Source organism: Streptomyces sp. GbtcB7, from assembly GCF_019091445.1.
Classification (GTDB): domain Bacteria; phylum Actinomycetota; class Actinomycetes; order Streptomycetales; family Streptomycetaceae; genus Streptomyces; species Streptomyces mirabilis.
The window spans coordinates 110,656-167,445 of sequence record NZ_JAGXJM010000021.1 but is presented as its reverse complement, the minus strand read 5'-3'; the positions used below and the strand labels follow the sequence as shown (position 1 = coordinate 167,445).

Here is a 56,790-nt window from a genome sequence, read left to right as displayed (position 1 = left end):
GCGCGCCGCGCTGTTGAAGGTGCGCGAGCACACCCGTGCCGAGCCGGCGAACCTGGCGTACGAGGTGCACGCCGAGGTGGACCGGCCGGGCGGTTTCGTGCTGTACGAGCAGTACGCCGACCGCGCCGGCTTCGACGCGCACAAGGTCGCCGACCACTTCACCGAGCTGATCGTGGAGACGGTGTGGCCGCTGCTGACCGAGCGCACGGTGACCTTCGCCGAGGTTCTCTGAGGGCCTGCCGGGAAGCGCGGGCGCGCTTCCCGGCCCCTGGGCCGCAGGTCAGAACTCGTTGCCCCAGCAGTAGCGGGCGACGGTCTCCACCAGTACCAGCTTGCGGCGCTGGTTCTCGGCGCTCAGCAGCGGACGGGTCGCCGTGTCGGCGAAGCCGCGGGACGGCGATACGGCCATGTCCTCGAGGTCCTTGACCTCGGCGGCGGCGTCGATGCGGGCCATCACCGTGTCGATGTCCTCGAGTGCGGACACGGTCGCGTCCACCACGCCCAGGCACGCGTCGCGGTCCTCCGGCAGGGCCTTGACCAGGTCGAGTTCGGCGTCGGTGCCCTTGTCGTACGGCAGGATCCAGCGGTCGGCCGGGATCCCGCCGTACAGGCGCTCGATCCTGGCCCGGTCCACCGCGGCGGGTGCCTCCCAGCCGGGGCAGACGCCGATCCTGACTCCCTCCGGGCGCTCTTCCAGCCGTACCGCCAGGGCGTCGACGGCCAGCGCGTCCTCGAAGGACAGCGCGCCGGGGGCGGCCGGCTCGGTGGCGACGTGGCCGATCAGGAGCGGGTTGTTGAGCTGGACGAGCCGGACGCCCCGGGAGACCAGCAGCGCGATCTCCGCCTGGATGATCTCCGCGAGGGCCTCCCCGAGTTCACGGGCCGAGGAGGGCCCGCCCGATGCGGCGAGTTCGGGTGCGAAGGTGGTGGCGGCCAGATAGGCCGGGGAGGGCAGCGAGGCCTTGGGGGCGATCACCGTCAGCCCGGTGAGTCGCCCTGCCCAGTCGGCGAGCAGCGGACCGTTCGCCTTGGGCAGCGTTTCCGCCACCCAGCGCGGCAGTCCGTCGGGGGTTTCCGTGTCCGTGCGACGGAAGCCGGAGACGGCGTCGAAGACCGCGCTGCGGAAGTCCTCCCGGGGGAAGTCCCCGTCCGTGACGACCGTGGTACGCAGCTTCCGCTGGAAGGCCACCGCCTCCTCGACCGCCTCGAGTTCCGCCTTCAGCATGATCTCGGGGTCGCCCTCGGCCCGCGCGGTCAGGAGAGTGCCGGGGCGGACCAGGCTGCCGTGGTGGTCGATGCGGTAGTTGAACGTGTCCGCCATGGCTCAGGCCTCCTTCTCGGTCTGCTCGGTCTGCTCGGCGTCCGGAACCGGCTTGCCCGCGACGCCCCAGGCGGCGAACTCCAGCTCGTAGCCGAGGGATTCGAGGACGTCGTCGGCGACCTGCTGGTCCTCGTCCGCGGTGCCGCCGGCGATGCCGAGGCCGCCTATGATCTCGCCGTCCTTCTTGATGGTGACGCTGCCCTCGGTGGCCATGATCGGCTGGGCGGCGCCGGGCAGCTGGGAGAGCTGGGAGAAGAACACCGGCTGGCTCTCCTGCCACTTCTTCAGCATCTTGCCGGGCCGCTGCATCACGGCCGCGGTGTACGCCTTGGCGCGGGCGATGTCCGGGGTGAGCGGGCGCGCCCCGTCCGAGCGGCGGACGCTGACGACGAAGCCTCCCGCGTCCACCACGGCGACGCTCACCGCCTTCCCGAGCGCCTGGGCGCGCTTCAGGGCGGCGTCGACGATCTCTTCGGCTGCATCGAGGGTGAGGCTGCTCATGCGGCTTCCTTCTGTGCGGTGAGGGTGCGGCGCAGCTGGGCGACGGCCACGTTGTACTGCTCGGGCGCCTCCCAGTACATGGAGTGCGGGGCGTCCGGGACGATCTCCAGATGTGAGCCGGGCAGCAGTTCGTGGGCGCGGGTCACGGTCTTCACGCTGAGTACCGCGTCCTTCTCCGCGGCCAGGAAGGCGACCTTGACGCCCGAGTTCTGGATCTCCTCCAGCGAGGGGCCGTTGGTGTCGAGGTTGCGCAGGTCGGCCATCTTGGCGATGTTGAAGGTGCCCATCTGCTGGAAGAGGAAGGTGAGGTCGGGTCGCTCCTGCTGGAACCGCCGGGTGAGCAGGCGGTCGATGACGGGGAGCTTGACGGCCTCGGCGCGGTCGGCGGCGGCGAGTTCCTTCAGCTCGGGGTGGCTGATGCCGCCGAGGGAGTGGCCGAGGGCGACCGCGGAAACGCGCTCGGGGCGCAGGAGGGCGGCGCGCAGGGCGGCGACGGAGCCGATGGACTGGCCGACGAGCATGACGTCGGTCAGGTCCTCCTGGTCGAGTACGGCGACGACGTCGCCGGGGAAGTCCTGTCCGTCGAACTCGGACTTCGATGCGTGCGGACGGGCCGGGGCGTCGGACTTCCCGAAGCCGCGCAGGTCCATGGTGACGACCGTGAACTCCTCGCGCAGTGCGGCCACTTGCTGCCACCAGGCGGCGTGGTGGCCGCCGCTGCCGTGCACGAACAGGATCGCCGGACCGCTGCCGTGGCGCTCGTAGTAGATGGAGGTGCCGTCGGAGTCGGCGATGGGCATGTCAGTGAACTCCTAGCCGGACGCGGTCAGTTGGGACGCTTGCCGTGGAAGACCAGCTCGATCATGGTGTGGTCGGGGTCGTGGATGTAGCAGAACTTGGACTGGTTCTCCGGCCGCTCGATCGGGCGGGTGTGCCGGATGCCCAGCTCCTTCAGGTGGGTGAGGAACTCGTCCCAGTCGTCGACCTCGACGGCGAAGTGATAGGGCGCCATGCGCTCCATCTCCTCGACCGGGGTGAAGTGCAGGTCGAAGTTGCCGCGGGTCATCAGCACCACGCGGGTGTTGGACTTGGGCATGATCCGCTTCATCCCGAAGACTTTCGTGTACCAGTCGGCGGTGCGGTCGGGGTCGGTGGTGGGGAAGTTGACGTGGTGGATGTAGCGGGGTGCGGTGCTCATGACGGATTCCCTTCGCCGTGTACGGGGTTGGACAGGACACCGATGCCGCTGATCTCGATGTCCACGGTGTCCCCGGGCTCCAGTTGGCAGGTGGACTCGGCGCCCATCCACAGCACGTCTCCCGGCTGCAGGGTGCTGTGCCGGGTGATCTCGACGATGAAGTCGAAGGGGTCGAAGACCATGTCGCCGGTCGCGAACGACGCCCGGACCTCCCCGTTGACGCGGAGCGTGGTCGTCTGTGCCAGGGCGTCGACGTCGGTCTCGATCCAGGGGCCCATGGGCTTGAACGTGTCGCTGTTCTTGCTGCGCCAGAACGTGCGGTCCTGGTGCTGCCAGGTGCGGGCGCTGACGTCGTTGCCGATGGTCCAGCCGAAGACGGCTTCCCGGGCCTCGTTGTACGTGGCGTGCCGCAGCGTCCGGCCGATGACCGCGACGAGTTCGGGCTCCGCCTCGAACCGGCCCTCGACGTCGGCCGGCTTGACGATGGGCGAACCGTGCCCGGTGAGCGCGTTGTTGGCACGGTAGCCCACCTCGGGACGGGTGGGGACCTCGGCGCGGGCGTGCTCGATGTGCCGCGGGTAGTTCATGCCGACCGCGTAGAACACGGGCGGGGCGACGACGGGCAGCCAGGTCGCGCCGGCGCGCGGCACCGTGCCGATCACGGTGGGGCCGCGTTCGCTGTGCTGCCGCCGCGTGGCGTCGAGGGGGGACTCGGACAACAGCTCGATGTCCTCCTCCCCCACCCGGCCCCACACCGCACGTCCGCCGACCCGGACACGGGTGTATCGCATGACGTTCAGCCCGCCAGCAGATGGGAGACGCGCTTGGTGATCAGGTAGGCGTCGAGGGCCTCGGGCCCGCCCTCCCTGCCGTAGCCGCTCTCCTTGACACCACCGGAGGGGGCCTCGCTGACGGAGCCGCCGCAGTGGTTGACGGAGAGGATGCCGGCCTCCAGTTCACGCACCAGGTGCTCGGCGGTGGCGGCGGACTCGGTGAAGCCGTAGGCGGCGAGGCCGTACGGCAGCGCGTTCGCGGTCGTGAGCGCCTCGTCGAGGTCGGCGAAGGGGACGATCGGCGCGAGGGGTCCGAAGGGTTCCTCGTGCAGGAGATCCGCGTCCGCCGGTACGTCGGTCAGGACGGTCGGCGCGAAGAAGTACCCGGCGCGGTCCAGGCGTTCGCCGCCCGTGCGGACGGTCGCTCCCCGGCTGACGGCATCGGTGGTCAGACGCTGAACGGCCAGGAGCCGACGCTCGTTGGCGAGCGGCCCCATGGTGGTGCCCTCGGCCAGGCCGTCGCCGACGACGACCGCTTCGGCGGCCTTCACGAACTCCGCGGTGAAGTCCTCGACGAGGCCCTCGTGGACCAGGAACCGGCTCGGCGAGGTGCACACCTGACCGGCGTTGGCGAACTTCGCCTGGGCGGCGCGGCGCGCGGCCCTGGCCGGGTCGGCGTCCGCGCACACGATCACCGGGGCGTGGCCGCCCAGCTCCATCAGGGAGGGCTTCATGACCTCGCCGGCCGCGGCGGCGAGCAGCTTGCCCACGGAGACCGAGCCGGTGAAGGCGATCAGACGGGGGACCGGGGAGGCGATGAGGTGCGCGGAGACCTCGGCGGGTTCGCCGAAGACGAGGTTGAGCGCACCGGCCGGCAGGCCCGCGTCCACGAAGCAGCCGACGAGGGCGGCGGCGGTGGCGGGCGTCTCCTCCGAGGCCTTGATGATGATGGAGCAGCCCGCGGAGAGCGCGGAGGAGATCTTCCGCATCGGCCCGCCCGCCGGGAAGTTCCAGGGGACGAACGCGGCCACGGGACCGATGGGTTCACGTCGTACGGACAGCAGGGTGCCGGGGGCCGAGGGGATGATGCGACCGTAGGCGCGGCGGGCGTCGTCGGCGTGCCAGCGCAGGGTGTCCGCGACGCGGCGGGCCTCCCCGGTGGCTTCGGCGAGGGGCTTGCCCTGCTCCAGGGTCATGATCCGGCCGACTTCGGCGCTGCGCTCGGTGAGCAGGTCGGCGGCGGCGTGCAGGAGGGCGGTGCGTCGTGCGACGGGTGTGTCGCGCCAGGCCCTGAAGCCCTCGGCGGCACCGGCCAGGGCGCGGTCCAGGTCGTCGGTGGTGGCGAGCGGTACTTCTCCGATCACCTCCTCGGTGGCGGGGTTCACGATCGGGGCGGTCCGTCCGGTGCCGCCGTGGCACCATTCGCCCGCTATGTACATGCGGACGGCGGGGTAGCCGTGGTCGGAGGTCATGAGTGGGTGCCCTCTCAGGCTGGCGAGCGAAGCGAATGGGGGTTTCCCGGCCCAAGGGCGCGGGTTTCCCCGGCCGAAGGCGGCGGATGGTCAGGAGGCGGGGGCGTCCTGCTGGTCGCGGTTGGTGCGCAGCGCCCAGATGTGGTGGGGCGGGGTGGTCTCGTGGACCCGGGTCTCGTAGCGGTCGTCGACGCGGTCCATGTCGGCGGCGTACTCGACCCGTCCGCCGCAGGGTGCGTGCACGAACCGGAAGACGTTCGAACCGACGGTGTGGCGGCCGAGTCTGCGGGCCTCGCGCCAGCCGTGGTCGATCATGTGGTTGCCGCCCTCGATGACGTCGTCGAAGCCGGGCACCTCGTAGGCGATGTGGTTGACGCCGGCCTTGTCGGGGCGGTGGCACAGCAGCATGGTGTGCTGGTCCTGGTCGCCCGGGGCCTGCATGAAGACGCCCATGGGTTTCACCACGTCGGTGGGCCGGAAGCCGAGCAGTTCCACGTAGAACGCGACGGCCTCCTCGCGGCCCTCCTTGAGGATGTTGAGGGCCACATGGCACATCCGCAGGGGGTGGACGCGGGTGATCGGCTCCAGGGCGGTGTTCCAGCGTTCGACGCTGCCCAGGGAGTTGGCGGGCCGGGGGGTGAGGGGCGCGGGCCTAGGCCGGGCCAGGGTCAGACCGACTCCGAATCCGGTCTCGTCCACGGTGTGGAACACTCCGGCGGCGTCCTCCAGGACCGCCCGGTCCCGGCCGACGGCCGTGACGAGCCGCTTCAGCTGCTTCGCCGTGTCGACGCCCCACACCACCTCGCGCAGGGTGGGACCCGCTTCCACCGGCGGCGGCAGCAGCGACCCGGGGTCGGTGTCGAGGTGGAGGGTCTGCCCGGTGAGCGTCTCGAACACCGCGTACTCGTCGGTCCGTTCCACCAGGAACAGTCCGAAGTCGTCGAAGAAACGGGCGCATTCGTCGAGGTCGCCGATGCCGTAGGTGACCGATTCGATTCTCTGGATTCCCATGGTCTCCTCGTTTCACGGGTCGCCTGGTGAGCGTAGATTTCGGGTGGCGGCGTCTCAACGCTCGGGGCCGACGGACTGTGCAATCGTTTCTTGCGGTTACGGCCGGATCGCCGGAATGGGATTCTGCGAGAACCAGTCCGTCAGAAAGTCGAGGAAGACGCTGATCTTGCGCGGGGTGTCCTGCCCGGGGCCGTAGATGGCGTACAGCGGCCGGTCGGGCACCGCGAGTTCGGGCAGCAGGACCTGTAGGGCGCCGGAGACCAGGTCGTCGTAGGCCGGTCGCTGCGGGAGCAGGGCGAGACCGCGCCCGTGCACGGCCGCTTTCTGCAGGGCGATGTAGGAGTTGGACGAGAACGCGATGTTGCGGATCTTGTGCAGGGTGGACGCGTGTCCGTGGCCGATGCGCCAGACCGGGTCGTTGACGTGCACGAGGCAGTCGTGGTGCGCGAGGCCGTTCGGTTCGGTCAGTGGCCCGTTCCGGTTCAGGTATTCCTTGGCGGCGCACAGCACGAACGGGAGCGAGGCGATCTTCTTGAGGCGGACGCTGGAGTCCCGGAGGTCGCGGGTGTGGAATGCCACGTCGAATCCGCCGTCCAGGAAATCGTAGGTCCGGTCGGACATGCCGCCGAGTTCGAATCGCACCTGGATTTTCGGGTGTGCGGCGGAAAAGGCGGCGATGGCGTCCCCGAGGTCCAGGCTCCCTATCCATTTGGGGCAGATGATGCTGAGCGTCCCTTCGGCGCGGTCGTGGAGGTGGGCGATGCCGGCGTCCTCGGCCTCGATCTCGTCCAGGATGCGCGCGGCGAACTCCGCGTAGCGCTGCCCGGGTTCGGTGAGGCTCACCGAACGGGCCGTGCGGTTGACCAGGCGGACGCCCACCTGCCGTTCCAGCTCGGCGACGTGTCGTGACACCAGCGAGCCCGAGGAGCCCAGCTTCTTGGCGGCTCCGCTGAAACTGCCGGATTGCGCGACGGTGACGAAGCTGTGCATGAGGAGCAAGCGATCCATGTTTCCTCCGGAGGCCCACGACTGCCAGGGGTGGGCCCCGGCGGCGGTGCCGGTCGTACGGGTGTGCGGGCGTACCGCGCCGGAATGTCCTCATGACGGCTGTGTCGGACATTCCGGCGACGCGGTGGACGGGCGGCTCAGGACGCCTTCGCGACGGACACCGCTTCGCGGTGCGGGTTCGGTTACTTGGGGCAGTACTGGGGTGCCTTGCTCAGGTTGTCCTTGGTGACCAAGAGAAGAGGAATGTTGGCAATCTTGTCAACCTTCTTGTTGTCCAGAAGCCCGATCGCGTTCTTGGCCGCGGTCTGGCCGATCGTCATCGCCGAGTTGGCCACGGTGGCGGAGAAGCGGCCGTCCTTCACGGCGGCCAGGCCCTCGTCGGTACCGTTGGTGGTCACGATCTTGACGTTCTTGGCGCCGGCCGCGTCGAACGCCTTGCGCGCCGCGAGGCCCATCTCCTCGTTGGCGACGAAGGCGTAGGCGAGGTCCGGGTGGGCCTGGATCATGTTCTCGGCGACGTCCTGCGCCTTGGCGGCGTTGAACATGCCTGGCTGGTTCGCGACCACCTTGGCGTTGCCGGGCAGCGCCTTGGTGAAACCGCCCACCAGCAGATCGGAGGCGGCACCGGGCGCACCCGCGATGACCCCGACCTGTACGTCCTTGCCGCCCGCGTCCTGCGCGACCCAGCCGGCGTCCAGGGCACCGACCTTGCCCAGGTCGACGACCGCCGCGCCGAGGATGTCGTTCACGTCGCTGGTGGCCACGGACGTCAGGTAGATCGGAATGTTGGAGGCCTTGGCCTTGGCTATGTCGCCCTTGAGCGCGTCGACGTTGACGGTCTGCACGATGAGCGCGCTGACATTACGGGAGATCATGTCCTCGATATTGGACAGTTCGGTGCCGGAATTCTGGTGGGAGTTGGCCGTGTAGACCTTCGCCCCTTCCGACTTCGCCGTCTGTTCCAGGGCTTTCTGCAAACAGGTGTGGAATTCGGTGTCGGCGCCGTTGACGAACCCGAGGGACACGGAGCCGGACCCACTGCCGGTGTCCTTGCCGCAGCCGCTCAGCACCAGGGTGGTGCCGGCGACGGCGGCGAGCATCGCTCGGCGGGAGCGGGCGGAGAGTCTCATGGTCGTACGCCTTTCATGACGGGCGGTGGAGAGAAGAGGAGGGGGGTCAGTGCCGCGCGGAGCGGGCCTTGTGGAGCTCGTTGGCGATGGCCGCGACGAGGAGCACGCCGCCCACGGAGACCTGCTGGAAGTAGCTGGAGACCTGCACGAGGTTGAGGGCGTTGGCCACCACGCCGAGCAGCAGGACCCCGAGCGCCGTTCCCACGACGGTTCCGTGGCCGCCGGCGAGTGAGGTGCCGCCGATCACCACGGCGGCGACGGCGGTGAGTTGGAGGGTGAGGCCGCCGGTGCCGGGGCTGCTGGCACCCAGCCGGGACAGCAGCATCACGCCCGCGAGACCCGAGAGGGCGCCGGTGACGGCGTACAACGTGAGCTTGCGCGCGGTGACGTTGATGCCGCTGAGCCGGGCGACATGCTCGTTGCCGCCGATGGCGAAGGCGTCCCGCCCGAACACGGTGAACCGCATGACCAGGGCGGTCGCCAGCAGCACGAGGACCGCCACGATCAGCAGGTACGGCACCCCGAGGACCTTGTCGTTGCCCAGGGAGAACATCCTGGTGCCGATGGAGACGCTGAGGCCGCCCTGGACCAGGAGCGCGACGCCGTCGAGCAGGGTGGCCGTCGCCAGGGTCGCGACGAAGGGGGCCACGTTGGTGAACGTCACCACCAGTCCGTTGACCAGCCCGATGGCCGTGGCCAGCAGCACCGAGGCGATCACGGTGAACGCGGTGGAGTGGCCGTGGGAGAGCAACTGCGCGCCGACGGCGGTGGTGACGGAGACGTTGCTGCCCATGGAGAAGTCCATGCCGCCCGCGGTCATCAGCAGGGTGAGGCCGGCGGCGATCACCGCGGTGACGCTCACCTGACGGAGCACGTTGATCAGGTTCGTGGTGGTGGCGAACGAGTCGGTCCGCAGCGCGGTGGCGACCACCACGACGATCAGGACCGCGATCAGACCGGTGTGCGGCGCACGGCGCAGGGCGCCGAAGGTGAACCGGGGCCGGGGCTCCTCGGGCGGGTCGCTGACGCCCGGCGCATCGGCAAGTGTCTTGGCGCTCACTGCGGTTGACCTCCGAGAGCGGTGGCGACGAGTTCGTCGTGGGTGATGGCGGTGATGTCGTGTTCGGCGACCGCGCGGCCGGCGCTGACGACCACGACGCGGTCGGCCAGCCGCATGACCTCCTCGGCGGAGGAGGAGGCGAGCAGTACGGCCGTGCCCCGTGAGGCGAGGTCGTCGACGAGGGTGTGGATGTCGGCCATGGCCGCGATGTCCACACCGTTGGTGGGGTCCTCCAGGAAGCAGGCGACCGGCTCGGTCTGGAGCCATTTGGCCAGCAGCACCTTCTGCTGATTGCCTCCGGACAGCGCGCTCACCGGCGGGTTCCCGGTGAGGGAGACCACTCCGTAGCTCCTGCGCAGCGGGGCCGCGCGGCGGGTGAGCGCGCCGCGCCGGTGGACGCGGCGGCGTGCGAAGCGGTCGTCGGCCAGCATCAGGTTCTCGTCCAGGGAGAGTTCGGGGACCAGGCCCAGCGCCCTGCGGTCTCCGGTGACGCAACGCAGGCCGCTGGCGAGCGAGGCGCGGACCCGACCGAGGGGCACGGGGGCGCCGTCGACGAGCACGGTGCCGAGGTCGGGGCGGCGGCGGCCGGACAGCAGGTCGAAGAGGCGTGACTGTGCGTCCCCGGCCGGTCCCAGCACCGCGACGATCTCGCCCTTGCGCACCTCGACGGTGAAGTCCCGGATGGTCCGGCCGTCGCTCAGACCGTGCACCGCGAGGCCGATGTCGTCCTTGGGGGCGGCGCGTTCGACGCGCCGGGAGACCACGTCCCTGCCGACCATGCTGCGCACGAGCCCCGCCGGGTCGAGGTCGCCGGCCGGCGCGCTGCGTACGACGTCGCCGTCCCGCAGGACCGTGAGGCGGTCGGCGACGGCCATGACCTCGTCGATGTAGTGCGAGATGTAGACGACGGCGACGCCCTCGTCGCGCAGGGTGCGCACCAGGTCCCTGATCTGGTGCGCCGCCTCCGCGCTCAGGCAGGCGGTCGGCTCGTCGAGGATCAGGATCCGGCCGCCGCGGCGGACCTCACGCGCCACCTCGACCATGGTCTGTTCGGCGACGGTGAGCGAACGCGCGGTGCGCTCCACGTCGATGTCGATGCCGAGGCCGGACAGCGCCTTCATCGCCTCGGAGTTGACGGCTTTCCAGTGGACCGTGCCGCGTCGGGTGGGCAGATCGCCCAGCATGACGTTCTCGGCCACGGTCAGGCCCATCGCCAGTTCGCGGCGCTGGGGAACCGACGCGATGCCGAGCCGTCGGGCCCTGCGCACGGTCAGCCCGGAGTACGTGCCACCGTTGACCTGGATCGTGCCGCCGTCGGGCTGGTGGACCCCCGAGAGGATCTGCACCAGCGTCGACTTGCCCGCTCCGTTCATGCCCATCAGCGCGTGCACTTCGCCGGGGTACAGATCGAGGTCCACCCCCTTGAGCGCGGCCGCCCCGCCGAAGCTCTTGGTGACGCCCCGTACGCGCACCACGGCCGGGAGGGCCGTCACGGCCGCGGTCCGTCCCCGTCGGGGACGACACGCTCGTAGCCGCGGATGTCGGGGAAGGGGGGCTCACGATCGGCCTGGAGGTCCACCTGGAAGGTGTTCAGGCACATGCCGAGCATGGTGAAGTTGCCGAGCGCGCCGATGGTGTCGACCAGGCCCTTGGGGCCGAAGTGTTGGAGTGCGCGGGCGAAGGTCTCGTCGGACACGAAGTGGTTCTCGAGGACCTCGCGGCAGAACCGGTAGAAGGCCTGGTCCGCCTCGTCGTCGAAGACCGCCTCGCGCTTCTCGGCGACGGCCTTGACGGCGGACTCCGGAATGCCGGCCTCGATCGCCTGGTGCACATGCGCGTTCCAGGAGTACTGCGCGTCCCAGTTCCGGGCGGCCATCAGCAGTGTGAGTTCGCGCAGATGCCTGGGGAGGTCGCAGTCGAAGCGGGCGAAGGCGCCGAGGGATTCGGCGCGTTCGCACATCTCCGGGCTGTGCAGCCAGACGCGGAAGGGGCCACGGACGGCGCCGCGCCGGCCGGCGATGCGGGCGGCCAGTTCCTGCTGGCGGGGATTCATTTCCTCATCGGTGAGAACGGGGAGCCTCATGGGGCCGATACCTGCCTTCTCTTTCCGGCGTGTTTCCGGCACGTACGGGGAAGCCGTGCGGTGCCAGCCGAAGGTACAGCCGAGTTCGGGAAGCTCACCCCTCCCGGAATGCAAGGTAAAACTGCACGCCGGAGGGCACCCATTCATGGAAACGCGACCTAACGTCGATCGACGCAACAGCGTTGATGGGAGAGGAACTCCGGATGACCACGATCATCAAAGTCGCGTCCGTGCCGCCGCTCGACCGTGGTGGTGCCGTCGTGACGACGCCGCTGATCACCACGCCCTCGGCAGCCGGGGAGAACCGCATCACCAGCGGCATGAGTGTCTATCCGGTCGGCTCCGGGGCTCCGTTGCACTCGCACAACTGCGACGAGCACGTGACGATCCTCGAGGGCGAGGCGGAGGTGGTGGTCGACGGTGAGGTGACGAAGCTGGAGCGGTTCGACACCACGTACGTCCCGTCGACCGTCCCCCATCTGTTCCGCAACATCGGCGACCGCCCGCTGCGCATCCTGTGGGTGTACACGTCGGGCACGGTCACGCGTACGTTCACCGAGACCGGGGTGACGGTGGAACACCTGTCGGCGCAGGACCAGATGGGCTGAACAGGGCCATGGGTGCCGCTGGTCGTATCTGATCCGGACATGCCTGAGGCCGGGCCCCGCCAGGTCCCGGCCTCAGGCATGTCGTCGCGGTCAGCCGGTGGTGGTCAGCTGCTGGGCGGCGTCGCGCTGCGGGGTCTGCTGGGGGCCGCGCAGGCCGGTGAGGGCGACGAAGACCGTGGCGAGCACGGCGGCGATGGCGAACGCCGTGAAGCCCCAGCTCTCGGACTTGGCCGCGACGAGTTGGCCGCCGAGCCACGGCCCGAACACGGCGCCGAAGCGGCCGATGCCGGAGACCCAGCCCACGGCGGTGGCGCGGTTGTCGTCGCTGGAGCGGCCTGCGACCGTCGCGTAGATCATGGCCTGGGCGCTGAAGAGGAACAGGCCGGTCAGGAACACCACGACGTAGGTGAGCGGCAGCGCCATGTGGATGCCGAGCAGATAGACGCCGAGGGCGGTGGCCGCGAACCAGACGGTGGCGACGCGCGCACCGCCGAAGTGGTCGGAGAAGCGGCCGGCGATCAGCATGCCCGCGATGCCGCCGAGGTTGATGACGATGACGAAGGACAGCGAGGAGCCGAGCTCGTAGCCCGCGCCGCGCATCATGGTGGGCAGCCAGTTGCTGACGCCGTAGACGAGCAGCAGGCCGCAGAACGAGGCCAGCCAGAACAGCAGCGTGGTGCGCCACAGGCCGCCGCGGAACAGGGCGACGACGGCGCTCCAGCGGTCCCCGGCCGCGGGGCGCTCCGCCGCGGGGGCGGGCAGTTCGACGTCGTAGCGCTCGGCGAGCTCGCGGGCTTCCCGTGTGCGTCCCTTGGCGACCAGGAAGTTCAGCGACTCGGGGAGGTACTTGGCGATCAGCGGGACGCCGATGAGCAGCGGGACCACGCAGATCCAGTAGGCGACGCGCCACTGGCCGGCGCCGGTGGTCCACAGGCCGACGAAGCCCGCCAGGATGCCGCCGGCCTGGTGGGCGGTCATCAGCGTGCCGACTATCAGAGCGCGGCGGCCACGTGGGGCGTACTCGGCGACCATCGTGATCGTGGTGGGGAGCAGACCGCCGAGTCCGAGACCCGCGATGAACCGGCCGAGTCCGAAGACACCGAGGCTGGGGGCGACGGCGCAGAGGGCGGACGCGAGTGAGAAGACCGCCGTGCAGGTGATGATCACCTTCTTGCGGCCGATCCAGTCGGTGACCGTGCCCGCGGACAGCGCGCCGATCAGCATGCCGAAGGTGGCGTAACTGCCCAGGTCGCCGGCCTGGGACGGCTGGAGCCCCAGGGCGTGCTCGGCGAGCATGTTGGGCAGCACGGAGCCGTAGACGAACATGTCGAGGCCGTCGAAGAGCACGACCAGCCAGCACAGGCCGACGACCAGCGTGGCCAGTCCGGTCCCACGGGCGCGCAGGTCTGGGGAGGGAGACATCATTGTTTCCTCTCGTCCGGGAGAAGTGTCCCTGGAGGGGATGAGTGAGGCGGGTCGGTGCGGCTCGAGCGGCCTGACCCGATGGTGCGCACGACGCTAGGGTTCCGGTTCCCTAAGTGTCAACGCTTTTGTCAACAATCTCAGGAACAATCCAGCCAACGGTTCCGAGAGGCTACAGCGGGAGAGAAACAGCAGGTGAAACGGCCATGGGCGGCACACAGCCGTGTGCCGCCCTCCCTGTTTCGCTGGCTTGTTCTCAGTGGTCCGCGGCCGGGTCCAGCGGCGGCGTGCCATGGGTGTGGAAGGACTCGATGGTCTTCAGACCCCACGCCTGCCCCTTGGCACGCTCGGCCTGGGTCCATGTGATCAGGGGCCAGTCGGGGGCCAGTACGAGACGGGTGAGCGGGTTGCACAGCTCGATACGGTTGCCGCCCGGCTCGTAGACGTAGAGGAAGAACGTCTGCTGGATGGCGTGCTTGTGCGGGCCCGTCTCGATGAACACACCGGTGTCGAGGGCGAGGTCGGCGGCGCGCAGGATGTCCTCGCGGGTGTCGGTCGCGAACGCGATGTGGTGCAGCCGCCCGCGCGAGCCCGTCCAGTCCTCGGTGTAGACGACGTCGTACGACTTGTTCGTGAACGTCAGCCACTTCGCGGCGATCCGGCCGCCGTCGAGCTGGATCTGCTCGGTCGGCCGGGCACCCAGGAGGTGCTGGTGGAAGTCGGCGTTGGCGGCGACGTCGGCGGCCAGGTAGTTCACATGGTCCAGGCGGCGTACGCCCACCCCGCGACCGGGCTTGGCCTGGGGCTGGTTCTTCAGCCCCGGCTTCAGTTCGTCCGGGGCCTGGTACCACTCGGACTCCCAGTACAGGGCCAGTTCGTGGTCGTCGGGGTCGGTGGTGACGTACAGCGGGCCGAGGCCCGGCTCGTCCTCGGTCCAGCGGCCCTGGTGACCGGCGGCCTCCAGTTCCTTGACCCTCCGCTGCAGAGCCTCCTCGCTGGAGGCGCGCAGGGCAGTGCGGCGCAGACCGGAGGTCTGGTGCGCGGTGAGGACGAGGCTGTGGTGCTCGTAGTCGTCCCAGGTCCGCAGGTAGACCGAGTCACCGCTGCGGCCGTTGACCGTCAGACCGAGGTAGTCGGTGAAGAACCGCAGACTCCCGTCCAGGTCCGGGGTGAGCAGTTCGACGTGCCCGAGATGGGCGATGTCGCCGAGGGGCGGGGCCATGCAGGCCTCCTTAAGGGTGAAGTGCGGCTCCGGCCGGCCGGGGGAAGACCGTACCGTCGAAGATCTTGCGTGCGGTGCGGACGACGGCGGTACGGCGGGCCACGGGGGCGGCCCCCGAGGTGCCGTCGTCGATCTCGCTCTCGATGTCGAGGAATCCGGTGGGATGCTCGATGCGCAGCCGTCCGCCGTTGTCGGGCAGACGGGCGACGTCCTGGCCGACGCCGCCGTGGACGCGCAGCCCGGCGGCGACGCTGGCGGCTCCCAGGACGCCGATGGCGGTGTGGCAGCGGACCGGGATGAAGGTGCGGGTCATGACCGCGCCGCCGTTCGTGGGCGGTGCCAGCAGGCTGAGCTTGGGCACGGTCGTCTCGCTGACGTCGCCCAGACCCATCAGCAGGCCCGCCTCCAGGCGGATCCGCTGGAGCCGGTCGTGCAGGGTCAGGTCCTCCTCCAGGTCCCGCGGCCTTTCGTAGCCGGTGACCTGCAGGGAGGAGGCGGCGATCAGCACGGTCGGCATGCCGTTGTCCACGCAGGTCACCGGCGTGCCCGCGACGATGTCCCGGGCGTGCCCGGTGGGCAGCAGGGGGTTGCTGCCCCGCTCGAACTCGATCACCACGGGTGCGGCGGTGCCCGGCACGCCCGAGATCTCGGCCGGCCCCGCGTAGGAGACGCGCCGGTCCGGCGTGGGAAAGGTGGCGGTGGCGTGGTCACCGCTGTTGACCATCCGGATCCGTACCGAGGTGTGCCCGTCCCGGGCGGCGACCAGACCGCGTTCGACGGCGAACGGGCCGACCCCCGCAAGGAGGTTGCCGCAGTTCTGCCGGTCGGAGACCTCGGCCCGATCCACTCCCACCTGGAGGAAGAGGTAGTCGACCTCCGCGTCGGGGCTCTGGGAGCGGGAGACCACCGCGACCTTGCTGGTGAGCGGGTGCGCTCCGCCGAGTCCGTCGATCTGCCGGGGGTCGGGGCTGCCCATGACCCGCAGCAGCAGGTCGTCGCGCGCCCCGGCGTCGGCCGGCAGGTCCTCGGCCAGGAAGTAGGCGCCCTTCGAGGTCCCACCGCGCATCAGCATGCAGCGCAGCTCCTCGCCGGTGCTCATGACGGGGAACCGTTGCGTTCGTACTCGTCGTAGGCCTGGTACCGCACCCCGAGCCGTACGAGGGTCTCGCGCAGGCCGTAGCGGTCCAGGCCCAACTGGCCCTCGGCGAAGGCGGCCCGGGAGGCGTCCTCCTTGGCGGTGCGCGCCTCGGCCGCCTTGACGGCCGTACCGGCCCGCTCGCGGGGTACGCACACCACGCCGTCGTCGTCGGCGACGATGACGTCACCGGGGCGGACGACCTGCCCTCCGAGCACGACGGGTACGTTCACCGAGCCGGCCGTGGCCTTGACCGTGCCCTGGGCGCAGACCGCCCTCGACCAGACGGGGAAGCCCATGGCACGCAGGTCGGCGGTGTCGCGCACCCCGGCGTCGATGATCAGGCCGCGCACCCCGCGGTACTGGAGCGCGGTGGCGAAGAGGTCGCCGAACATGCCGTCGGTGGAGGGCGAGGTGGTGGTCACGACGAGGATGTCGCCCTCGCGGCACTGCTCGACCGCAGCGTGGATCATGAGGTTGTCGCCGGGCCAGCACAGGGCGGTGACCGCGGTGCCCGCGATGCGCACGTCCTGCTGGACCGGCCGGAACCCGGGACCGAGACTGCCGGTTCGGCCCATGCCCTCGTGGACGGTGGCCACGCCGTAGCCGCCGAGTGCCTCGACGTCCTCGGCATGGGCGCGCGGCGGGTTGGTGACGATCAGGCCGCTCATGCCAGCTCCTCCGTGACCTGCGGGTAGGGACGCATGTAGGCCTCTCCGTAGGTGGCGTGGGGCAGGCCGAGGTTGGGGCCCGCGTTGCGCTTGAGCTGTACGCCGCGCCGCTTGCCCAGGTCCGTGTAGTAGTCCCACAGGTGCTGCTGGGCGGCGAGGCACTCCATGGCCTTGCGCTTGGTCTCCCAGACCGGGGTGATGTCGAGGAGGACCTCGGGCTGGAAGCCGCACATCTCCGGCTGGTGCGGCTCGAAGAAGAACACCGGCGGGGCTCCGATGATCTCGCCCTCGGTGGGATAGCCGATGGCCTGGGCGAGGACACGGGCGTCCAGGGCCATGCGGGCGGCCGCCGGGTGGTCACCGTTGTAGGGATCGTCCAGGGGGTGGGTCAGGACCACGTCGGGCTGGGTGTCGCGGTAGATGCGTACGAGCTGGTCGGTCAGCTCCTGAGTGACGAGCAGGGGGTAGTCGCCGGCGTCGAGGAAGCGCACCCCGGCGCCCAGGGTCGAGGCCGCCGCCTCGGCCTCGGCACGGCGGATCTCCTTTATCTCCTCCAGCGACTTGCCCTCGCGCCAGGCTTTGGCGGACTCACCGCGCTCCCCGTAGGTGAGGCACGCGATGGTCACCTTCTCTCCACGGGAGGCGGCCAGGGCGATGGCTCCCCCGGCCCGCCAGACGAAGTCCCCGGCATGCGCGGTGATGACAAGTGTCGATCGTGGGGTGGTGGGCGCCTTGCCGTGCGTCATTGCTCACATCTCCTTGGTGGACAGGCCGGATGCCCCACCTCAGCGACGTCATTGGCGCAGCGCGTCGATGACTCCCGCGAGGTGGGTACGGACGGCCGCTTCGGCCGCCTGCGGGTCCCGGGCCCTGATCGAATCGATCATGGCCAGGTGCTCACTCAGTGACTGCTGGGGGCGCCCCGGTCTCAGCGCGAGCTGGAAACGGTGGCGCACCAGCTGCCCGTTGAGCCGCTCCAGCAGCCCCACGGCGACCTGCTGGCCGGAGAACTCCCTGATCCGGTCGTGCAGTTCGTGGTTGAGCCGGGAGTAGACCAGTGGCTCGCCGTCCGCGACCGCCTTGGACATCGCCGTGCCCAGGTCGGTCAGCTGGTCCAGCTGGTCCTCGCTCGCCTCGACGGCCGCCTTGGCCGCGCAGAGGCCCTCCAGGACCATGCGGCACTCGGTGATGGCCACCGCTTCCTCGACCGTCACCACCCGCACCCGCGAGCCGCGGTTGCGGATCCGCTCGACCAGTCCCTCCGACTCCAGCTCGATCAGCGCCGCTCGGACGCTGGCCCGCGTGACACCGAACTGCTCGGCGAGTTCGTTCTCGACCAGCCGCTGGGCCGGTGCCATGTCGCCGTGCAGGATCGCCTGCCGCAGGTGCACCAGTGCGTGCTGCTTGGCCTGCTCGCCGGTGCCTGGACGGGCTTCCTTCGGCATCGCGCCCTCCCTGAGTGAGTGCCTGTCGAACCTAAATCCAGTCCAACAAGATTGTCAACAATTTTGTTCCCTATGTTGCCGACATGCTCCGTCGGCGGTCCGGTCACACGCCACCACAGGGCGCTGACCGGCGCCAAGCGTCCCACGGCCGCTCGACAGCGGGACGTCACCGCCCCATCTCCCGGGCCGGGCAAGGGTGCGGTTCACCCAGCGGACACAGGCGGTGTCGGTGGCCTGAGGGCACGACCGTCGAGGGTCCGTCGCGGGGAATGCCAACTCGACGCCAGATCCGTTTCCTTGGGCGGGTCGGGCCGGGCGCGCGCCATGTGCCGTACGGGCCGAGGGTGACGGCCGGGACCGCCCTGACCAGCCCCGATCTGGGCGGGCGTCAGCCGCTCAACACCAAGAGAAAGTAAAGGGAGTTATCCACGGCACCACGACCCACTTCCCGCACCCCAGGGGTCCACCTGCTCCGCTTGACTTCATTGTCCCGATATGCGTAGTTTGGGTATGGGTTGAACAGAAAACAGACGTTTTGCCTGGTGAGAAGACAAACAATCTCAGCATCCCGACCGACTACATCCCGACCGACGACAACCCGGTCGTCGGTTAACTGACGGACGGGCGCCCCGCCGCGGGGTTTGCTGCACTTCAGCAGCCTGGGTGGGCCCGATCACGCGCGATCACGCGCGAGTCGGCGACGGCAAGTCCCGTCACTCTCAACGCCGATGTACCGGACCCTTATCGCGAACGTCTCAGTGCCTCCATGGTGCCGACGTCACCGCGGCCGTGCAGAGCCGGCACCTGTCTACGCTCCCGGGAAGGGAAAGCACCATGCGGATCATCACTTCAAGGACGTTCCGGCTGGTCGCCAGCCTGTTCGCCGCTCTGGCCCTGGCGTTCGGCACAGCCGGCATCGCCAGCGCGACCAGTTCCCACTCGGATCACTCCTCCGATTACTCCTACAGCAACAACTGGAACGACGACGGAGGCCACGGAGACCACGGAGACGACGGCGGCTACGGCGGCGGTGACCACGGCGGCTACGGCGGCGGTGACCACGGTGGTGGCGACCACGGCGGCGGCGGAGACCATGGCGGCGGTGGCGGAGACCACGGCGGCGGTGGAGACCACGGCGGCGGCGGTGGCGGACACGGCGGCGGTGGCGGCGGCCACGGCGGTGGCGGCGGGGGCGGCCACGGCGGTGGTGGCGGTGGCGGACACTGACCCCAGTGGTCGTGACTGACATCTGAAGATTGACGGCCCGTCATCTCGCCAAAGACGACTGGTCTTGTCCGAACGGTCCCGTGTCGCGCCAGCGACACGGGACCGTTCGGCGTGCGGCCGTACGACCTACACTGGCGGTCGTCCACGGTCCCGGTACCGCCGCGACAGAACCGATCGGGGGCGCGATGATGGCCGGTGCACGGCGCGTGACGCTGAGCGACGTCGCCGCGGCGAGCGGCGTCTCGCGGGCGACCGTGAGCTTCGTCCTCAACAACGATCCGAACCAGACCATCTCGCCGACCACGAGCGAACGCGTACGCCAGGCCGCCCGCGACCTCGGGTACGTACCGCACGGCATCGCACGGGCGCTGCGCGAGGGCTCCTCCCGCATCGTCGTCCTCAACGTCGACTGGGGACTCGAGGGCAACTACTCGCGCAGTTACATCCGGGGCCTCGACGACGAACTCGCCGCGCACGACCATGTGCTGCTCGTCCGGCACGGCCATTGCGCCCCGCACTCGACGCAGCAGGTCCTCGACACGATCGCTCCCCGGGCCGTGCTGCGGTTCGCCGCGCATCTCACCGGCCACGAGCCCGGGGCTGTGGGCGACTGGCGGGCGGGGTTCGCCGCGAACGCCGCCCTGCAGATCCGACATCTCGCCGACCGCGGCCACACGCACCTCGCGATGGCGTTGCCCGACCAGGACTCCCCGCTGTTGGAAGTGCGGCTGCGCCTCGCCCGGGAGACCGTGAGCACGCTGGGGCTCGCCCCGCTGACCTCCTTCGTCGTGCCCCGCCCGAGGGCGGCCGGCACCAGCGCCGTCAAGGCCTTCCTCGCCGCGCACGGGACCGTGACGGCGGCCGCGGCCTTCGACGACGACATCGCCCTGCGCACCCTGACCGCCCTGCACGACCTGGGACTTGCCGCACCCGACGACCTGGCCGTGATCGGCTTCGACGACACGGAGTACGGCGCCCTCGTCACACCCGCGCTGACCACCGTCCGCATCGACGCCGAAGTCCACGGCCGCCTCGCCGCCCGCGCCGCGCTCGGCCTCGATCTCGCCGGGCTCAGCCCCGAGCCCGGGCGGATCATCGCGCGCGACTCGGCCTGACACCGGCGGACAGCGCGGCGCACCCGATGCGCCCCGACGTCGACTACGCGGCTCGGCGATACAGCTCCGTCAGGAGTTCGATGGCGGCGGGGGCGGCGGGGTGCGGGTCGTCCCGCCACCAGGCGAGCCGCACCGCGATGGGCTCGGCGTCGCGCACCGGCCGGTAGACGACGCCGGGGCGCGGGTACTGGTGCGCGGTGGACTCGGCCGTCATGCCCACACAGCGCCCCGTGGAGATCGCGGTGAGCCACTCGTCGACATCGTGGGTCTCCCTGGTCACCGGGCGGGAGTCGGGCGGGAACAGCTCCGTCGTCGTGGTGCCGGTCCTGCGGTCGATCAGCAGGACGCGCCCGCCGAGGTCGGCGAGTCGCACCGAGCGGCGTCCGGCCAGCGGATCGTCGGCGGCCAGGGCGCACAGCCGCCGTTCCAGCCCCACGATCGCGGAGTCGAACCGCCGGTCGTCCAGGGGCCTGCGCACCACGGCCGCGTCGCAGGTTCCCTCGGCGAGGCCGGCGGTGGCGGAGTTGACACGCACGAGCCGCAGCTCCGTCTCGGGGTGCGCCCGCGCCCAGTCGCGCTGAAAGGCCAGGGTGTGACGGCCGAGCGCGGACCAGGCGTACCCGATCCGCAGCGAGGCGCGACCCGACGTGGCCTCCTGGACCAGGTCGGCCACCTCGCCTAGTACCCGCCGGGCATGCGCCAGCACCCGCAGTCCCGTCGCCGTCGGGGTGACCTCGCGGGAGGTGCGCCGCAGCAGCCGCACCCCGAGGACGCGCTCGAGCGAGGCCAGTGTGCGGGACACGGCGGCCTGGGAGACCCCGAGCGCGATGGCGGCGTCGGTAAAGGTGCCCTCGTCGACGATCGCGACGAGACAGCGCAACTGCCGCAGCTCCACATTCATGACGGAGGCGTGCTTGATATAGGCGTCCCTGACGGATGCGTCCTCGACGGAAGCGTCCTTGCCGGAAGCCTCCTCGGCTGAAGGATCCATGACTCAAGCGTATAGATGGATCGGCTGATGCATTTTGCGCAAGAGCCCCGGCCTCCCAGCATCGAGACATGCACGCAGCCTCCGCACGCCCGGCAACACCCGCGCGTCGCACTCCCCCGGCGCCCACGGCCCCGAAGCCGGACGGCACGCGCCTGGCCGGCGTGGTCACCATGGTCGGCAGTGGCCTGTCCAACCAGACCGGTGCCGCGATCGGCTCCCTGGCCTTCCCTGTCCTCGGCCCCGTCGGTGTGGTCGCGGTGCGTCAGTACGTCGCCGCGGTCGTCCTGCTGGCAGTGGGCCGCCCCCGGCTGCGGACGTTCACCTGGGCGCAGTGGTGGCCGGTCGTGCTGCTGGCGCTGGTGTTCGGGACCATGAACCTGTCCCTCTATACGGCGATCGACCGCATCGGACTGGGGCTGGCGGTGACCCTCGAATTCCTGGGCCCGCTCAGCATCGCCCTGGCCGCCTCCCGCCGCCGCGTGGACGCGTGCTGTGCGGTGATCGCCGCGGCGGGTGTCGTCACGCTGATGCGTCCGCGCCCCTCCGCCGACTTCCTCGGAATGGGCCTCGGGCTGCTGGCCGCCGGCTGCTGGGCGTCGTACATCCTGCTCAACCGCACCGTCGGCCGCCGCATCCCCGGGGCGGCGGGGTCCGCTGCCGCCGCCGGGCTCTCCGCCGTACTGTTCCTGCCGGTCGGCGTCGCCGTCGCGGTCCGGCATCCTCCGACGCCGACGGCGGTCGGCTGCGCCGTGGCCGCCGGCGTGCTGTCCTCCGCGGTGCCCTGCCTCGCGGACCTGTTCACCCTGCGCCGCGTCCCGGCCTCGGCCTTCGGTCTGTTCATGAGCGTCAATCCCGTCCTGGCCGGTCTGGTCGGGTGGATCGTCCTCGGTCAGAGCCTGGACTGGACGGAGTGGACGGGCATCGGCGCCGTCGTCGCGGCCAACGTGCTCGGCATTGTGGCTGCACGAAGTTGACGGACACTTCACGGACCTGACGGAAATCCGGGCAACGGACGTCCCCAGAAGAACGTTTCGGCGAAAACGCCAGACCGCGCCACCCCTTCCGCCACATAGAGATATCTACCAGCATGAACACGCCGGGTCGGCGCCCAGGTGCGGGTTGCGCATCCGAGTGCGCCGCTCCACGCCTGGTCAGACGGCCTGCGAGTGTCCTGGAGTTGGTCATGCCGGATGTGATGTGGATGCAAGGTGTCGAGTGGCTCGCGGCTGCCGCCTCGGACCCCCGGGCCTGCAAGCGCGAGTGGGATCAGGGGGCGGGGACCGTGCTCATGGAGGCCGGGCGGTTCTGGGACGTACTCAGCGTTCCCGAGCAACTCGGGCTGCTCGCCCTGGACATCCTGTGGAACGACCCGCTGCGCGCCCCCGGCCCCACCCTGGTGGACACCGCGTCCAGGAGAGTGGGCTTCTTCCTGCCACCCGACCCGGCCAGCCGCTGGGTCGGCTCCGGGCTCCGTCACGCGGGCAAGGGCTCGTGGGTCGCCGTACCACCGCCGTACCGCGCCGCGCGGTTCCTGGAATGGCTCATCCCGCCCGACGGGACCGGAGCCCTGCATGCCGCGGTCCCCCTGGAACTGGCGTTGCAGCGAGCCAACGGGACGCTCGCCGTCCTGGCACCCCCGCCCGGAGGGTGACCGGTACTCCGCGGCAGCGCGCCGAGAGGTTCACCAGCCCAGCAGGCCACGGGGTACGGGGACGGCGGGTACGGCGGGTACGGCGGGTACGGCGGGTACGGAGCCGGCGGACACGGTCCCGGGTTCGGCGGGTACCGGTCCGGCGGTCTTCTCGTCCCGCCTCTCCGCCCAGGAGTCGACCGGCCACGCCGCGCTCTCGAAGGGGCTGGAGGCGGCGAAGGAGGCCCACAGCACCGCGACCACCTCGCGGTGCTCCGGAACCACCCGGCCCTTGACCCGCCACTCCGCCGGCAGTTGGGCGTAAATCGGCGGGTGGCCCAGACGCCCGTCCGTCAGCTCGGCGTAGGGCCGACCCACGAGGCCCTGCTCCGGACGGCGCCGCTGGGCCGTGTGAGTGCTGTCCATGTCGGAGCAACGGCGGTGCGTGCGCCAGTGGTACGCGCCCGTGGTACCGCTCACCGAGTCGGGTGAACGCGCCGCCCGTTCGGAGCCATGCTCCTGTCCGACAAGCATCTTCACCCATCGACTTCACGCATCGACGCGGTCGCGCCGAGCATGGTCACGCCGAGCGTGGACCGGGTCAGCTCCGCGCGCCGGGAGCGACGGCCGCCTCCGGTTCCGTACGCGGGGAGTCGGCGTCCGCGCGGGCCGCGGCGGAGAGCCGGCCGGCGCGCTGGACCGGCACGAGGAGGGCGGCCAGCGCCGCGGCCAGGCAGAGCAGGGCGAGCAGGGTGAACCCGTGGGTGTATCCCGAGCCGTAGGGAAGGCCCGAGGACTGGAGCCGGCCGGTCACCAGAACGCTGGTCACGGCCGCGCCGATGGACCCGCCGATGGTGCGGATGTTGGCGTTCATCCCGGTCGCGGCGCCGGTCTGCTCGGGCGGCACGCTGCCGACGATCAGGTTGGCCATCGAGGCGAAGGCGAGTCCGATACCGAGGCCGAAGATGCCCGCGGCGAAGGCCACTTGCCACTGCTGGTCGTGCCACAGGGCGAGGAAGCCGCAGGCGACCGCACCGAGCGCGGCACCGGTCGTGAGCAGCTTCTTGGCGCCGAGGACGGGCTCCAGCCGACCACTGAGCACACCCGAGCAGAACATGGCGAGCAGCATCGGCAGCATGAGCAGTCCGGCCGCGGTGACACTGGCGCCGAAGCCGTATCCGGCGGAGCTCGGGGTCTGCACGAAGCCGGGGAGGAAGGACCAGATCGCGTACATGCCCGCGCCGAACAGAAGCGCTGCGGTGTTGGTGGTCCACACCGCGGGCAGCCGCATGACGCGCAGGTCGATCAGCGGGGTGCGGGAGCGCGCCTCGGCCAGCAGCCACAGCGCGAAGAGCAGGACGGCGGCGGCGAACAGCCCGATCACCCGGGCCGATCCCCAGCCCCACTGGCCCGCCTGGCTGAGCGGGAGCAGCAGCGCGACCAGCCAGCCCGACAGCAGGACGGCACCGAGCCAGCTGACGCGTCCCTCGGCCCGGCTCGGGGATTCGGGGACGTAGCGCAGGGCGATCAGCGTGGTGACCGCGACGACGCCGACGGGCAGCCAGAACAGCCAGCGGTAGTCGAGCGCGGACACGATGGGACCGGCCGCCACCAGTCCGACGCCGCCGCCCGCGGCGATCACGGCGGACAGGTTGCTGATGCTGGGGCCCACCTCGGCCGCGGTGAACTCGTCCCGGATGATGCCGAAGGAGAGCGGGAACAGCGCACCGCCTATGCCCTGGACGACCCGGGCGACGATCAGCACGCCGATGTTCGGCGCGAGCGCGGCGAGCAGACAGCCGAGTGTCACGGTCACGAGGACGGCGACGAGGGTGCGCTTCTTGCCGATCAGGTCGCCGACCCGGCCGAGGATCGGGGTGAAGACCGAGGCGGACAGCAGGTAGGCCGTCATCACCCAGGTCACGGTGGACTGCGAGGTGTTCAGGGCGTGCTGAACGGTCGGCAGGGCCGGCGCGATCAGCGACTGGAGCATGGAGAACACGCCCGCACCGGTCGCGAGGACCGCGAAGGTGAGGCGGGTGGACTTCGTGGGCATGAAAAGCCTCTCCGAACGGAGCGGATCGGAACAGAACAGAGAACGAAACAGAGCAAGCGGAACGGCCACTCAAGGAGCGGGGGCGGGCTGCGTACGGCCCGATCGAGGTCACAGGGGGTACGAGCGCGTCGACGGTGCGTACGGGCGCACGCCACCATGGGGAACGCACCCCCGACTGCTAAAGTGGAGGCACGCCTCCACTGTAACGGAGGCTTACCTCCGCTTCAACTTCTTCTCGGCCGGGAGGCACCAAGTGACGGCTCAGCCGTTCCCCGTCAGCGGGATCGTGGCGTCCCGGCGCCCGCACCGCAAAGACGCCGCACGCAACTACGACGCTCTGCTGACCGCCGCACGCGAGGCCTTCGCGGAGCACGGCGCGGAGGCGTCCCTGGAGGACATCGCCCGGCGCGCGGGCGTGGGCATCGGCACCCTGTACCGGAACTTCCCCACCCGCCGCCACCTCTTCGAGAGCGTGTACGCGGACGAGGTGGACGCCCTGTGCCAGGTGGCCCTGGAAGTCGCCGAGCGGGAGCCCTGGGAGGCGCTGACCTCATGGCTGCGGCGGTTCGTGGACTACACCGTGACCAAACGGGCCATCCGTGAGGCGCTCGACAACGAGTCGGAGATCTTCCTGACCTGCCGGGACTCGATGTACCAGGCGGGCGGCCCGCTGTTCGAGCGGGCACAGAAGGCCGGCGAGGCGCGCGCGGACATGGACTTCGACGACCTGCTGCGCATGGTCGCCGGGATCACCTCGACGAACTTCCTCGACGACACCCAGCGCGACCGGGTCCTCACGGTCGCGCTGGACGGCGTCCGCGCCGCGCGCTGACATCGGCCCGGGGCAGGAGGGGACCCGTGCCCCTTCGTGAGCCCCGTCGCCCGCTTCGCACTTACCCTCCAGTAATATCTCGCGGCAGTCCCCTGGAGGAGGAACCGTGCCACGGTCGGAACGCTCAGCCCTGTTGCTCGCCGGCCTGCTGGCCACCGCGGGTGTCGGTCACTTCGTTTCGCCACGGCAGTTCGACGCGACCATTCCGCGGGCGCTGCCGGGGGCACCCCGGACCTGGACGTACGCGAGCGGTGTCGCCGAACTGGCGCTGGCCGCCGGGGTGGCGGTGCCCCGTACCCGACGGGTGGCCGCGCTGGCCACCGCGGCCTTCTTCGTCGGGGTGTTCCCCGCCAACGTCCAGATGGCCGTGGACTGGCGTCGGCGTCCCGCTCCGCAGAAGGCCGCGGCGATCGCGCGACTCCCCTTGCAGGTGCCCCTTGTACTGTGGGCACGCAGCGTTGCCAATGGTGGGAAGGGTCAGTCATGACACGTGGTGTGGATGTGGGCGACAAGGTCGAGGACTTCGCCCTGCCCGACGAGACCGGCACGGAGCGCAAGCTGACCGAGCTGCTCGGCGAGGGACCGGTCGTGCTGTTCTTCTACCCCGCCGCCCTCTCCCCCGGCTGCACCACCGAGGCGTGCCACTTCCGTGATCTGGCCGCCGAGTTCACCGCCGCCGGCGGGCGGCCGGTCGGCATCAGTGGTGACGCGGTCGACAAGCAGCAGGAGTTCGCCGGGCGTCACACGCTCGGGTACCCGCTGCTGTCCGATGTCGACGGCACGGTCCGCGAGCGGTTCGGAGTGAAGCGCGGCTTCTCCCTGACACCCACGAAGCGGGTCACCTTCGTCATCGCGCAGGACCGCACCGTCCTGGAAGTGGTGCGCAGCGAACTGCGGATGAGCGCCCACGCGGACCGGGCCCTCGCCGCACTGCGGGCCTATCAGGGCTGACCTTCGACTCCCCCGCGGCGGCCGGATCGTCCTGCCTCGGCCCGGCGTGCCCGCGTCACTCGCCCGTGGCCGGCGGGCCGACGACATGAAGGTCGTAGGCGCCCACCAGGCCGACAGTGGCGTCGAGGCCGAGGGACGGGGGCAGTTCACCAGCAAAGGCCACCGGCCTGCCGTTGCGGGTGAACCATTCCGCGACCCCGGTGGGCACCGAGGTCACGAGCAGGCGGGATTCCGGGCTGCGCACGACATGGCGGCGCGGGACGCCGCGCGGACCGAAAGCGACGTCGCCCGGGCCCAGGTCGTAGCGCTGCTCTCCGACGAAGAAGGTGATCTCACCTTCGAGTACGGCCCAGATCTCATCGTCATGGGCGTCCACGTGCATGCTGATCCTTCGCTTCGTGAGGCGGTCGGGCGGGGCCTCGTCCATTGTGCGAAGCGGCGGCTCGAGGAAGCTTCAGTCATCTGACTGGTCCGTCCGAGCGGGTCAGCACTGCGCCGAGGCCGGAAGACCGGCCCGCTCGTCACCGCGGAGGTACAGGGCGCTGACCCAGCCGTTGCCGATGCCGGGGCCGCCGGAGAGTTGGATCCAGATGTGGCTGGTGGAACCGTGGTCGACGACCGTCTCGCCGGAGAGCCAGCAGAAGGCGGAGTAGGTGTACCCGGCGCGCAGCCTGCCGATCGCGGGGTGGCCGTTGCCCGGGCCGGAACGGATGGGCGCGTCGACGATGGGCACGACGGTGTACGTCTCGAAGGCGGCCTGCCGCGTGAGGCCGGTCGGCGCCGCGGCCGAGGCGGTTCCCGCGCTCAGCAGGCCGCACGCGAGCACGGCTCCGGCGAGGACGGCGGCGGCCTTGCGTCGGATGCTCATGGATGAACTCCTTGGCACGGAGGGACGATCGCGGTGAATTCCGGTGAGTTCCGCTGCCTTCAGCACTGGGCGGAGGCCGGCAGATTCGCGTACTGGTCGCCCTTGAAATAGACGGCGCTGCTGAATCCGTCGGCGAATCCGATCCAGATGTCGTTCGTGTAGCCGTGGTCCGTGATGGTCTGCCCGTGGGTCCAGCAGTACGCGGTGTAGGACTGACCGGCGGTCAGGGTGGCCAGGTAGGCGCTGTCCTTTGTCGGCAGCTTGCGGACCTTGACGTTCTCGTAGGGCACGACGGTGTACGACTGCTCGGCGGGCGAGGCGGGCGCGGCAGGCGCGGCGGCGGCCAGGCCGGCCGGGACGAGGAAGGCGAGCGTCGCGGCGCACGTGGTGATGACGGCCGGAATACGGCGCATGAGGCATTCCCCCTGTGTGTGGTGTTTCGCTTTCGACCACCGCCACAGTGGGCGCCGAGGGAGCACGGCGGCAATGCCATTCAACGGTGTTCGAAGTGAGCGCACGGCCGCGGAAGATGGAGCGCGGGTGTACTGCCGTTGACCCTTCGGTGGTCGGCGGGCGTCCATATGTCCGAGTCCATGATCTTGCTCCCTGTGGGGCCTACGCAGTGGTTACGCTCCCCAGCGGACGGATCCGATGGGGGCGGGACGGCGGTCCTCATGACGGGAATGGCTCACTGTGCGTAGGCAGCGGCAGGCATCGGGCGCGAACGGCAGGACCGGGGACCACGGCCGGGGAGCCGTCGGCCGGGACACGGCCTCGGCCGCCAGGAACGGCGCGGAGGTCACGGCGCCGCACTCGGCGTTCCCGACGACCGGCCCGGGGATGACCCCGCAGGCGCTGCTGGCCCTGCAGCGGGACGCGGGCAACGCGGCGACCACGCGCGCCCTGCGTGGACGGCTCCCGGCCGCCGAGGGCGTGGCGGGCGCTACGCGTGCGCCGAGGCCCGCCCCTGCCGTACTGCCCACCCTTGAGGAACTGCCCGAGAGCAGCGCCGCCACCCGACTGCCCGCGGTGCTTCCCGCGATCGACGAGGTGGCGGAGGAGTCCGAGGAAGGCGTGGAGAACGCCCGGCCGCGCGCCGCCACCACGACACGCCCCCGGCGGGCGGGCACACGTCGGCCGGTCCCCCGGCCGACCGGCAGCGGGTCCGGCTCCTCCCATCCGCCGCTCGGACTGCCGCCGTACCTGCGGGAGTTACGGGCGGCGGGGCTCTCCACGGCGTACGGGCTCACCGGGCACGAGTTCGTGTCCACCGCCCTCGGGACGGTCGTCGGACGGTCCGACGGGACGGTGGCCGAGATACGCGAGGAGCTGGCCGGGCGGCCGGAGACGTTCTACGGCCAGGGCCGCTCCTTCGCCGTCGAGGGCCCGGAGGGCAAGGGCTGGTACAACGTCACCGTCACCATCTCCCGGGACGGCACCGACCTGCCCGAGACCTTCGTCTCCCCGGAGGCCGTGAAGGCTCAGGCCGCGGCCGTGAAACAGGCCAAGGCCATGGCCGCGTTGCTGGCCGAGTCGGAGGCCGCCATGGGCAAGGGGAAGGGGAAGGCGCGAGCCGACGATCACGACGGCGGCACCGGCACCGGCACCGAGGTCGCCCCCCGGCAGGCCGCCCAGGACGCGCGGATGGCCGAGGGCGCCAACAGCAAGGTGGACACCCAGCACAACACCTCGGGCGTGGTGAGCCACTCCTCGGGCGGTTCGTCCAGCAAGGGTGTCAACTTCATGGCGTTCGGGCTGGCGCCGGTCGTCCCGGGCGTCTGGCTCGGCGGGGCGGTCATGGCCAACGCGCAGCCGTTCCAGTCCTCCACCGACTCCCGTGTGCTGAAGGCCATGTCCGAACCGCGGGTGCTGCGCAGCGACAAGGGGTCCGTCGAGATGCGGCGCCAGGTGCGCTACGGCGTACGGGTCCAGCCCCAGGACGAGGGGCGGGGCGGCCGGGCGCAGACGTTCAGCGGCACCGGGTCCCTCATGATGCGGGTGCCCACCGAACACCTGGTGCCGGTCACCGCCGAGGCGCCCGCGCGGCCGCGCCCCCTCAGCACGGGGACCGCCCGGAGCGTACGGCTCGCGGACTCGCTGGCCCCGGTCGCCCTGGACGACGCCGCGGCCCCCCATCCGGGCGGCGGCGGCCTGTTCGACGCGGTCCGCTCCGTGCTGCACCCCTCCCTGACCTCCCGCGGTGCGCCCGGGCGGGCCCGGCTCCACGACGCCACCTCCGCCACGACCGTCCTGGAGGACCTGCCCCGGCTGCTGAGCGGCTGGATAATCGGGGAGGATCTCGTCTCCAAGGACGGCAGTGCCACGGGCACCTACCGGATGCGCGCCGACCTCACCGCCCTGTCGCCCACCTGGACGACCGGCAAGACCCAACTGCGCACGCACCAGCAGGCACAGCACTCGGTGTCCCACACGGCGGCCAAGGGCCGAGGGGGGACCTTCGGCGCGGGCCCGGCGGCGGGTTTCGGCGTGCTGGGCAACGCCGCCGCGGTGCGCGCGACGGTCATGCCCACGGCCGGCGCGCGCAAAGCGCGGTTCACGGTGGCCGAGCAGACGGTTTCGAGCCGTCAGGGCGCCGAGGTCAGGGGCGACAAGGTGCTCTACCTCGGCAAGGTCCGGTTCAGCGTCGAGGGCACCGGACCGCTCTCCCCCGCCATGAAGGTGCGCTCCGGGGCCCGCACGGCCCGGCACTCGATGGATGTGTGGGTCAGTTTGCGCGCCGACGAGGCCCGGTCGCTGGGCCTCGAACTGCCCGAAGGCGTCACGGCGGGCTCCATGATCAGGGAGCCGGGAACGGACGCGGACGGGAAGAAGTTCGACCGGCGGCAAGGGGAAGAGGCACGGGACGGGGCCGGGTCGTCGGCCGGTCCGGACACCGGGCGCCATCTGCCGTTCGGGGCCATGGGGTCGAGCGTGGCGATCAGCCAGCTGGACACCGCTCCCCTGCTCTCCGGCATCGAGCGGCTCTTCGCCACCGATCAGCGACTCGCGGGCTATCTGCCCGCGTTCGGCGCGGGGGCGGGGACCGAGGTGAGCCGCGAGGAGGGCGAGGTGCGGCGGCGCAACTACCGCGAGCTGATCACCGTACTCTCGGAGACCAACCTGCGGGTCAACAAGGACCAGTTGCTCTCCTCCGGGATCCGGGTCCGGATGCGGCGCAAGAGCCGATGGCACGCGCACGACGTGCAGATCAAGGTCGTCGGCGCCCTGCGCGAGACGGGCTACCAGGGCGAGACGAAGGACTGGCTGGTGCGCAGCCACAGCGGCGTCACCAGCAACTCGCAGAGCGGGCGGTCCAGTTCACGGTCGATCGGCGGACTGGCGCTCGGCCAGTTCCGGCTGGTCCCCGGTGCCCTGTCCGCCACGGTGCGCGGCGAGCGGACCCGGCAGAGCACCCGGCGCAACCAGGCGGGTCCGGCGACACGCTCCGACGTGCTCACCAACGGCGGTGAGAACACCAGCGCGTTCGGCGGCGCCCTGCGCCTGGACGTGGACGTCACCATGACGACACGGGAGCGGACCGCCAAACGTGCCCTCACCCCGGGCATGCCGGGGCGGGACGCACCCGACGCCGTGCACATCGCCTCGACCGCGGACACCGAGGCGCTCGACCTGGCCGAGCAGGACGTACGGCTGCTCACCCCGACCGCGTTCACCCTGGACACCGCCGGGAAGGACCGGCTGACGGCCAGGACCCGCAGGCGCACCGCCGGACTGGCGCCGCCGCAGCGGCAGTTCAACGCGTCGGGCATCGGCGATCTGTCGACCATGGCGCCGCGCTCGATCGCGGGCCGGGCGGTCCGGGACTGGACGCTGGTGGAGACCGTCGGAGGCGGCGGACCGGTCCGGGACCTCGCCTTCGAGCTCCTGTCGCGGGCCGCGAGCCGCAACCGGGAACTGCGGGAGGACCTCGCGCTGCAGACGGAGGGCCTCGCGCCGCGGCTGGCGATCGAGGAGCGCTTCAGTCCGCAGGCCATCACCTCGGCGCTGCGCCAGGCGGTGTCCTCCGGGTGGGTGGTGAAGAACCTGCAGTACCCCCGCAGGCTCCACGCGCTCAACGGCGCGATCGGTACCCGGTTCGCCCTCACCAACCCGGAGGTGGTGGCGGAGGGCACCGGGGCGGGTACCGAGACGTTCCTGCTGGGCGGCCACCAGATGACCGGGCAGGAGGGCAGCGGTACCTCCACGACCGTGCAGGGCGGCGCCCTCGGATCGGAGAACGGCCCCGGCTGGCGGCTGGGCGAGGGCGTGTCGGCGGGGCGGAGCCTGGGCCGGAGCGCGGCGACGGCGACGACGCTGAGCGGCACCGTCGAACGCAACGCCCACACCCCGCGTACCCGGCCCCTCTACCTGGTCCACTGCGACCTGGTGGTCCGGATGGTCAGCGAGGTCAAGGTCACGGGAGGCGGCCCGTACGTCGCGAAGGGCGAGCGCACAGTGCCCGCCGCGGCCGCCGTCTGGCTCACCCAGGAGCAGTTGGCGGCGGCGGGCCTGCGCGTTCCCGGGGCCGCCGGGCAGACGTCCTCGCCGGGGGAGTCCGCACGCCTGGGCGCGGAGGCCAAGGGCCCGGAATCCAAGGGCGAAGAGTCCAAGGGCAAGGGGAAGGCCACCCAGGAGCAGACCGAGGCGTCCCGGAGCGGGGAGTCGTCGAACGCGACCGCCCCGGCGGCGCCCGCCCTCGCCCAGGAGCTGCCGCTCGGCTTCGGCATGATCGAGGAACTGCCCGACTTCGTTCCCCTGCTCGAGCGGTTGCGCGCCGACGTCGGGCGGCGTGACCGGTCTCTCGCCGAAGAACTGCTGCCGAAGCGGCAACTGGCCGATCCGCACGACAACATGCAGCGGCTGCTGCGCGTCCTGGACCGGGACGGGTCGGCCGGACTGCTCTCCGGGGCCATGGACGGCGGGGTGCCCGTCGAACTCTTCCGCGGGCGCGACACACCGTACTGGGCCGTGTTCCGCGTACGCCGCACCCGGCAGGGCACGTCCGAGGGCGAGGCGAAGGACGGCCGCGACATGGAGTACATCACCTCGGCCGCCACGCAGCGGGCGGACACCCGCGAGACGAGCGACACGCGGACCGTCGAGGGGGTCGTGGCCGGTGCGGGCAAGCCGGAGGGCGGCGGTGGTCCGCTCAAGAGCGTCGGCGGCTCCGGCGGGCTCGGCGTCGGCGTCAGCGACGTCACGAAGTCGGCCACCGTGGGGCGCGGTCAGCTCGGCATGAAGACCGTCGCCGAGGCCTCCGCCCGTTCCGTCAGAATGCGGGTGCCGATCGAGGCGACCCTCGAACTGCACTCGTCCCGTGGGCGGGTGGGCCTCGCCACCCTCGGCGGCCAGTCCCTGGTCCACCGCATTCTGGTCAAGGACCTCGAGGCACTGTCCCGGCTGCGGCCGGTGCCGCGCGCGGAGGCGGGACAGGCGTTCCTGCGGCAGGACGACGCCGAAGCGAGCCGACTGGGGCCCTGGCACGGCCGCGGGGTGAGCCTGCCGTTGGAGGCGCAGGTCAACGGGTTCCGCGGTGCTCCCGAGATCCGCCGGGTGATCGACGACGCGGTGCGGGCGGCGCACGGCGGCGAGCGCTACCGCAGGACGGGTGACACGGCGGCGTACGCGCAGCGCGAGGCGGTGTCCACCGAGTGGCTGATCTCCGCACTGCCACTGCTCACCGCGGCCGGGGTCGACCTCCCGGTCGTGCACGCCTCCGGCGCACGGGGGCAGGATCTGCGGACCTCGCTGCACGCCCGGCTGCGCGCCGGCCGGGTGCTGGGTGTCGGTGACAAGATGACCTTCGAGACGGTGGCGCAGAGCGCCCTGGACGCGCCCCGGCCCACAGGCACGGACCACCAGCAGGCGGTGGAGCACAACAAGTCGGTACGGGGGCTGGGCGGCGCCGGTGTGCTCAACGCGGACGAGTTCCGGATGAACCAGCTCCTCGGCAACGCCGACCAGGTCGGCGGCGCCACCGACACCTCGGCCCACGGGTCCGGCTCGATGCCTCTGCACAAGCCCAAGTTCGAGGCGACGCTGGTGCAGTTCACCCTGGACGTGCGGGTGGTGGCCCGGGTGAGCAACCGGGGCCGCTCCGGCGCCCCCTCCGTCGCCGTGCGGGACTTCACCGTCCCCACTCCGGTGGTCGTGCGGATCCCGGCGCCCGTGGCCCGCCGTATGCTCCAGGACCCGTCCAACCACACCAAGCTGCACGACCCGGACGGCCGCCTCACGTCCTGATGCGGGGGCGTGTCAGCCGCCCGGCTCCTCCACCGGCTCCGCCGGATCCGCCGGCCGCTCGCCGATGACCGCGGTGAGCTCCGTCCTGCGGCGGATGCCCAGCTTGCGGTAGGCACTGGTCAGATGGGTCTCGACGGTGCGTCGGGCCAGGTGCAGGAGTTCGGCTATCTCGGCGTTCGTCCGCCCGTCGGCCGCGAGGGCGGCGATCCGGCGTTCACTGCCGGTCAGCGCCTCCCATCCGGTGAGCGCGGTCGCCGAGCCACGGGAGCGGCCTTCGGGGAGAACCTCCTCGGCCAGCGCCCGCATCCGTACCGCGCCCAGCCGTTCGGCGTGCTCCGCCGCCTCGCGCAGCGCGTCGCGGGCCCGGCTCCGGTCCCCCGCCGCGACGAGCTGACGCCCCTGTCCGATCAGCGCGGGGATCAGCTCGGTCTGCGCGGAGGCGTCCCGCAGGATGCGTACGGCACGGTCGGCGAGTTCCAGACCGCGACGGCCCCCGGTCGCGGTGGCGAGTCCGCGCAGCGCCCGCCCCACCAGCCGGGGGGTGTCCCACACCTGGGCGAGCCGCAGTTCTTCACGGGCCAGCGTGAGGGCCTCCTGCGGACGGCCCAGCGCGCTGCGGCACTCGGCCGCCGCGGTCCGCCAGGGGGTGACCACGGGGCTCACCACGTCCCGTGCCGTCTGCCGACGGCCGCATTCCAGGAAGTCGTCCAGCGCGCCGGCGTGATCCCCCTGCGCGGACCGCAACACGCCCCGCGCGTAGAGGAATCGGTTGAGTTCCCAGGAGTCGTGCGCGTCGCCCAGGGCGAAGCTGTCCGCGAGGCGGGCCGCCTCTTCGGTGCGGCCCGTCTCGACCAGGGCGATCACGGCGTGTCCGTGCGCGTTGGCCGGGTCGGGCCGGTGCCGGGTGGCTTCGGTGACCTGCCAGGCCGCCGGTTCGGCGAGCAGATCGGCGTACTGTCCGCGCGTCGCGGCGATGTCCGCCCGTACGTTGAGCAGCGCCAGGTGCATGGGGTGCAACAGGGACGGGCTCTGCCGGTCCAGTCCCCGGCGTACCAGCCCCTCGGCCTCCGCCAGTTCGTCGGCCCACTGCGCGACGGCGGCGGCCGTACCCAGCAGGAAAGGTTCGGCTAGCGCGTCGATCGGTTCGTCCAGCAGGGCGTGGATCCGCTTCATGGCCGTGGCGGCGGGGATCAGTCCGGCCGTCGCGTCGTAGCGGACCAGAAGGGCCTGACCTGCCGTTCCGACCAGGTCCGGGGACCGCTCGGCGGCACCGTGCAGCCAGCGGTACGCCTCCTGACGGATGCCCTGGTCGTGGTCCGACAGCAGCGCCGAGGCGGTCCCCAGCAGCCGTGTCAGGTCCGGATGGCCGGTCAGTTGCTCGTCCAGGTCGCGCAGGACGTCCATCGCGGCGCGCGCCTTGCCGCGCCGGGCCAGTACGGTGCCCAGGGCCACGGCCGCCCGTACCCGGTCCTGCGGCATGCCCGGCAGCCGGGTCGCCTCGGTCAGCCGGGGTATCCCGGCCGAGGAGCGGGCGGCGGCGAACTCCAGGGAGCCCAGCTCGGTGAGGACCATGGTCCGGCGGGCGGGCGTCAGTGGTTCGTCCAGCGCACGACGCAGATACGACACGGCGTCGTCGGGCCTGTCGTCCCGCACCGCCACGGACGCGGCGTCCTGCAGCACCACGGTGGCCCAGGCCGCGCCCACGGCCGGGGTCCGCAGCAGTTGTCCGGCCACCGCTTCGGCGCGGTCGCCACGGCCCAGCATCACTTCGGCCGCCGTACGGTGGGCCGCCTGCCGCCGGACGGTGGGCCAGCCGCTGAGCACCGCGTCCCGCAGCAGCGGATGGGCGAAGCGCGGTCGCCCGTCGGGATCGGGCCGCAGCAGGCCGAGGCGGGTCATGGCGGTCAGCCAGCCGGGTACCCGGGCGGGGTCCGCGCCGGCCGTCTCGGCGAGCAGTTCGGTGAACTCCTCCGCGTGGCCCTCCTCCCACACGTCCGCGTCCAGCGCCGCGAGGGCGCGGGCCACCCTCGCCGTCGCCTCTCCGGCGCTGTCCAGCCACCAGGAGACGGCGGCCGGATAGGCACCCGGGTAGAGGGCGGCACAGGTGTCCGGCACGGGCCTCGGGGGCGCGCCGTCCGGTTCCTGTGCGCGGAGGTCGTCGAGCAGGGCGCGCAGCAGCAGGGGGCTGCCCGCGCCGGCCCGGACGCAGTCGTCCACCCAGGCGGCCGTGGCGGCGTCGATGTCCGAACGGACCAGCCGGGCCGCCGCGTTCGCGCTCAGCGGGGCGAGGGTGTGGGTGCGCACCAGGGTGGGCGAGAGCGCGTGCGCCAGACCGGCGGACGGCGGGTCGATGTCGTACTGGCTGCGCTCGGTCACCACCAGGAGGACGGGCAGTGCGTCGATCCGCCGGGCGGCGTCGACGAGCCAGCGGCGCGAGGGTTCGTCGGCGCAGTGGACGTCGTCCACGGCCAGCAGCAGCGGGGCGTCGGCGGCGTGCGAACGCAGTCGCCTCCACAGGTGTTCGGCGTACGACCAGTGGTGCGGGTCGTCGTCGAAAACGTCCGGAAACAGCTTGGTTCCGGCATCGAATTCGCCACCCGATGACAGAAGTTGGAGAACCGCCGCGAACTCCCCGGCCTCGCCGTCGGGCGAGCAGCGGGTCCGCAGCACCCGCATGCCACGGGCCGCCGCCCGCTCAGTGACGGCCTCCAGGAGGGCGGTGCGCCCCGTGCCGGTGGCCCCTTTGAGCAGCACCAGACGGCCGGACCCGGCGCAGGCGCGGTCCGCCTCGGCGGCCACCAGCTCGAGTGCCTCCCGTCGTTCACGCAGCGCCTCGGTCTCGCCCATCGATGTCTCCTGTCGGGGACGTTTCATGATCCATCTCGTGGTACGTCTCGTGGTCCTCCACGATTGCGCGAGGCACGCCGAGCACAGAAGTCTGGGACAAGCCCTTCGGCCACTGGCGACACAGGGGCGACCAGCACGTGGATTTGGGAGAAGCGGTTGCGCAGTTCATTACGGACCACTGACGCAGGCGTGTCACAGCGGCCCGCCGACACCGGTGCGGTGGATTCCGGAAACCGCATACCGGTGGTGGTCCAGGCACCCGACCCGATCTCCCGGGCCGGGGTGCGCAGCCAGTTGGCGCAGCACCCGGTGATCAACCTCCTCGACAGCGCGGAGGCCGGGCCCGGCACCGTGGCCGTCCTGGTCAACGAGGGACCGGACGAGACCACGCTGTCCCGGCTGCGCCGACTCGTACGCAGCGACGGGGCGCGTGCCGTGCTGGTGGTGAACGCGATCCGCGAGGCCGAGCTGCTCGACGTCATCGAGTGCGGTGTCGGGGCCATCGTCTGGCGCCACGAGGCCAGTGCGCACCGGTTGGTACAGGCCGTGCTCGCGGCCGCGCGGGGCGACGGGGATCTGCCGGCGGATCTGCTGGGACGCCTCATCACTCAGGTGGGATCGCTCCAGCGCACCGCTTCCGGCCAGACCGGTGTGCCGCTCTCCGGCCTGGTGCCGCGCGAGATCGATGTGCTGAGGCTCGTCGCCGAGGGGCTGGACACCGGGGAGATAGCGAGCAAGCTCTCCTACTCCGAACGTACCGTCAAGAACGTGATGCACGGTCTGACCACCCGGCTCCATCTGCGCAATCGCGCCCACGCCGTGGCCTATGCGCTCAGGGAAGGCTACATCTGAGGCAGGCGATCGTTCGCACGGGGCCTGTCGAGCGGGGTACCGAGCGGATCACAGCAGACGGGTACACAGCGGGTACTCAGCCGGCCCACGGCTGGTACGCGGCAGGACGTGACGGCACGGCGGGAGCACGACGGTGATTCACGAGGTGGACGAGGTCCTCAAAGGGCTGCTCAGGAGCGGTGCGCTGGCCGGTTCCGGTATCGAGGTCGCCTTCGACGCGCCGAGCCGCGAGTGGGCCGCCCGCCGCAACGCGCCCGCCATCAACGCCTACTTGTACGACATCCGCGAGGACGTGCGGCGCCGTGAGCGCGGCGCCATGGCCGTGCGGGACGAACGCGGCATCGTGCTGCGCCGCCGCCAGCCGCCCCGCTGGTTCCGGCTGTCGTATCTCGTGACGGCCTGGACCAAGCAGCCGCAGGACGAACACCGGCTGCTGTCCGCGGTGTTGGCGACACTGCTCCCCCACGAGATCCTGCCCCCGCACGCTCTGCCCGACGCGCTGGCCGCACTGGGGCTGTCCGTGCCGCTCTCGGTGGCGAATCTGCACACCGAGTCCCGGTCCCTCGCGGAGATCTGGTCCGCGCTCGGCGGCGAGCTGAAGCCGTCGCTGGATCTGGTGGTGACCGCGCCGTTCCCGTCGTTCCCGGAGTACGACGCCGGGCCGCCGGTCACGGAGGGTGCCGGCGTGCGCGTACGCGGGATGGACGGAACCCTGGAGGGCTCGCCCGAACGGCGGCACCGGGCACGGCACTTGGCGTCCACGACCGCGGCCGACACGGCGGCGGGCACGGAGCTCCCGGCCGGGGACCACCCGGTCGCGGAGGATCGAAACGGAGAGAAGCGAGCGAAGTGACCCCGCACGTCCCGGCGTCGGCCGCCACCGACACCTCGTCGTCCACCGGCGACACTTCACCCGCCATCGCCTTCGAGGGGTCGGCCGACGCGCTCCTGGTCCGGGTGTCCCGGCTCCGCGAGCATGTGGCGCTGCTGGTCGAACACCGCAGCGCGACCGATCCCACCGCGGCCGATCCGCTGCGCGGTCTGTATCTGTCCGAGGACGCGGTACGGCATCTGCTGGAGCCGGCCGGTCAGGACCCCGCCTCCGAGAGCTGGGACTCCGAGCGGGGCGACCGGCTGGATCTGCTGGCCGGACGGCTCGGGCTGACCGAGCTGGACGTCCGGATCCTGCTCATCGCGCTGGCCCCGGACCTCGACCGCACCTTCGAGCCGCTGTACGGCTACCTCAACGACGACGTCAGCCGCCGCCGGGCCACCACCGGGCTCGCGCTCGACCTGTGCGGACTTCCGGCACACCGTGCCGAGGCGCGGGCCAGGTTCCATCCCTCGGCTCCGCTGGCCGCGCTGGGCCTGGCAGTGGTCGAGGAGCCCGAACGCCCCTTTCTGAGCAGGTCGTTGCGCGTACCCGACCGGCTGATCGCGCACCTGCTGGGCGACGACACCCTGGACGCGGCACTGACCGGCCATGTCCACCGGCTCCGGGCGCCGGTGCGGGGCGAGCAGTACGACGAGGTCTTCCTGCGCAGGCTCGCCGGCCGGCTGGCGGCCGCCCCGCTCACCGTCTATCTGCGCGAACACCGGGCGGGAGACGGTCTCGCCTGTGCCGCGGGCGCGCTGCGCGACGCTTCGGGGCAGGAGGCGCTCCACTTCGCTCCGGACAGGACCGCCGGGCAGGAGCCGATCGCCGAGCTGCTCCGCGAGGCCCGGCTGCGTGACTGCGCGATCGTCGTGTCGCCGCTGCCGGAGGATCCCGCCCCGTTGATGCGGGCGCTGGCGGTGGACGACGTGTCCGTGCTGTTCACCGATCCGCGTCCGTACGATCCGCACTGGTGCGATCATCGCGATCCGCTGGTCCTGGACGCGCCCCGGCTGCGCTCCGGAGCGGTGGACGCGTGGGCGGTGGCGCTCGCCACCGGGGTCGACACCGAGGCTTCCGCTCATGTCGCCCTCGTACCGGAACCCGCCCCCGGCTTCGACCTCGCTCCGGTGGTCGCGCCGTACCGGCTCGGTGGCGACCGGATCCTGCGCGCCGCCCGTGCCGCGCAGCGCCTCGCCGTGTTCGAAGGTACCGCGCTGACCCCCGCTCATCTGCGGCTGGCCGCCCGGCAGCAGTCCGCCTCCGGGCTGGAGCGGCACGCCCGCCGGATCCGTCCGGACGTCGGCTGGGAGGATCTCGTCCTGCCCGACAAACCGCTGGTGCAACTGCACGAGTTGGCGTTGCGCGCCCGCCACCGTGACCAGGTGCTCGGCGACTGGCGGCTGAGCGCGGGCGGCGGGCGTGGCCGGGGCGTCCTCGGCCTCTTCGCGGGTGATTCCGGCACCGGCAAGACCCTGTCCGCGGAGGTCGTGGCCGCCGAACTCGGCCTCGATCTCTACGTCGTGCAGCTCTCCTCGATCGTCGACAAGTACGTCGGCGAGACAGAGAAGAACCTGGAGCGCATCTTCACGGAGGCGGACCGCACCGACGCCGTGCTCCTCTTCGACGAGGCGGACTCCGTGTTCGGCAAGCGGTCCGAGGTCAAGGACTCGCACGACAGGTACGCCAACATGGAGAGCTCCTATCTGCTCCAGCGGCTGGAGTCCTTCGACGGCATCGCGCTGCTCACGACCAATCTGCGCGCCAACATCGACGAGGCGTTCACCCGCCGTCTCGACCTCGTGATCGACTTCCCGTTCCCGGACGCCGACCAGCGGCTGGCCCTGTGGCGGCACGCCCTGACCCACGTACCGTGCGCCGAGGACACCGATCCGCGGGCCGTCGCCCGTGACTTCGAGCTGGCCGGTGGTTCGATCCGCAGCGCCGTGGTCACGGCCGCCTACGGCGCCGCCGGCCGCGGTGCGCAGGTCGACACGGCCGACCTCCTGGAGGGCGCGCGCCGCGAGTACCGCAAGGCGGGCCGGCTGGTGCCGGGCGAGGGCACCTGGTAGCTCCTCGCCCGGGTGCTCGCGCAAACGCCCCTGCCCGGCCGACGGTTGTCGGCCGGGCAGGGGCGCTTCACACGGTGAACTTGACGGCCTCGAGCCAGAGCAGGTTGCTCAGGGTCCCGCCGAAGATGTAGTTGTCCCCGCCGGGTTCGTCGCAGCCCAGGCCTTTCCAGCCCTCGTTGTGGACGTGCGCGGTCTGGCAGACGACGCTCTTGCTCTGGCCGACGTTCATGGCGAAGCCCAGCATGTACGGGTCGTCCTTCTTGGTGCTGCCGATGTAGAGGTCGGCACCGTCGACCACGCCCTTCCACGGCCCGAAATAGTGCCCGTTGCCGTTGGTCGACTGGGAGTCGTAGACGAAGGCGGTGGCAGCGGTGCCGTCGGTGTCGGACGTGGCGAGATTGAGGGACTTGATCGGGCGGTTCTGTCCCACGGTGCCTGCCATGGCGCCGTCGCACACCGGTTTGGTCCAGCCCTTGTCCGTCAGATAGGCCCGGTAGCAGATGTGCCGTCCGGGGTCCTGCGCGGCCAGTTGCACGACGGCGGTCGCCGCCGTGTCCTCCTGCGGTTTGGCCGACTCCTTCGGCTTGGTGTCGGAGGAACCTCCGCCGCCCCCTCCGGAACCGCTCGCGGCCTGTGTCTCGGGCGCCGAGGGCACGACCGGGGCCTCGGCGCTGGGCGAGGGAGGCGTGGGTGGCGCGGCGGAGGTCGAGGGGCTCGGCGGCAGCGTGCTGATGCCGGCTTCCTGGAGCTTCTCCGTGGCGGACGTGCGCACCTGGGGCTTGTACGCGATCCACAGCATCACGAACGTGATCGCCAGTGCCATGAACACACCCAAAAACGTGGCGAGCCAACGCGGCAGGAACCCGCGCTGCACATACGTACCCTCCACCGGCTGCGGCCCCGTACCCGAACGCTGAATCGCCAGCGTGTACGGCCGCTGCTCCTTCGACCCGAACCAGATGATCTGCCGCGGCTTCAACGTCGCCTTCACGAACGCCGCACGACCCGGCTCGATCTGAACATTGCTGGGATGGACGTCGTACGACAGATGATCGCCGTTGTCACTGCCACTGATCGACGCCGTCAGCCTCGTATTACCCAGATTGTCGACCGCGAGCTTCGGCCGCCCCCGAAAACGCCCCTTCACCGTCGGCGGCACCAACTCCGCCCGCACCTCCGTGAACGGCGTGATCGTCAGATTCCCCTCGGGAACCGTCGTGGCCTCCGGATGCTCCGTCGGCGTGATCCGCACCGCGAACGGATTCGGACCCGCCACCGCGTCGGGAGAACGGGGTGGCGCGAAGGTCAACTCCACCGTCCCCGTCGTCCCGGGATAGAGCCGCAGCGTCTGCGGCTCCACGGTCGTCCAGGGCGCCACATCACCCACCGGCTCGAACCGGTACTCATCCACCACGTCACCGGTGTTGCGCAACCGCAACCGCACCTTGGTGCTACCACCGGGATCCACAGTGCTGGAGGCAGGCTCCAGCGAAGTCCAAAGGCTCACCCCGTCGACGCTATGGCCGGGACCTCGCTCCCGTCAGCAAGCGTCGGGGCATGACGGCTGCCCAAAGAGCTGCGGCGCACTGCCCTTTGTGGGTCAGGACGGGTGGACGATGTCCCACTCCTGGTCGTCGGTGTTGCTGCAGTAGTAGATCGTGAGCGGGGTGTCGTTGCCGCCGGTGCTGAAGCCGGCGACATCCAGGCACAGGTGGTTGCTGGAGTAGTTGCGGATCCAGTAGTGGCCGTCGTCCTGCTTGTCGAGCCACCACAGCTGGTTGTCGGCGGTCGTGCCGTCACACTGGAACTCGAACACCCCGGTCTGCGCGGGCTTGGCGCCGTAGTCGGGCAGGTCCATGCACAACTGGTCCTTGACGTTGCGGATCTGGAAGAGGTCCGACTTCTCGGGACCGCCGCCCTTCTCGCGCACTTCGAGGTTCCAGAGCTGGTTGTCATGGGTGGTGCCGTCGCAGGTGAACTCCCTGACCGGGCCGTTCACCGAACCCTTGTCGTAGCCCGGGATGTCGGCGCACTTCTTGGTCGTGGGGTTCCTGAGCACGATGTTGCTCGCGGGCAGCGGCCCGGTCGCCGTCTTCTTCGTCGCCTTGGGACTGGCCACCGCTCCGCCGCCGCCCCCTCCACCACCGCTCTCGGGAGTCTGCTGTGGCTGGGACGGAGCCGCCGGGACGTCAGCCGGCACGGAGCTCGGCGCCTGCGACAAGGACGGGGTGGGTGCCGGGAGCGTGCTGATGCCGGCTTCCTGGAGCTTCTCCGTGGCGGACGTGCGCACCTGGGGCTTGTACGCGATCCACAGCATCACGAACGTGATCGCGAGCGCCATGAACACACCCAAAAACGTGGCGAGCCAACGCGGCAGGAACCCGCGCTGCACATACGTACCCTCCACCGGCTGCGGCCCCGTACCCGAACGCTGAATCGCCAGCGTGTACGGCCGCTGCTCCTTCGACCCGAACCAGATGATCTGCCGCGGCTTCAACGTCGCCTTCACGAACGCCGCACGACCCGGCTCGATCTGAACATTGCTGGGATGGATGTCGTACGACAGATGATCGCCGTTGTCACTGCCACTGATCGACGCCGTCAGCCTCGTATTACCCAGATTGTCGACCGCGAGCTTCGGCCGCCCCCGAAAACGCCCCTTCACCGTCGGCGGCACCAACTCCGCCCGCACCTCCGTGAACGGCGTGATCGTCAGATTCCCCTCGGGAACCGTCGTGGCCTCCGGATGCTCCGTCGGCGTGATCCGCACCGCGAACGGATTCGGACCCGCCACCGCGTCGGGAGAACGGGGTGGCGAGAACGTCAACTCCACCGTCCCCGTCGTCCCGGGATAGAGCCGCAGCGTCTGCGGCTCCACGGTCGTCCAGGGCGCCACATCACCCACCGGCTCGAACCGGTACTCATCCACCACGTCACCGGTGTTGCGCAACCGCAACCGCACCTTGGTGCTACCACCGGGATCCACAGTGCTGGAGGCAGGCTCCAGCGAAGTCCAAAGGCTCACGCGGGGACGTTAGCCGCGGGTCCGCTCCCGGGGCAGCGGCCTCAGGGGTAAGGCCCCTGCACGAACAGGTAGGGCGCGGTGCCCTCTCGGCCCTGCGGCAGCGGCACCCGGCCCGACCCTGTCAGCGCCGGGGCAGCGTCCCTCCGGTGGCCACGACGACGAACTGCGCGTAGGAGTCCGCGTTCATCAGGGCCCGCCTGCCCATGGCGTACCAGTTCAACTGCTTGGCGGGGTGGGCCGGTTCGTCCTGGCCGGTGTACTGGTCCGGGTCGCGGGCGACACGTTTGCCCAGCCTGTCCGCGGAGTGCTGCGCCAGCTGCTGCTGACTCCAGCCCAGGTCCTGTGCCATGCCCACGTCGGCCCGGTCCTCGCTGAGTTCGTGCTCGTAGGGGCTGTACTGGAAGTCGAGCGTGCCGGCGAACCGGTGGGTGGCCTCGTGGATGATGTACCAGACGTTCTCGCCGGGTGTCCGCAGGTTGATCGGGCCCTCGCGTCCGGCGTCCATCGTCGGCAGCTCTTCGCTCTTCATGTCGTGGGGCCTGAGCCGCTCGCCCATGGTGGGGGCGACCCAACCGGCCACGTTGGCCTGGTCGGACCCCAACGCGCCCAGGTCGTACCACGGCGTCTCCCCCGCCAGCGCGATCTGCGCGCCCGACGCGTTCAGGCCCGTCTGGACCCGGGTGAGAACCTCCACGACATGCGACAGCAACGGTTCGATCTGCTGCGGTGTGGCCCGCTGGAAGGCCGGAAAGCCGGACCTGAGCGCATCGAGGAGCCGGCCGCCGGGAGGTCCGCTCGCCCCCAGCATGGCGATGGTCTCCGCCATCTTCCTCTTGGCGTCGACCAGCGCGTTGCGGACCTTGGCCTCGCGTTCCTTGTACGCGGTGCCGTTCCGGTGCGCCTGTGGGGTGTCGGGGATCGTGCCACGCTGCGAGAACTCGACGTTCCCACTTCCGAAGTGACGCCTGGTGACGTCGTCGTACTTGTCCCCGTGGCGCAGACCGTCGGCCCCGACGCCCAACTGCGCGGAGGTGGCGGTCTGGGCGGGGTTGGTCTCGTCCTGCCAGACGCCCGATGCCGGCATTCCCATGGCGACGCGGGTCTGGGTACTGGCGTTGTACGTCCAGACCGTGCGCTGGATCGCCGGCGCTCCCGCCTCCGCCGTCCCCGACCCGCTCCGCTCCGCCGTGTGGTCGACGGCGCGCTGCACCGGCGGCGCCCCGCTCATCACCCGCCGGGCGTTCTCCTCCGCCTGGACCTCGGCCCAGTCCCCGCGATCGGACATCATCAGCCCGGAGCCGTTGTCGGTGCCAGGAACGGGGCCCCGGATCTGCTGACGGTAGTGATCCAGCTCGTGGGCGAGGACGTGCTTGTCCTGACCGTCCCAGACCACGTCGGTTCCGGAGGTGAACGCCTTCGCACCGATCTGCGCCGCCGCCCGCTGGGCCGCCGCGTCGGTGTGGACGCGTACACCGCTGAAGTCCTCGCCGCCGTACCGGCCTTCCATCTCGGTCTGCAGCGGAGCGTCGAGCGGCCGACCCGGGGACCGCAGCACCTCGTGCACCGCGGAGCGCTGGACCGAGGGCCCGTGGCCGCAGTTCGCGTCGTGCTCGTGACGCTGCTCTTCGACGGCACGGGCCACCGCCGCGTTGCCCGCGGCGCGTTGCAGCGCCAGGATCCCCGCGGCGGGCCCGGGCGCGGGGGCGCGGCCGGACGGCCGGCCCTCGCCCGTCCGGCCACGGGTCTTGTCGGTCTCCTTGCCCTGCGCGTGCACTAGGACTCCATTCGAACGCGGGTGCACCAATCTGCAAGGTGTACCGGACGGCGCCGTCATGGGGAACGCACTCAAGGGCAGTCCTGGGGGCAGCGTCCCTCATCGTCCGCGCCATGTGCCCCTGCGGGCAACAAAGCTGCCCCCTACCGGGTACGTAAAGACGTTTCGGCGCGCGCGCTTCGCGCGTGAGGGTGAGTGACGTCCCATCTCGTACCCCGAGGAGAGCAGAGCATGCCGTCCTACCTGTCGCCGGGCGTCTACGTCGAGGAGGTGGCCAGCGGCTCGCGTCCGATCGAGGGCGTGGGCACCTCGGTGGCGGCCTTCGTCGGTCTCGCCCCGATCGGCCCCCTGCACGAGCCGACACTGGTGACCAACTGGACGCAGTACGTGGCGGCCTTCGGTGAGTTCACCGACGGGTACTACCTCGCGCACTCCGTCTACGGATTCTTCAACAACGGCGGCAGCGCCGCCTATGTCGTCCGGGTCGGCGGAACGCCCGGCGGCGCCTCGGGCGACTCCGCGGCCCCCGCCGCGGTGACCGGCTCCGGCGCGCAGGCCGCGCTGCCGCCGGGCGAGCCGAAGCAGCTCGGCACGTTCTCGGTGAGCGCCGTCGCGGGCGGCTCGCTGAGCGTCGAGGTCGCCGACCCCGAGGGCGAGGGCCCGGCCGAGCGGTTCAAGCTGATCGTCAAGGACGGCGACAAGGTCGCCGAGACCTTCGACGTGACCGCCAAGAAGGGCGGTCGCAACTACGTGGTCACCCAGGTGAAGGAGCGCTCGAAGCTCATCGCCGTGCAGGAGGCCGCGCCCGCCGCCCAGCTGGCCCGCCCCGACAACCAGACGGTGGCGCTCGCGGCCCCGTCCGCTTCCGCCCCCGCCGTCCCGGCCACCACGGACGGCGGTCACCCCGGCCCCGCCCAGTACCTCGGCGACTCCGCCGACCGCACCGGCTTCGGCGGCCTGGAGGCCGTGGACGAGGTCTCGATGGTCGCCGTCCCCGACCTGATGGCCGCCTACCAGCGCGGCGCCATCGACCTGGAGGCCGTCAAGGCCGTCCAGCTCGGTCTGATCGCGCACTGCGAGCTGATGGGCGACCGGGTCGCCGTCATCGACCCGCCGCCGGGCCTCAACGCCCGCCAGATCCGGGTGTGGCGCCAGGAGACGGCCGGCTACGACTCCAAGTACGCCGCCCTCTACTACCCCTGGGTCAAGGCCTTCGACCCGGCCACCGGCCAGTCCCGGCTGATCCCGCCGAGCGGCCACGTCGCCGGCATCTGGGCCCGCAACGACTCCGAGCGCGGGGTGCACAAGGCGCCCGCGAACGAGGTCGTACGAGGAGCGGTGGACCTGGAGCTCCAGATCACCCGCGGCGAGCAGGACCTGCTCAACCCCATCGGCGTCAACTGCATCCGCGCCTTCCCCGGCCGCGGCATCCGCGTCTGGGGTGCCCGCACCATGTCCTCCGACCCGGCCTGGCGCTACCTCAACATCCGCCGGTACTTCAACTACCTGGAGGAGTCGATCCTGATCGGCACCCAGTGGGTGGTGTTCGAGCCGAACGACCACGCTCTGTGGGCCCGGATCCGGCGCAATGTCTCCGCCTTCCTGGTCAACGAGTGGCGCAACGGCGCCCTCTTCGGCTCGCGGCCGGAGGAGGCGTACTACGTCAAGTGTGACGAGGAGACCAACCCGCCGGAGTCGGTCGACCTCGGCCGCGTCATCTGCGAGATCGGCATCGCGCCGGTCAAGCCCGCCGAGTTCGTGATCTTCCGGCTGGCCCAGTTCTCCAGCGGCAGCGGCGAGTTGGAGGAGTAGTACCACCCTCTCGGCCACCAGCTCCGCCCCGTACGCCCAAGAAACCCTAGAAGGACAGAGAACAGATGAGTCTCCAGCCGGGTGACGCCCTTACTTCACACAATTTCGGCCTCCAGATCGACGGTGTGATGGTCGAGTACCTCGCGGAGGTCAGCGGCCTCAGCATCGAGCAGGACGTCATCGAGTACCAGCAGGTCTCCTCTCAGGGCATCCCCGTCACGAAGAAGCTGCCGGGTGTGAAGAAGGCCGGCACCTGCACGGTCGTCCGCGGTATGACGCAGTCGGCGGCCTTCAACCAGTGGATCACCGAGTCCGTCGCCGGTCAGATGAGCACCGCCCGCAAGAACGCCACCATCATGGTGATGGACTACATGAACAACCCGGTCAAGCGGTACAACATGCGCAACGCCTGGTGCAGCAAGATCGACACCAGCACCGTGAAGGCCGGCGAGGCGTCCGCGCTCACCGAGACCGTGACGATCACCTTCGAAGAACTGGTCATCGAGTAATGCGCCGTTCGGCTCCCAGGGCGGCGGCCGCGGCCGTCGCCGAACCGGAGCCGGAGCAGACCGCTGCTCCGGCTTCGGCCCCGGCCCCGGCTGCAGCCGCGCAACCGCTGCGCACCGAGTTCGAGTTCGAGCTGCCGCGCGGATACGTGGACGACTCCGGCACCGTGCACCGGCACGGCGTGATGCGGCTCGCCACCGCTCGCGACGAGCTGGTCCCCTTGCGGGACATGCGCGTGCAGGAGAACCCGGCGTACCTGTCGGTCGTGCTGCTCGGCCGGGTCATCACCCGGCTCGGCACGCTTCCGCTGGTGCACGACGGGGTGGTGGAGAACATGTTCGCCTCGGACCTGGCCTTCCTGCAGGACTTCTACCGTCAGGTCAACGCGGAGGGCCACACCCGTGCCGCCGTGACCTGCCCGCACTGCGAGGAGCCGTTCGAGGTCGAACTCGGCGGGAGCCGCCTGGGGGAATCGTGACGTACGCGACCGACCGCATCCAGGAGGAGATCGCGTACATCGCCTATCACTTCCACTGGAGCCTGGAGACCATCCTGGATCTCGAACACCGCGACCGGCGCGGCTACACGGAACAGATCGCGGCACTCGTCAACCGCGGCGCCGGAGAAGGGTGACACGGCGTGGGGCTTTTTGATCGGCTGCGGGGCGGCGGGGGCGAGCGGGGATCCGGCAGCGGTTCCGCCGCCGCGTCCGCTTCCGGACCGGCGGGCGCTTCGGCTCCGGGCGGCGGTACGGATGCCGGGGTGAGCGATACGTCCACGGCGGGCGGTGCGGGGCGGGGAGCCGGAGCGCGTGTGGTCCGGCCTGCCGCCTGGCCCGCGCTGCCGCCGATCCAGCGGGCCACGGACCGGCCGGGCTCCGTCGCCGACGCCGGGTTCGGCGGCCGGCTGACGACCTGGCAGAACCCCTCCTTCACCGGCACGCTGTCGCACGCCGTCCTCGACGGCGCGCCCGGCGGACTGGTCAAGGGTCTGCTCGCCGCCCCGGTGGGACCTGCCTCCGGGCTCGAACTCCCCTCGCTCTCCCTGCCGGTGGCCTCGCCCGTGGAGTCGGGCGAGGAGACCGGTGCGTTGCCCGTGCAGCGCATGAGTTCCCCGGTGGTGGCCCTCGGCACGGCCGGCCCACGGGTGACGCCCGCCGCTCCCCGGGCCACGCGGCCGACCTCGCTGACCAAGGCACCGGCCAGGCCCGCGGTACAGCGACGGGCTCTGCCGGCGGTGAAGCCGTCCGTATCGCAGCAGTCCGTACCGCAGCCGCCGTCGACGCCCGACGTCACCGTCCCGGCTACCGCTACCGCTACCGGTGGCGGCGGCAGTGACGGTGACGGTGGTGGTGGTAGCGGCAGTGGCAGAACGTCGGGTGGTTCTGCCACTTCGGTAAGTGCTTCCCGGACATCGGGCACTGCTCCCCGGGCTTCGGCTCCCGCCGCCACGCTCCCGGGTTCCGGGACACCGGCTGCCTCCGTCGGCCCGGTCGCGCCTCACGTCTCCGTGTCGCGATCGCGCGACGGTTCCGCCGCCGGGGCCGATCTTCCGGTCCAGCGGAGTACGTCGGGCGGTTCCGGACGTACGGGGCTGGGGGCGCCGTCCGTTGGGGACGAGCCGTCGGCCGGGGCATCCGTACCGGCGTTCCCCCTTCCGGCGGCACCGACCGCTCCGGTGACTCCGGTGACTCGGGGCGGCAGCCCGACTGCGGGGCCGCCGCGTCGACGCTCGGGGCTGGGTGCGCCCTTGTCCACTCCGCCTTCGAACGCGACGCCGGTACGACGTCCGGTGCAGCGTGCGACGGGCACCCCAACGGGACAACCGGCCGCACACAGCGGTGCGACGACTCCCCCCGCTCCCTCCGCGACCACGTCTCCCAGGACGTCGTCCCCAGAGCCAGGGATGCCACCTTCGAGATCGTCGTCATCAGGTGCGGCACCGTCTCGACTGGAGATTCCCGAGGCGGGAGCCCCGTCCGGAGACCTGCCCGTTCAGCGTGCGCTATCGACCCCGGCTCCGGCTCCGGCAGGTTCCGCCGCGTCAGAGACGGCCACGGTGGGCAGCCCTGTCGTACGGCGGGCCGTCGTGGCGGAACCTCGCGCTCAGGAACGTACGAGTGCGGTGGAGGGCACGGCGCAGAGCCCGGCGGGCAGTGGGGACGGTGGCGCGGAACCGGTCGCTCCCACCTCCCCCCCGTCGCCGCGTCCACCGGTGCGCCCGCTCGCTCCCGCACGCGCACTGACCTCGCTGCTGCCCTCCACGCCTCCTGCCGCCGCCGTACAGCGCCGTACCGCTCCCTCGGCTGTACCGCTGCGGCGCGCCACAACAGCCGACAACGGCCGGAGCGGGTCCCGTTCCGGCGGCTCCGGCGGCGGCTCTGCGAGTGGGCTGTCGGCGCGGCGTGCCGACGGGGCCGGGTCTGCAGGAGCAGCCGGTCCGACAGGGGGCACGTCCATCGCCCCCGGTGGGGCCATAGCCGCAACGGCCCCGACCTCGACCCCGGCCGTACAGCGTTCCTCGGCAGCCGGGGCCCGTCCCGGGCCTGGCGGCAGTCTGGTACTCCGTCCGATACGCCGATCGCCTGAGGCACCGGGAACGGCACCTTCGTCGACCAGGGCGCCTGGGCTGCCCGGTGGCACCGGTGCCGTGGTGCAGCGAGCAGTGTCGCAACCGTCGGTCGGCAGGCCCGTCGCCGGTACCCACGGCGGTCCGGCAGCGCGCGGCCCCGAGGCTCCCGGCGCCGGTGCTCCGGTCCTCCGGCGCCTTGCCACCGTCCCCCTTGCTCAACCCGGCACCGTTGCGAGCGGCCCATCGGCGCGACGCAGCTCGGCCTCCGCAGGCCCTACGAAGCCGTCGACGCCGAGCTCGCCGACGACAACTGCGCCTGCAGTCCAGCGCGTTGCCTCGTCGACTTCCTCGACTTCCACGACTCCCTCGGCACCGCTGCCCCGTGCGAGTGCGTCACCGGCAACACCCACCGGTGCCACAGGACCACTAGCCCCTCGCGCATCTGTGCCGACTCCAGCTCCAGCTCCAGCTCCAGCGCATCCCGGCATCGCCCGTACGAATGTCGCCGGGCCCGCCATGCCCCCCGTGCAGCGCTCGGCAGTTCGGCAGCCCGAGACCTCGACACCCGCACCCCAACCCCAGGTGTCCGCGAAGCCGCACCGCGCTCCTCGCCCCGCTGCCACGACCCCACACCGTCTCGGCCTCGGTGCCCCTGTCGTCCAGCGAGTCGCCTCCGAGCCCGCTCCGCCGCGGCAGGCACCCGGCACGCCCGCCGTTCAGCGCTCGACGGCTCGCCACACCCCTGCGCACCCGCTGCCCGCCGAAGGCGTTTCCCCCGGTCTCACGCCCCCGGCGACGCACGGCGCCACTCCCGTCGTACAGCGTTCCTCCACTCCGAGCGCGCCCATGCCTCGCCCGTCGGACGGACTCCCCCTTCCGACAGACCCGACAGACACAGCGCGACCGACGCGACCGGCGCCACCGATTCAGCCCATGAAGTCGACGGCCCCAGCGCAGCCAACGCCCCCAGCACCCCCAGCGCCCCCGACGAGTTCCGCGAGCCCCACCCCCCGAGCGGCCGTCCCCCTCAACACAACCCCCGTCGCCCCACCCGTAGCCCTGCCGGTACAGCGCTCCTCGGCCGTACCTCCCGTACCTCCCGCACCCCCCGTACTTCCCGCACCCACCACCACCGGCACCGCACCCACCACCACCATCACCACACCCGCCGCCCCCGCCGTGCCCCCAGCCCTCCCCTCGGTCCAGCGGGTCGTCAACCCGATGTCCCCTCCCGCGTACTCGCCCGCCTCGCCTCCGCCGACGCCACCACCACCGCCGCCTCCGAGCGGCCCCCCGCCCCCGTACTCCGCGACCGAGCCGCCCCGTCGGCCACTGCCCTCGCACGCCGAGCGCGAAGAGGCCCCGCCCACGTACACCGCCGTCGATTTCGATCCCCGGTCCCTGACCCAGGGTCAGATCGACGAGCTGACACACAAGTTGGCCGGGCCGATCACCCGCTTGCTGCGGACCGAACTTCGCCTCGAACGGGAGCGGATCGGCAAGTTGCGCGATCCCCGTCGCTGACCTCCATCACCCCGTACGACACGCCACCCCAAGAAAGGCCGATCCCCGATGGCCACCGATCGAGACCCGGGCTCCACCATCTTCTTCACCCTCACCATCGACGGCGAGAGCCTCGGTTACTTCAACGGGTGTGAAGGACTCTCGTCGCAGGTGGAGATCGAGCAGCGCCAGGAGGGCGGCAACAACGGGTTCGTGTGGCAGCTTCCGTCCCGCGTGACCTTCTCCAACATCCGGCTGACCCGCCCCCTGACACCGGACACCGCGAAGGTCGCGGCCTGGGTGTCCTCCGTGACCACGGGGGTCAAGCGGCCGACGGCGCAGATCGCGGCGCTGCGGGCGGACGGCTCGGAGGTGGCCCGCTGGGGTCTGCTCGACGTGCTCCCGGTCAGTTGGCAGGGGCCCTCCCTGGACCCGGCCAGCCCGGCCGTGGCCACGGAGGTGCTGGAAATCACCCACCACGGGTTCACGGACTAGGGAACGGCGAAGAACATGGCAGGCAAGTCAGGAAAGGGCGGCGCGGGCAAGAGTCTCGTGAGGGCCACGCTGGCCATTCACGAGCCGCCCATCGGCCGCAGCACCACTCCGGGCGGGTTGATCAAGACGTTCAACTTCGACTTCAACCCCTCGACGCTCTCGCTGAGCCGACGCGCCCGGTGGAAGACCACCCCGACCGCGGCCGTGCGGGACGGTTCCCTCCCGGAGTTCATGGGTCCCGAGCCCCGCGAGATGACCGTCGAGATCTTCCTCGATTCGTCCGACGACCCGACCAGCAATTCGGTGCTGAAGAAGGTCGAGGCGCTGTTCTCCTGCTGCGAGGTGACGACGAAGAGCATCGCGGCGAAGCAGCCGTCCACGCCGTGGGTGGTGTTCCAGTGGGGGTCGTTCTCGACCGCGCGGTTCACGGCGTACGTCAGCTCCGTGGACGCCAGTTACTCCCTGTTCGGCACGACGGGTGTGCCGATCCGCGCCACCTGTCAGGTGCATCTGCACGAGATCCCCAGCAAGACCAAGGGGCAGAACCCGACGTCGGGCGCGCTCACCGCGCAGCGTGTGCACCGGGTCGTCGCGGGCGACTCGCTGCAGTCGCTGGCGTGGCGGGAGTACGGGGACGCGGCGGCCTGGCGGGCGATCGCCGAGGCGAACGGCATCGACGACCCGAACCGGCTGTCGAACGGCAGCGAGCTCGTGCTGCCCGCCGCCGAAGAGGTGGGTTTCTGATGGTCCAGCCTTCGTACTCAAACGTCGTCCACGTGACCGTGGACGGCAGTCCGGTCCCGGAGAAGATCGCCTCCGACCTCGTCGGCTGCTGGGTCGACCTCGGGGCGGGGGTGCCGGCCGCGTTCCGGCTGACCTTCCGCGACCCGGACCGGCTGGTGCTCGGTGAACTCGGCATCCAGTGCGGCACCCCGGTGACGCTCGCGCCGGTCGCGGACGGCCAGGGCGCGGGCTCCCCGCTGCTGACCGGCGAGGTGACCGGCATGGAGACCGACTACGACGGCACCGGCACCTTCACCGTCATCCGCGGCTACGACATGGGCCACCGTCTGATGCGCCAGCGCAGGGTGGCCGCGTACCGCAACCAGACGGCCGCGGACATCGCGAAGAAGCTGGCCACGATGAACGGCATTCCGATCGGCAAGGGGAAGGGCGGCATCAAGCCCACCACGACGGTCTACGAGTTCATCAGTCAGGCCAACGTGACCGACTGGGACTTCCTCGCCCGGCTCGCCGACGAGAACGACGTGGTCATGTCGCTGGACTCCGAGGGGAAGTTCCAGTTCGCCAAGTCCGACCCGGCCTCCACCGCGCCGCCGACCAGCACCCCCGGCGACAAGAGCCCCTTCGTGCTGCAGGGCGGCGTCGACGTGCTGCGCTGCCGGGCCGCGGTGACCTCCGCCGACCAGGTCGCCAAGACCGAGGCGCGCGGCTGGAACGTCACGACGAAGAAGAAGCTCACCGCCATGTCGCCCGCCACCTCCAACGACGGCTTCGCGATCGGCACCACCCCGCAGAAGACGGCGAAGAAGTTCAAGACGGCCAAGCTGGTCGAGACCGACACGCCCTTCGACCGCCTGGCCGAGGTGAAGGTCGCCGCCAAGGCCCTCGCCGATGACGTGACCTCCTCCTTCGCCGAGTTGGAGGTCATGGTGTTCGGCAACCCCAAGCTGCGGCCCGGTGTTCCGGTCACGCTGACCGACGTGGGCAAGCCGTTCGAGGGCAAGTACACGGTGACGTCCGTGCGGCACGTCTTCGGCTACGACGAGCACTACCAGACCTGGATCACCGTCAGCGGCCGCCAGTGGCGCTCCCTGTACGGCCTCACGTCCGGCGGGGGTACGGCCACCGCGCCGAAGCTGCCGAGCGTGGCCAACGCCCTGGTGACGAATGTGCAGGACCCGCTGAAGCAGGGCCGGGTCAAACTCCAGTTCCCCTGGCTGGACGACGCCTACGAGAGCGACTGGACGCGGACCGTGCAGCTCGGTGGGAAGGGCGGCGGCGGGGTGTTCCCGTTCGACGTCGACGACGAGGTACTGGTGGCCTTCGACCGCGGTGCCCTGGACCACCCGTTCGTCATCGGCGGCCTCTACAACGGCAAGGACAAACCGACCGTGGTCAGTGACGTACCGCTGCACGACGGGCTGAAGAAGCAGGCGATCCGGCACACCCTGTCCGACCGGAAGGGCAACCGGGTGGACCTGCTCAGCCAGCAGACCGGTGGCCGCAAGCAAGGGGTGCGGATCGCCTCCGGCAACGACAAGCTGATCATCAATCTCGATCGCACGAAGACCGAGATCACCGTGGACAGCAAGGGGTCCGTCACCATCAAGGGCACCCGGTCGGTGTCGGTCGAGGCCGGCACCGATCTCACCCTGAGCGCGCGCCGGCGTCTGACCATCAAGAGCGGCGGCCCGCTCGACATCGAGGGCCGCGGGCTGGTCAACCTGAAGTCGCTCGGCGGTGCCGTCACCGTCGACGCGATGGGGGCGCTCAGCCTCAAGGCGGTGGGCGCCGCGACGCTCACGGCCGGCGGCAGCGTGCAGGTCAACACCATCGCGAATGTGGGCATTCGGGCCATCACACTCGCCCTGCAGGGTGTGGTGCTGGTCAACAACAAGCCGTATCCGCTGCCGTGACGGCCGGGACGTTCTTCAGGAGTAGGCGGGTGGCCCTCTGATGGCCGAGCAGTTCGTTGGATCCGGCTGGGCGTTCCCCATGCGCATCGGTCCCACCGGTGGCATCGCCCTGGTCAGCGGGGAGCGCGAGATCGAGGAGGCCATCCGGTTGGTGCTGGCCACCGCGCCGGGCGAGCGGCCGATGCGGCCCGAGTTCGGCTGTGCCATCCACGACCTGGTGTTCGCGCCGGTCAACGAGGCGACGGCGGGCCGGATCCAGCACGAGGTGTACACCACCCTCGACCGCTGGGAGCCACGGATCGAGGTCAACGACGTCGAGGTGACGGCGGGGCCCGACCAGGGCGTGCTCTTCATCGACGTGCGCTATTCGATCCGCGGCACCAACAACCCGCGCAGCCTGGTCTTTCCGTTCTACGTCATCCCATCCCACGAGGAGCCCGACGCCCCCGGCGTGGGCAACTCCCTTGAAAGCGACCGCTGATGGCACTGCCCTCCCCGAACCTCGACGACCGCCGCTTCCAGCAGTTCGTCGACGACGCCAAGCGCTACATCCAGCAGCGCGCCCCCGAATGGACCGACCACAACGTGTCGGACCCCGGCGTCACCCTCGTGGAAACGGTCGCCCACATGGCCGACCAGATCGTCTACCGGCTCAACCGCGTCCCCGAGAAGAACCATCTGGCGTTCCTCGACCTCGTCGGCATCACGCTGTTCCCGCCCTCGGCCGCCCGTACGGATCTCACGTTCTGGCTGTCCGCGCCGCACGAGGAGCCCATCGTGCTGCCCGTGGGCACCGAGGCCGCCACCGTGCGCACCGAGAACGAGGAGGCGGTCGTCTTCGCGACCGAGCGCGAACTGACCGTGGTTCCCTGCTCGTTGCGTCGTCTCGTCGTGCAGCAGAACGGTGACGCGGTCACCGACCGGACCGCCGATCTCGCCGAGGGCAAGGACGTACTGTGTTTCGCCGAGTCACCGAACCCCGGTGACTGCATGCTCCTCGGCCTCACCTCCGCCGTACCGCACTGCGCGCTGGGCCTGGAGCTCGACAGCCGGGTCGACGGTGTCGGTGTCGATCCGCGGCAGCCGCCGCTGGTCTGGGAGGCGTGGACCGAGGACGGCTGGGCGGCCTGCGAGGTGGACCGGGACGGCACCGGTGGTCTGAACCGGCCCGGTGAGGTGGTCCTGCACGTCCCGGGCGGCCACACCCTGTCGCGCACCGGCGGGCAGGAGGCGGGCTGGCTGCGCTGCCGGGTCACCGAACCGCTGTCCGACCAGCCCTTCTACACCACGTCCCCGACCATCCGGTCCGCCGACGCGTTCACCCTCGGCGGGACCACCTCTGCCATCCACGCGGAGACCGTCCAGGACGAGGCGCTCGGCGAGTCCACCGGTCTGCCCGGGCAGCGGCTGCGGCTCGCCCACTTCCCCGTCGTGGGGGACACCCCGCCGGTGCTGTTGCAGACCGCCGAGCGCGACGGATGGGTCGACTGGGACGTCGTCCCGCACTTCGCCGCGTCCGGTCCCACCGACCGGCACATCACCCTGGACGCGGCGACCGGCGAGATCGCCTTCGGGCCCGCCGTCCGCGAAGCCGACGGCACGATGCGCCAGTACGGGACGGCGGCGCCCAAGGGGGCCGTGATCCGCGCCCGCCGCTACCGCACCGGTGGCGGCCGGGCCGGGAACGTCGCCCGGGGCGCAGTCCAGGTGCTGCGCAGCTCGGTGCCGTACGTGGCCGACGTCGTCAACCGGGAGGCCGCCCGGGGCGGCGTCGAGGGCGAGACGGTCGAGGAGGCGAAGACCCGGGCGCCGATCACGCTGCGCG

Annotated in this window: 52 protein-coding genes (2 of these 52 cut by a window edge); 22 read left to right on the top strand and 30 right to left on the bottom strand. The window is 71.1% G+C overall.

The annotated features are described in order from the left end of the window. Positions 1-232: the 3' portion of a putative quinol monooxygenase gene (locus tag KVT44_RS31405; RefSeq protein ID WP_067374769.1), read on the top strand. Its footprint begins 56 nt before the window's first position; the window shows 232 of its 288 coding nt (coding positions 57-288); its start codon lies beyond the left edge, outside the window; it ends in the stop codon at positions 230-232. A 48-nt stretch (positions 233-280) separates the two neighbouring features. On the opposite strand, the gene KVT44_RS31400 is transcribed toward KVT44_RS31405, so the two are convergent. The 12 genes from KVT44_RS31400 to KVT44_RS31345 form a co-directional block, all read right to left on the bottom strand. Beyond that, positions 281-1,321, bottom strand: a complete 1,041-nt coding sequence (locus KVT44_RS31400) for a methionine synthase II (cobalamin-independent)-like protein (RefSeq protein ID WP_217570388.1) — start codon at positions 1,319-1,321, stop codon at positions 281-283. Between the two features lie 3 nt (positions 1,322-1,324). Next, on the bottom strand, positions 1,325-1,822 hold the full coding sequence (locus tag KVT44_RS31395) for a heme-binding protein (protein WP_217570386.1): 498 nt from the start codon (positions 1,820-1,822) through the stop codon (positions 1,325-1,327). Continuing rightward, entirely contained in the window at positions 1,819-2,622 is an 804-nt protein-coding gene (locus KVT44_RS31390; RefSeq protein ID WP_217570384.1) for an alpha/beta fold hydrolase, read from the bottom strand. The genes KVT44_RS31395 and KVT44_RS31390 overlap by 4 nt, the downstream gene beginning before the upstream one ends. A gap of 26 nt (positions 2,623-2,648) precedes the next feature. Then, positions 2,649-3,020 carry a VOC family protein gene (locus tag KVT44_RS31385; RefSeq protein ID WP_095856687.1) on the bottom strand — a complete coding sequence of 124 codons (372 nt, stop codon included), beginning with the start codon at positions 3,018-3,020 and terminating at the stop codon, positions 2,649-2,651. Continuing rightward, the gene (locus tag KVT44_RS31380) at positions 3,017-3,811 is read right to left on the bottom strand and encodes a fumarylacetoacetate hydrolase family protein (protein WP_217570382.1); all 795 of its coding nucleotides are present in this window, start codon (positions 3,809-3,811) and stop codon (positions 3,017-3,019) included. Before KVT44_RS31380 ends, KVT44_RS31385 begins: the two co-directional genes overlap by 4 nt. A gap of 5 nt (positions 3,812-3,816) precedes the next feature. Further along, positions 3,817-5,265: an NAD-dependent succinate-semialdehyde dehydrogenase gene (locus KVT44_RS31375; protein WP_217570380.1), complete on the bottom strand. Its 1,449-nt coding sequence runs from the start codon at positions 5,263-5,265 to the stop codon at positions 3,817-3,819. 90 nt (positions 5,266-5,355) lie between these two features. Beyond that, entirely contained in the window at positions 5,356-6,276 is a 921-nt protein-coding gene (locus KVT44_RS31370; protein WP_217570378.1) for a VOC family protein, read from the bottom strand. Positions 6,277-6,372: 96 nt separating this feature from the next. After that, positions 6,373-7,284, bottom strand: coding sequence for a LysR family transcriptional regulator (locus KVT44_RS31365; RefSeq protein ID WP_190171777.1), 912 nt, complete (start codon positions 7,282-7,284; stop codon positions 6,373-6,375). Between the two features lie 182 nt (positions 7,285-7,466). Continuing rightward, positions 7,467-8,414, bottom strand: a complete 948-nt coding sequence (locus KVT44_RS31360) for a sugar ABC transporter substrate-binding protein (RefSeq protein WP_190171778.1) — start codon at positions 8,412-8,414, stop codon at positions 7,467-7,469. A gap of 46 nt (positions 8,415-8,460) precedes the next feature. Then, positions 8,461-9,474 carry an ABC transporter permease gene (locus KVT44_RS31355; protein ID WP_217570376.1) on the bottom strand — a complete coding sequence of 338 codons (1,014 nt, stop codon included), beginning with the start codon at positions 9,472-9,474 and terminating at the stop codon, positions 8,461-8,463. Further along, positions 9,471-10,967 (bottom strand): sugar ABC transporter ATP-binding protein, encoded by a 1,497-nt coding sequence (locus tag KVT44_RS60645; protein WP_217570374.1) that lies wholly within the window; start codon positions 10,965-10,967, stop codon positions 9,471-9,473. The genes KVT44_RS31355 and KVT44_RS60645 overlap by 4 nt, the downstream gene beginning before the upstream one ends. Further along, positions 10,964-11,527 carry a carboxymuconolactone decarboxylase family protein gene (locus tag KVT44_RS31345; protein ID WP_217570372.1) on the bottom strand — a complete coding sequence of 188 codons (564 nt, stop codon included), beginning with the start codon at positions 11,525-11,527 and terminating at the stop codon, positions 10,964-10,966. The genes KVT44_RS60645 and KVT44_RS31345 overlap by 4 nt, the downstream gene beginning before the upstream one ends. A gap of 233 nt (positions 11,528-11,760) precedes the next feature. Between KVT44_RS31345 and KVT44_RS31340 the strand changes: the two genes are divergently transcribed. Then, positions 11,761-12,165, top strand: coding sequence for a cupin domain-containing protein (locus tag KVT44_RS31340; protein ID WP_217570370.1), 405 nt, complete (start codon positions 11,761-11,763; stop codon positions 12,163-12,165). A 90-nt stretch (positions 12,166-12,255) separates the two neighbouring features. Here KVT44_RS31340 and KVT44_RS31335 read toward each other — a convergent pair whose 3' ends face one another. From KVT44_RS31335 to KVT44_RS31305, 7 genes are all read right to left on the bottom strand, one after another. Beyond that, on the bottom strand, positions 12,256-13,587 hold the full coding sequence (locus KVT44_RS31335) for an aromatic acid/H+ symport family MFS transporter (RefSeq protein WP_190171782.1): 1,332 nt from the start codon (positions 13,585-13,587) through the stop codon (positions 12,256-12,258). 256 nt (positions 13,588-13,843) lie between these two features. After that, positions 13,844-14,809 carry a catechol 2,3-dioxygenase gene (locus KVT44_RS31330; protein ID WP_217570368.1) on the bottom strand — a complete coding sequence of 322 codons (966 nt, stop codon included), beginning with the start codon at positions 14,807-14,809 and terminating at the stop codon, positions 13,844-13,846. 10 nt (positions 14,810-14,819) lie between these two features. After that, complete coding sequence (locus KVT44_RS31325; RefSeq protein WP_217570366.1) at positions 14,820-15,908, bottom strand: 4-oxalomesaconate tautomerase; 1,089 nt, start codon at positions 15,906-15,908, stop codon at positions 14,820-14,822. Continuing rightward, positions 15,905-16,615: a 4-carboxy-4-hydroxy-2-oxoadipate aldolase/oxaloacetate decarboxylase gene (locus KVT44_RS31320; RefSeq protein ID WP_099924739.1), complete on the bottom strand. Its 711-nt coding sequence runs from the start codon at positions 16,613-16,615 to the stop codon at positions 15,905-15,907. Before KVT44_RS31320 ends, KVT44_RS31325 begins: the two co-directional genes overlap by 4 nt. Continuing rightward, positions 16,612-17,361 (bottom strand): PIG-L deacetylase family protein, encoded by a 750-nt coding sequence (locus tag KVT44_RS31315; RefSeq protein WP_217570364.1) that lies wholly within the window; start codon positions 17,359-17,361, stop codon positions 16,612-16,614. Before KVT44_RS31315 ends, KVT44_RS31320 begins: the two co-directional genes overlap by 4 nt. Positions 17,362-17,409: 48 nt before the next feature. After that, entirely contained in the window at positions 17,410-18,060 is a 651-nt protein-coding gene (locus tag KVT44_RS31310) for a GntR family transcriptional regulator (RefSeq protein ID WP_217570362.1), read from the bottom strand. 849 nt (positions 18,061-18,909) lie between these two features. After that, a complete protein-coding gene (locus KVT44_RS31305) occupies positions 18,910-19,284 on the bottom strand; it encodes a hypothetical protein (protein WP_217570476.1) in 375 nt (124 codons plus the stop codon). A gap of 209 nt (positions 19,285-19,493) precedes the next feature. On the opposite strand from KVT44_RS31305, the gene KVT44_RS31300 reads away from it, so the two are divergent. Beyond that, a complete protein-coding gene (locus KVT44_RS31300) occupies positions 19,494-20,402 on the top strand; it encodes a LacI family DNA-binding transcriptional regulator (RefSeq protein ID WP_308314164.1) in 909 nt (302 codons plus the stop codon). A 43-nt stretch (positions 20,403-20,445) separates the two neighbouring features. Here KVT44_RS31300 and KVT44_RS31295 read toward each other — a convergent pair whose 3' ends face one another. Continuing rightward, a complete protein-coding gene (locus tag KVT44_RS31295; RefSeq protein WP_217570466.1) occupies positions 20,446-21,303 on the bottom strand; it encodes a LysR family transcriptional regulator in 858 nt (285 codons plus the stop codon). 158 nt (positions 21,304-21,461) lie between these two features. On the opposite strand from KVT44_RS31295, the gene KVT44_RS31290 reads away from it, so the two are divergent. Beyond that, a complete protein-coding gene (locus KVT44_RS31290) occupies positions 21,462-22,367 on the top strand; it encodes a DMT family transporter (protein ID WP_217570360.1) in 906 nt (301 codons plus the stop codon). A 209-nt stretch (positions 22,368-22,576) separates the two neighbouring features. Continuing rightward, positions 22,577-23,044, top strand: a complete 468-nt coding sequence (locus KVT44_RS31285) for a hypothetical protein (RefSeq protein WP_075029413.1) — start codon at positions 22,577-22,579, stop codon at positions 23,042-23,044. A gap of 30 nt (positions 23,045-23,074) precedes the next feature. On the opposite strand, the gene KVT44_RS31280 is transcribed toward KVT44_RS31285, so the two are convergent. Together KVT44_RS31280 and KVT44_RS31275 are read right to left on the bottom strand one after the other, a co-directional pair. Beyond that, the gene (locus tag KVT44_RS31280) at positions 23,075-23,563 is read right to left on the bottom strand and encodes a hypothetical protein (RefSeq protein WP_217570358.1); all 489 of its coding nucleotides are present in this window, start codon (positions 23,561-23,563) and stop codon (positions 23,075-23,077) included. Between the two features lie 61 nt (positions 23,564-23,624). Then, positions 23,625-25,079, bottom strand: coding sequence for an MFS transporter (locus KVT44_RS31275; RefSeq protein WP_217570356.1), 1,455 nt, complete (start codon positions 25,077-25,079; stop codon positions 23,625-23,627). A 253-nt stretch (positions 25,080-25,332) separates the two neighbouring features. Here KVT44_RS31275 and KVT44_RS31270 point away from each other — a divergent pair, with 253 nt between their 5' ends. From KVT44_RS31270 to KVT44_RS31260, 3 genes are all read left to right on the top strand, one after another. Continuing rightward, positions 25,333-25,911 carry a TetR/AcrR family transcriptional regulator gene (locus tag KVT44_RS31270; RefSeq protein WP_099924732.1) on the top strand — a complete coding sequence of 193 codons (579 nt, stop codon included), beginning with the start codon at positions 25,333-25,335 and terminating at the stop codon, positions 25,909-25,911. Between the two features lie 106 nt (positions 25,912-26,017). Then, positions 26,018-26,398, top strand: a complete 381-nt coding sequence (locus tag KVT44_RS31265; RefSeq protein ID WP_097282726.1) for a MauE/DoxX family redox-associated membrane protein — start codon at positions 26,018-26,020, stop codon at positions 26,396-26,398. Continuing rightward, positions 26,395-26,862, top strand: coding sequence for a peroxiredoxin (locus KVT44_RS31260; RefSeq protein ID WP_254650111.1), 468 nt, complete (start codon positions 26,395-26,397; stop codon positions 26,860-26,862). The genes KVT44_RS31265 and KVT44_RS31260 overlap by 4 nt, the downstream gene beginning before the upstream one ends. 55 nt (positions 26,863-26,917) lie before the next feature. Here KVT44_RS31260 and KVT44_RS31255 read toward each other — a convergent pair whose 3' ends face one another. The 3 genes from KVT44_RS31255 to KVT44_RS31245 form a co-directional block, all read right to left on the bottom strand. Continuing rightward, a complete protein-coding gene (locus tag KVT44_RS31255; protein ID WP_254650110.1) occupies positions 26,918-27,244 on the bottom strand; it encodes a cupin domain-containing protein in 327 nt (108 codons plus the stop codon). A 102-nt stretch (positions 27,245-27,346) separates the two neighbouring features. After that, entirely contained in the window at positions 27,347-27,730 is a 384-nt protein-coding gene (locus KVT44_RS31250) for an SH3 domain-containing protein (RefSeq protein ID WP_217570354.1), read from the bottom strand. Between the two features lie 59 nt (positions 27,731-27,789). Continuing rightward, positions 27,790-28,143 (bottom strand): hypothetical protein, encoded by a 354-nt coding sequence (locus KVT44_RS31245; RefSeq protein WP_099924728.1) that lies wholly within the window; start codon positions 28,141-28,143, stop codon positions 27,790-27,792. A 280-nt stretch (positions 28,144-28,423) separates the two neighbouring features. Between KVT44_RS31245 and KVT44_RS31240 the strand changes: the two genes are divergently transcribed. Further along, positions 28,424-33,973 (top strand): hypothetical protein, encoded by a 5,550-nt coding sequence (locus KVT44_RS31240; protein WP_217570352.1) that lies wholly within the window; start codon positions 28,424-28,426, stop codon positions 33,971-33,973. Positions 33,974-33,985: 12 nt separating this feature from the next. Here the strand turns inward: KVT44_RS31240 and KVT44_RS31235 are convergent, their stop codons facing one another. Next, a complete protein-coding gene (locus KVT44_RS31235) occupies positions 33,986-36,820 on the bottom strand; it encodes an AAA family ATPase (protein WP_217570350.1) in 2,835 nt (944 codons plus the stop codon). A 189-nt stretch (positions 36,821-37,009) separates the two neighbouring features. On the opposite strand from KVT44_RS31235, the gene KVT44_RS31230 reads away from it, so the two are divergent. From KVT44_RS31230 to KVT44_RS31220, 3 genes are all read left to right on the top strand, one after another. After that, on the top strand, positions 37,010-37,672 hold the full coding sequence (locus KVT44_RS31230; protein WP_054229465.1) for a response regulator transcription factor: 663 nt from the start codon (positions 37,010-37,012) through the stop codon (positions 37,670-37,672). Between the two features lie 133 nt (positions 37,673-37,805). Then, positions 37,806-38,525 carry a DUF4255 domain-containing protein gene (locus tag KVT44_RS31225; protein ID WP_060898972.1) on the top strand — a complete coding sequence of 240 codons (720 nt, stop codon included), beginning with the start codon at positions 37,806-37,808 and terminating at the stop codon, positions 38,523-38,525. A gap of 65 nt (positions 38,526-38,590) precedes the next feature. Further along, entirely contained in the window at positions 38,591-40,618 is a 2,028-nt protein-coding gene (locus KVT44_RS31220) for an ATP-binding protein (protein ID WP_217570463.1), read from the top strand. A gap of 67 nt (positions 40,619-40,685) precedes the next feature. On the opposite strand, the gene KVT44_RS31215 is transcribed toward KVT44_RS31220, so the two are convergent. The 3 genes from KVT44_RS31215 to KVT44_RS31205 all read right to left on the bottom strand — a co-directional run bounded on the left by KVT44_RS31215 (position 40,686) and on the right by KVT44_RS31205 (position 45,417). Further along, positions 40,686-42,125 carry a hydrolase gene (locus tag KVT44_RS31215; RefSeq protein WP_217570348.1) on the bottom strand — a complete coding sequence of 480 codons (1,440 nt, stop codon included), beginning with the start codon at positions 42,123-42,125 and terminating at the stop codon, positions 40,686-40,688. 93 nt (positions 42,126-42,218) lie between these two features. After that, positions 42,219-43,643 carry an RICIN domain-containing protein gene (locus KVT44_RS31210; protein ID WP_217570346.1) on the bottom strand — a complete coding sequence of 475 codons (1,425 nt, stop codon included), beginning with the start codon at positions 43,641-43,643 and terminating at the stop codon, positions 42,219-42,221. Between the two features lie 121 nt (positions 43,644-43,764). Further along, positions 43,765-45,417 carry a DUF4157 domain-containing protein gene (locus KVT44_RS31205; RefSeq protein WP_308314163.1) on the bottom strand — a complete coding sequence of 551 codons (1,653 nt, stop codon included), beginning with the start codon at positions 45,415-45,417 and terminating at the stop codon, positions 43,765-43,767. A gap of 231 nt (positions 45,418-45,648) precedes the next feature. On the opposite strand from KVT44_RS31205, the gene KVT44_RS31200 reads away from it, so the two are divergent. The 4 genes from KVT44_RS31200 (at position 45,649) to KVT44_RS31185 (ending at position 48,369) form a co-directional block, all read left to right on the top strand. Further along, the gene (locus tag KVT44_RS31200) at positions 45,649-47,229 is read left to right on the top strand and encodes a phage tail sheath subtilisin-like domain-containing protein (protein ID WP_143600028.1); all 1,581 of its coding nucleotides are present in this window, start codon (positions 45,649-45,651) and stop codon (positions 47,227-47,229) included. 65 nt (positions 47,230-47,294) lie between these two features. Then, a complete protein-coding gene (locus KVT44_RS31195) occupies positions 47,295-47,738 on the top strand; it encodes a phage tail protein (RefSeq protein WP_054230236.1) in 444 nt (147 codons plus the stop codon). Beyond that, entirely contained in the window at positions 47,738-48,214 is a 477-nt protein-coding gene (locus tag KVT44_RS31190) for a hypothetical protein (RefSeq protein WP_217570344.1), read from the top strand. The genes KVT44_RS31195 and KVT44_RS31190 overlap by 1 nt, the downstream gene beginning before the upstream one ends. After that, positions 48,211-48,369 (top strand): DUF6760 family protein, encoded by a 159-nt coding sequence (locus KVT44_RS31185; protein ID WP_095856654.1) that lies wholly within the window; start codon positions 48,211-48,213, stop codon positions 48,367-48,369. The genes KVT44_RS31190 and KVT44_RS31185 overlap by 4 nt, the downstream gene beginning before the upstream one ends. A 2,153-nt stretch (positions 48,370-50,522) precedes the next feature. On the opposite strand, the gene KVT44_RS31180 is transcribed toward KVT44_RS31185, so the two are convergent. Then, positions 50,523-50,666 (bottom strand): hypothetical protein, encoded by a 144-nt coding sequence (locus KVT44_RS31180; RefSeq protein ID WP_217570342.1) that lies wholly within the window; start codon positions 50,664-50,666, stop codon positions 50,523-50,525. A gap of 862 nt (positions 50,667-51,528) precedes the next feature. Between KVT44_RS31180 and KVT44_RS31175 the strand changes: the two genes are divergently transcribed. The 6 genes in view from KVT44_RS31175 to KVT44_RS31150 are tightly spaced (at most 48 nt apart) and all read left to right on the top strand, a layout consistent with a single transcriptional unit that may run on beyond the window. Next, a complete protein-coding gene (locus tag KVT44_RS31175; protein WP_190173813.1) occupies positions 51,529-51,831 on the top strand; it encodes a hypothetical protein in 303 nt (100 codons plus the stop codon). 48 nt (positions 51,832-51,879) lie between these two features. Beyond that, entirely contained in the window at positions 51,880-52,305 is a 426-nt protein-coding gene (locus tag KVT44_RS31170) for a phage tail protein (RefSeq protein WP_054235291.1), read from the top strand. 15 nt (positions 52,306-52,320) lie between these two features. Beyond that, positions 52,321-53,049: a LysM peptidoglycan-binding domain-containing protein gene (locus KVT44_RS31165; protein ID WP_217570340.1), complete on the top strand. Its 729-nt coding sequence runs from the start codon at positions 52,321-52,323 to the stop codon at positions 53,047-53,049. Continuing rightward, the gene (locus tag KVT44_RS31160) at positions 53,049-54,965 is read left to right on the top strand and encodes a VgrG-related protein (RefSeq protein WP_217570338.1); all 1,917 of its coding nucleotides are present in this window, start codon (positions 53,049-53,051) and stop codon (positions 54,963-54,965) included. Before KVT44_RS31165 ends, KVT44_RS31160 begins: the two co-directional genes overlap by 1 nt. A 40-nt stretch (positions 54,966-55,005) precedes the next feature. Continuing rightward, positions 55,006-55,446, top strand: coding sequence for a GPW/gp25 family protein (locus KVT44_RS31155; RefSeq protein WP_217570336.1), 441 nt, complete (start codon positions 55,006-55,008; stop codon positions 55,444-55,446). Next, a protein-coding gene (locus KVT44_RS31150) for a putative baseplate assembly protein (protein WP_217570334.1) crosses the window boundary here: on the top strand, positions 55,446-56,790 show its 5' portion. The gene runs 614 nt beyond the window's last position; 1,345 of the gene's 1,959 nt are visible here — the first part of the coding sequence; the start codon lies at positions 55,446-55,448; its stop codon lies beyond the right edge, outside the window. Before KVT44_RS31155 ends, KVT44_RS31150 begins: the two co-directional genes overlap by 1 nt.

Bases quoted from the DNA above. Each gene is read 5' to 3' on its own strand.
- KVT44_RS31310 (WP_217570362.1), bottom strand. From the start codon at position 18,060: ATGCCGAAGGAAGCCCGTCCAGGCACCGGCGAGCAGGCCAAGCAGCAC.
- KVT44_RS31245 (WP_099924728.1), bottom strand. From the start codon at position 28,143: ATGCGCCGTATTCCGGCCGTCATCACCACGTGCGCCGCGACGCTCGCC.
- KVT44_RS31345 (WP_217570372.1), bottom strand. From the start codon at position 11,527: ATGAATCCCCGCCAGCAGGAACTGGCCGCCCGCATCGCCGGCCGGCGC.
- KVT44_RS31200 (WP_143600028.1), top strand. From the start codon at position 45,649: ATGCCGTCCTACCTGTCGCCGGGCGTCTACGTCGAGGAGGTGGCCAGC.
- KVT44_RS31175 (WP_190173813.1), top strand. From the start codon at position 51,529: ATGTCCCCTCCCGCGTACTCGCCCGCCTCGCCTCCGCCGACGCCACCA.
- KVT44_RS31160 (WP_217570338.1), top strand. From the start codon at position 53,049: ATGGTCCAGCCTTCGTACTCAAACGTCGTCCACGTGACCGTGGACGGC.
- KVT44_RS31250 (WP_217570354.1), bottom strand. From the start codon at position 27,730: ATGAGCATCCGACGCAAGGCCGCCGCCGTCCTCGCCGGAGCCGTGCTC.
- KVT44_RS31380 (WP_217570382.1), bottom strand. From the start codon at position 3,811: ATGCGATACACCCGTGTCCGGGTCGGCGGACGTGCGGTGTGGGGCCGG.
- KVT44_RS31260 (WP_254650111.1), top strand. From the start codon at position 26,395: ATGACACGTGGTGTGGATGTGGGCGACAAGGTCGAGGACTTCGCCCTG.
- KVT44_RS31390 (WP_217570384.1), bottom strand. From the start codon at position 2,622: ATGCCCATCGCCGACTCCGACGGCACCTCCATCTACTACGAGCGCCAC.
- KVT44_RS31395 (WP_217570386.1), bottom strand. From the start codon at position 1,822: ATGAGCAGCCTCACCCTCGATGCAGCCGAAGAGATCGTCGACGCCGCC.
- KVT44_RS31165 (WP_217570340.1), top strand. From the start codon at position 52,321: ATGGCAGGCAAGTCAGGAAAGGGCGGCGCGGGCAAGAGTCTCGTGAGG.
- KVT44_RS31385 (WP_095856687.1), bottom strand. From the start codon at position 3,020: ATGAGCACCGCACCCCGCTACATCCACCACGTCAACTTCCCCACCACC.
- KVT44_RS31190 (WP_217570344.1), top strand. From the start codon at position 47,738: ATGCGCCGTTCGGCTCCCAGGGCGGCGGCCGCGGCCGTCGCCGAACCG.
- KVT44_RS31325 (WP_217570366.1), bottom strand. From the start codon at position 15,908: ATGAGCACCGGCGAGGAGCTGCGCTGCATGCTGATGCGCGGTGGGACC.
- KVT44_RS31155 (WP_217570336.1), top strand. From the start codon at position 55,006: ATGGCCGAGCAGTTCGTTGGATCCGGCTGGGCGTTCCCCATGCGCATC.
- KVT44_RS31285 (WP_075029413.1), top strand. From the start codon at position 22,577: ATGCCGGATGTGATGTGGATGCAAGGTGTCGAGTGGCTCGCGGCTGCC.
- KVT44_RS31330 (WP_217570368.1), bottom strand. From the start codon at position 14,809: ATGGCCCCGCCCCTCGGCGACATCGCCCATCTCGGGCACGTCGAACTG.
- KVT44_RS31235 (WP_217570350.1), bottom strand. From the start codon at position 36,820: ATGGGCGAGACCGAGGCGCTGCGTGAACGACGGGAGGCACTCGAGCTG.
- KVT44_RS31295 (WP_217570466.1), bottom strand. From the start codon at position 21,303: ATGAATGTGGAGCTGCGGCAGTTGCGCTGTCTCGTCGCGATCGTCGAC.
- KVT44_RS31400 (WP_217570388.1), bottom strand. From the start codon at position 1,321: ATGGCGGACACGTTCAACTACCGCATCGACCACCACGGCAGCCTGGTC.
- KVT44_RS31170 (WP_054235291.1), top strand. From the start codon at position 51,880: ATGGCCACCGATCGAGACCCGGGCTCCACCATCTTCTTCACCCTCACC.
- KVT44_RS31365 (WP_190171777.1), bottom strand. From the start codon at position 7,284: ATGGATCGCTTGCTCCTCATGCACAGCTTCGTCACCGTCGCGCAATCC.
- KVT44_RS31290 (WP_217570360.1), top strand. From the start codon at position 21,462: ATGCACGCAGCCTCCGCACGCCCGGCAACACCCGCGCGTCGCACTCCC.
- KVT44_RS31360 (WP_190171778.1), bottom strand. From the start codon at position 8,414: ATGAGACTCTCCGCCCGCTCCCGCCGAGCGATGCTCGCCGCCGTCGCC.
- KVT44_RS31315 (WP_217570364.1), bottom strand. From the start codon at position 17,361: ATGACGCACGGCAAGGCGCCCACCACCCCACGATCGACACTTGTCATC.
- KVT44_RS31335 (WP_190171782.1), bottom strand. From the start codon at position 13,587: ATGTCTCCCTCCCCAGACCTGCGCGCCCGTGGGACCGGACTGGCCACG.
- KVT44_RS31370 (WP_217570378.1), bottom strand. From the start codon at position 6,276: ATGGGAATCCAGAGAATCGAATCGGTCACCTACGGCATCGGCGACCTC.
- KVT44_RS31320 (WP_099924739.1), bottom strand. From the start codon at position 16,615: ATGAGCGGCCTGATCGTCACCAACCCGCCGCGCGCCCATGCCGAGGAC.
- KVT44_RS31340 (WP_217570370.1), top strand. From the start codon at position 11,761: ATGACCACGATCATCAAAGTCGCGTCCGTGCCGCCGCTCGACCGTGGT.
- KVT44_RS31275 (WP_217570356.1), bottom strand. From the start codon at position 25,079: ATGCCCACGAAGTCCACCCGCCTCACCTTCGCGGTCCTCGCGACCGGT.
- KVT44_RS31375 (WP_217570380.1), bottom strand. From the start codon at position 5,265: ATGACCTCCGACCACGGCTACCCCGCCGTCCGCATGTACATAGCGGGC.
- KVT44_RS31255 (WP_254650110.1), bottom strand. From the start codon at position 27,244: ATGCACGTGGACGCCCATGACGATGAGATCTGGGCCGTACTCGAAGGT.
- KVT44_RS31195 (WP_054230236.1), top strand. From the start codon at position 47,295: ATGAGTCTCCAGCCGGGTGACGCCCTTACTTCACACAATTTCGGCCTC.